This window comes from Clostridiales bacterium, assembly GCA_014799665.1.
Taxonomy (GTDB): domain Bacteria; phylum Bacillota; class Clostridia; order Christensenellales; family Pumilibacteraceae; genus Anaerocaecibacter.
Genome location: JAAVHP010000012.1, coordinates 518,091 through 575,761, shown reverse-complemented (window position 1 = coordinate 575,761; position 57,671 = coordinate 518,091). Strand labels below are relative to the sequence as shown.

Annotated in this window: 39 protein-coding genes (2 of these 39 cut by a window edge); 4 read left to right on the top strand and 35 right to left on the bottom strand. The window is 47.4% G+C overall.

What is annotated here, in order from left to right:
- The 20 genes from galE to HDT28_07175 form a co-directional block, all read right to left on the bottom strand.
- Positions 1–973, bottom strand: the 5' portion of a protein-coding gene (galE, locus tag HDT28_07270) for a UDP-glucose 4-epimerase GalE (GenBank protein MBD5132367.1). It extends 44 nt beyond the left edge of the window; 973 of the gene's 1,017 nt are visible here — the first part of the coding sequence; the start codon lies at positions 971–973; the stop codon falls past the left edge of the window.
- Between the two features lie 10 nt (positions 974–983).
- Positions 984–2,108: a galactokinase gene (locus tag HDT28_07265; GenBank protein ID MBD5132366.1), complete on the bottom strand. Its 1,125-nt coding sequence runs from the start codon at positions 2,106–2,108 to the stop codon at positions 984–986.
- Positions 2,105–3,445 carry a galactose-1-phosphate uridylyltransferase gene (locus tag HDT28_07260; protein ID MBD5132365.1) on the bottom strand — a complete coding sequence of 447 codons (1,341 nt, stop codon included), beginning with the start codon at positions 3,443–3,445 and terminating at the stop codon, positions 2,105–2,107. Before HDT28_07260 ends, HDT28_07265 begins: the two co-directional genes overlap by 4 nt.
- On the bottom strand, positions 3,442–4,287 hold the full coding sequence (locus HDT28_07255; protein MBD5132364.1) for a PIG-L family deacetylase: 846 nt from the start codon (positions 4,285–4,287) through the stop codon (positions 3,442–3,444). Before HDT28_07255 ends, HDT28_07260 begins: the two co-directional genes overlap by 4 nt.
- Complete coding sequence (gene nagB / locus HDT28_07250) at positions 4,284–5,006, bottom strand: glucosamine-6-phosphate deaminase (GenBank protein ID MBD5132363.1); 723 nt, start codon at positions 5,004–5,006, stop codon at positions 4,284–4,286. The genes HDT28_07255 and nagB overlap by 4 nt, the downstream gene beginning before the upstream one ends.
- A gap of 4 nt (positions 5,007–5,010) precedes the next feature.
- Positions 5,011–7,812: a hypothetical protein gene (locus tag HDT28_07245; protein MBD5132362.1), complete on the bottom strand. Its 2,802-nt coding sequence runs from the start codon at positions 7,810–7,812 to the stop codon at positions 5,011–5,013.
- Positions 7,806–9,701, bottom strand: coding sequence for a hypothetical protein (locus HDT28_07240; protein ID MBD5132361.1), 1,896 nt, complete (start codon positions 9,699–9,701; stop codon positions 7,806–7,808). The genes HDT28_07245 and HDT28_07240 overlap by 7 nt, the downstream gene beginning before the upstream one ends.
- Positions 9,702–9,713: 12 nt before the next feature.
- Positions 9,714–12,341, bottom strand: coding sequence for a beta-glucosidase (locus tag HDT28_07235; GenBank protein MBD5132360.1), 2,628 nt, complete (start codon positions 12,339–12,341; stop codon positions 9,714–9,716).
- Entirely contained in the window at positions 12,338–13,582 is a 1,245-nt protein-coding gene (locus HDT28_07230; protein ID MBD5132359.1) for a Gfo/Idh/MocA family oxidoreductase, read from the bottom strand. The genes HDT28_07235 and HDT28_07230 overlap by 4 nt, the downstream gene beginning before the upstream one ends.
- Before the next feature lie 7 nt (positions 13,583–13,589).
- Positions 13,590–15,338, bottom strand: coding sequence for an FAD-dependent oxidoreductase (locus tag HDT28_07225; protein MBD5132358.1), 1,749 nt, complete (start codon positions 15,336–15,338; stop codon positions 13,590–13,592).
- Between the two features lie 84 nt (positions 15,339–15,422).
- Complete coding sequence (locus HDT28_07220) at positions 15,423–20,015, bottom strand: InlB B-repeat-containing protein (GenBank protein MBD5132357.1); 4,593 nt, start codon at positions 20,013–20,015, stop codon at positions 15,423–15,425.
- 16 nt (positions 20,016–20,031) lie between these two features.
- Positions 20,032–21,351: an FAD-dependent oxidoreductase gene (locus HDT28_07215; GenBank protein ID MBD5132356.1), complete on the bottom strand. Its 1,320-nt coding sequence runs from the start codon at positions 21,349–21,351 to the stop codon at positions 20,032–20,034.
- Between the two features lie 11 nt (positions 21,352–21,362).
- Positions 21,363–23,312 carry a hypothetical protein gene (locus tag HDT28_07210; protein MBD5132355.1) on the bottom strand — a complete coding sequence of 650 codons (1,950 nt, stop codon included), beginning with the start codon at positions 23,310–23,312 and terminating at the stop codon, positions 21,363–21,365.
- On the bottom strand, positions 23,303–25,291 hold the full coding sequence (locus tag HDT28_07205) for a DUF4838 domain-containing protein (protein ID MBD5132354.1): 1,989 nt from the start codon (positions 25,289–25,291) through the stop codon (positions 23,303–23,305). The genes HDT28_07210 and HDT28_07205 overlap by 10 nt, the downstream gene beginning before the upstream one ends.
- 9 nt (positions 25,292–25,300) lie before the next feature.
- Positions 25,301–28,114: a hypothetical protein gene (locus tag HDT28_07200; protein ID MBD5132353.1), complete on the bottom strand. Its 2,814-nt coding sequence runs from the start codon at positions 28,112–28,114 to the stop codon at positions 25,301–25,303.
- The gene (locus HDT28_07195) at positions 28,114–29,031 is read right to left on the bottom strand and encodes a carbohydrate ABC transporter permease (GenBank protein ID MBD5132352.1); all 918 of its coding nucleotides are present in this window, start codon (positions 29,029–29,031) and stop codon (positions 28,114–28,116) included. The genes HDT28_07200 and HDT28_07195 overlap by 1 nt, the downstream gene beginning before the upstream one ends.
- A gap of 10 nt (positions 29,032–29,041) precedes the next feature.
- A complete protein-coding gene (locus HDT28_07190; protein ID MBD5132351.1) occupies positions 29,042–30,118 on the bottom strand; it encodes a sugar ABC transporter permease in 1,077 nt (358 codons plus the stop codon).
- A gap of 13 nt (positions 30,119–30,131) precedes the next feature.
- Positions 30,132–31,838, bottom strand: a complete 1,707-nt coding sequence (locus HDT28_07185; protein MBD5132350.1) for an extracellular solute-binding protein — start codon at positions 31,836–31,838, stop codon at positions 30,132–30,134.
- The gene (locus tag HDT28_07180; GenBank protein ID MBD5132349.1) at positions 31,835–33,124 is read right to left on the bottom strand and encodes a hypothetical protein; all 1,290 of its coding nucleotides are present in this window, start codon (positions 33,122–33,124) and stop codon (positions 31,835–31,837) included. The genes HDT28_07185 and HDT28_07180 overlap by 4 nt, the downstream gene beginning before the upstream one ends.
- 4 nt (positions 33,125–33,128) lie before the next feature.
- Positions 33,129–34,517 (bottom strand): ATP-binding cassette domain-containing protein, encoded by a 1,389-nt coding sequence (locus HDT28_07175; GenBank protein ID MBD5132348.1) that lies wholly within the window; start codon positions 34,515–34,517, stop codon positions 33,129–33,131.
- A 145-nt stretch (positions 34,518–34,662) separates the two neighbouring features.
- On the opposite strand from HDT28_07175, the gene HDT28_07170 reads away from it, so the two are divergent.
- The gene (locus tag HDT28_07170) at positions 34,663–35,412 is read left to right on the top strand and encodes a helix-turn-helix transcriptional regulator (protein MBD5132347.1); all 750 of its coding nucleotides are present in this window, start codon (positions 34,663–34,665) and stop codon (positions 35,410–35,412) included.
- A gap of 684 nt (positions 35,413–36,096) precedes the next feature.
- Here the strand turns inward: HDT28_07170 and HDT28_07165 are convergent.
- Both HDT28_07165 and HDT28_07160 read right to left on the bottom strand, forming a co-directional pair.
- Positions 36,097–36,924, bottom strand: a complete 828-nt coding sequence (locus tag HDT28_07165; protein ID MBD5132346.1) for an RES family NAD+ phosphorylase — start codon at positions 36,922–36,924, stop codon at positions 36,097–36,099.
- Between the two features lie 6 nt (positions 36,925–36,930).
- Positions 36,931–38,052: a hypothetical protein gene (locus HDT28_07160; protein MBD5132345.1), complete on the bottom strand. Its 1,122-nt coding sequence runs from the start codon at positions 38,050–38,052 to the stop codon at positions 36,931–36,933.
- A 449-nt stretch (positions 38,053–38,501) separates the two neighbouring features.
- Between HDT28_07160 and HDT28_07155 the strand changes: the two genes are divergently transcribed.
- Both HDT28_07155 and HDT28_07150 read left to right on the top strand, forming a co-directional pair.
- Positions 38,502–40,037 (top strand): recombinase family protein, encoded by a 1,536-nt coding sequence (locus HDT28_07155; protein ID MBD5132344.1) that lies wholly within the window; start codon positions 38,502–38,504, stop codon positions 40,035–40,037.
- Between the two features lie 143 nt (positions 40,038–40,180).
- Positions 40,181–40,906, top strand: a complete 726-nt coding sequence (locus HDT28_07150) for a flavodoxin family protein (GenBank protein MBD5132343.1) — start codon at positions 40,181–40,183, stop codon at positions 40,904–40,906.
- A 154-nt stretch (positions 40,907–41,060) separates the two neighbouring features.
- On the opposite strand, the gene HDT28_07145 is transcribed toward HDT28_07150, so the two are convergent.
- Positions 41,061–41,633 (bottom strand): flavin reductase family protein, encoded by a 573-nt coding sequence (locus tag HDT28_07145; GenBank protein MBD5132342.1) that lies wholly within the window; start codon positions 41,631–41,633, stop codon positions 41,061–41,063.
- Between the two features lie 80 nt (positions 41,634–41,713).
- On the opposite strand from HDT28_07145, the gene HDT28_07140 reads away from it, so the two are divergent.
- Positions 41,714–42,199: a hypothetical protein gene (locus HDT28_07140; protein ID MBD5132341.1), complete on the top strand. Its 486-nt coding sequence runs from the start codon at positions 41,714–41,716 to the stop codon at positions 42,197–42,199.
- A gap of 57 nt (positions 42,200–42,256) precedes the next feature.
- Here HDT28_07140 and HDT28_07135 read toward each other — a convergent pair whose 3' ends face one another.
- The 12 genes from HDT28_07135 to HDT28_07080 all read right to left on the bottom strand — a co-directional run.
- On the bottom strand, positions 42,257–44,302 hold the full coding sequence (locus HDT28_07135) for an MATE family efflux transporter (protein ID MBD5132340.1): 2,046 nt from the start codon (positions 44,300–44,302) through the stop codon (positions 42,257–42,259).
- 188 nt (positions 44,303–44,490) lie between these two features.
- The gene (locus tag HDT28_07130) at positions 44,491–45,987 is read right to left on the bottom strand and encodes a glycogen synthase (GenBank protein ID MBD5132339.1); all 1,497 of its coding nucleotides are present in this window, start codon (positions 45,985–45,987) and stop codon (positions 44,491–44,493) included.
- Between the two features lie 164 nt (positions 45,988–46,151).
- On the bottom strand, positions 46,152–47,579 hold the full coding sequence (locus HDT28_07125) for an adenylosuccinate lyase (protein ID MBD5132338.1): 1,428 nt from the start codon (positions 47,577–47,579) through the stop codon (positions 46,152–46,154).
- 17 nt (positions 47,580–47,596) lie between these two features.
- Positions 47,597–48,388, bottom strand: a complete 792-nt coding sequence (locus HDT28_07120) for a hypothetical protein (GenBank protein ID MBD5132337.1) — start codon at positions 48,386–48,388, stop codon at positions 47,597–47,599.
- A 43-nt stretch (positions 48,389–48,431) separates the two neighbouring features.
- On the bottom strand, positions 48,432–49,940 hold the full coding sequence (locus HDT28_07115) for a hypothetical protein (GenBank protein MBD5132336.1): 1,509 nt from the start codon (positions 49,938–49,940) through the stop codon (positions 48,432–48,434).
- 72 nt (positions 49,941–50,012) lie between these two features.
- Positions 50,013–52,085, bottom strand: coding sequence for a bifunctional 4-hydroxy-3-methylbut-2-enyl diphosphate reductase/30S ribosomal protein S1 (locus HDT28_07110; protein MBD5132335.1), 2,073 nt, complete (start codon positions 52,083–52,085; stop codon positions 50,013–50,015).
- Entirely contained in the window at positions 52,060–52,794 is a 735-nt protein-coding gene (locus HDT28_07105) for a 1-acyl-sn-glycerol-3-phosphate acyltransferase (GenBank protein ID MBD5132334.1), read from the bottom strand. Before HDT28_07105 ends, HDT28_07110 begins: the two co-directional genes overlap by 26 nt.
- Complete coding sequence (locus tag HDT28_07100) at positions 52,794–53,537, bottom strand: (d)CMP kinase (GenBank protein MBD5132333.1); 744 nt, start codon at positions 53,535–53,537, stop codon at positions 52,794–52,796. Before HDT28_07100 ends, HDT28_07105 begins: the two co-directional genes overlap by 1 nt.
- A 285-nt stretch (positions 53,538–53,822) precedes the next feature.
- Positions 53,823–55,031: an NAD(P)/FAD-dependent oxidoreductase gene (locus HDT28_07095; GenBank protein MBD5132332.1), complete on the bottom strand. Its 1,209-nt coding sequence runs from the start codon at positions 55,029–55,031 to the stop codon at positions 53,823–53,825.
- Positions 55,028–55,774 carry a 5'/3'-nucleotidase SurE gene (gene surE / locus HDT28_07090; GenBank protein ID MBD5132331.1) on the bottom strand — a complete coding sequence of 249 codons (747 nt, stop codon included), beginning with the start codon at positions 55,772–55,774 and terminating at the stop codon, positions 55,028–55,030. The genes HDT28_07095 and surE overlap by 4 nt, the downstream gene beginning before the upstream one ends.
- A complete protein-coding gene (locus HDT28_07085; GenBank protein ID MBD5132330.1) occupies positions 55,771–57,168 on the bottom strand; it encodes an oxaloacetate decarboxylase subunit alpha in 1,398 nt (465 codons plus the stop codon). The genes surE and HDT28_07085 overlap by 4 nt, the downstream gene beginning before the upstream one ends.
- A 22-nt stretch (positions 57,169–57,190) precedes the next feature.
- Positions 57,191–57,671, bottom strand: the 3' portion of a protein-coding gene (locus HDT28_07080) for a sodium ion-translocating decarboxylase subunit beta (GenBank protein MBD5132329.1). 680 nt of this gene lie beyond the right edge of the window; the window shows 481 of its 1,161 coding nt (coding positions 681–1,161); its start codon lies off the right edge, out of view — the gene reads right to left on this strand; it ends in the stop codon at positions 57,191–57,193.

Genomic DNA, 57,671 nt, shown 5'->3' with positions numbered 1-57,671 from the left:
ACGACGCGCACATTTCGTCTATACCGAGTTTTGCTTCCCAGCCGAGCTCACGCTTTGCCTTGCTTGCGTCGGCATAGCACGCCGCTATGTCGCCCGGTCGGCGCGGCTTGATCGAATAAGGCAGTTCTTTGCCGCAAGCCTTATTAAAGGCGTGGATCACGTCTAACACCGAGTAGCCTATACCCGTGCCGAGATTGTACGTGTATACGCCCGACTTAACCGTTTTATCTATTGCCGCGACGTGTCCTTTTGCAAGATCGACTACGTGAATATAATCTCGCACGCCCGTGCCGTCCGGCGTATCGTAGTCGTTGCCGAACACTCCCACTTCTTTCAATTCGCCTATTGCCACCTTCGCAATATACGGCGTAAGGTTGTTGGGTATGCCCTGCGGATCCTCGCCTATAAGTCCGCTCTCGTGCGCGCCTACGGGGTTGAAATAGCGTAATAATACTATCGTCCACTCGTTATCCGACTTGTATATATCGTTAAGCATGATCTCTTGGAAATACTTGCTCGTTCCGTAAGGATTGGTCGTTCCACCCGTCTTGCACTCCTCGTTGAGCGGTAACACTTCGGGATCGCCGTAAACAGTCGCGGACGACGAGAACACTATCTTTTTGCATCCGTGCTTGCGCATAGTATCCGTCAAGACAAGCGTTCCGTAAAGATTATTATTGTAATATTCTATGGGTTTCGCGCAGCTTTCGCCGACAGCTTTTAACCCTGCAAAATGTATTACCCAATCGATTTTATGCTCGGTAAATATCCTGGCCAAAAGCGTTGCGTCACGCACGTCGCCCTCATACATGGATATATTTTTGCCGGTTATCTTTTTTACGCGCTCTATGCTCTTAGGCGACGAGTTATCCAAGTTGTCTATTACGACCACTTCATAGCCCTTGTTTAGAAGCTCTACACATGTATGCGAGCCTATATATCCCGCGCCGCCTGTTACCAAAATTTTCATCAACAATTGCTCCTTATAATTTCTCGACCGTTATGCCGTCGGATATGTCCGTTGTATATACCTCGGCGGTATACCCCGTCGCTGCCTTATACTCTTTAAGTACGTGCGCGACAAAATCGTCTTTTTTGTCCGTCTTTACAAGCGAAACCGTACAGCCGCCGAACCCACCGCCCGTCATTCTCGAACCCAAGCACGCAGGGTGACTTTGTGCCGCCGCGGCAAGCGCGTCGAGTTCCTCGCCCGTAACCTCGTATAAATCCCTTAACGACGTATGCGAAGCATTAAGAAGTTTCCCGAGCGTAGTCATATCTCCCGCCTTCATAGCTTTTGCGGCGGCGTTTACACGCTCGCATTCTTCCACTATGTGCTTTGCGCGGTTATATATAATAGGCGTAAAAAGATTTTTAAGCGCGCACAGTTGTTCCGATTTTACTTCGGCAAGACAGCTTACGTTCAGTTTGGTTTGTAATATTTTGAGCGCTTCCTCGCTTTCTTTTCTTCGCTCGTTGTATTTACTTTCGACAAGGTTATGCGGTTTTTTGCAATTTATAATAACCAGCGAACAGTCGCCCAAATCGAGCGGAACGTACTCGCAGTCGAGAGTATTGCAATCGAGCAACATAGCGTGGTTTTTCTTTCCGCACGCCGAAGCGTACTGATCCATTATTCCGCAGTTGACGCCCATATACTCGCGCTCTGCTTTTTGCGCGGTCAGAGCTATTTTAACATTATCTATTGGCGTTCCCGTGATGGCGCACATGGCGGCTATGGTCGAAGTTTCTATTGCCGCCGAGCTAGACAGTCCGCTACCGAACGGCACATGACAGTCTTGAACCATATCTACACCGACTATTTTGCCGCCCGCTTTTTGCCACATAAACAGACTGCCCGCCAGATAATTTCCGTAGTCCAGCTCGTAATATTTATCCAACCTGTTTATATCCAAAGATACGGTGAAATCGAGCGTTGTCCACCTTATATTTATCTTGTCCGTATTATTCGGTCTAATGTACACCGTGTTATTAAGCCCGAGCGCCGCAGGAAACACCTTGCCGCCGCAATAGTCTATGTGCTCGCCTATTATGTTCACTCTGCCTGCGGCAGTCACTTTGTATTCGTATTCTTTTTCGCCTATCATATCTCAAACCCCGCACTACTTAAAAATTCCAACATATCCTTTTCGTCTTTGAACACCGCCGTATTTTGCAGTATCCTGTAACAAATACTGCCCAATTCCTCTTGCATGGCGGCATGAACGGTTTTGAACTTTCCACTCTCGTACAGCTTCTTCGTTTCGTCGTACACGAGCTTGAACTGTGCATATTCGGGCGGTAGCGGCTTTTTATGTTCAATAAACTTTTCCAGTTCGGCAAGCTCGCTTTCCAGCCTTCCCGGCAGTATGAACAAGCCCTGCGCTTCTATTAAGCCTATACTCTCTTTCTTTACGGAATGGTATTCGGGATGAGCGTGGAACACGCCGTCGGGATACTTTTCGCTCGTTATATTACTGCGCAGTATAACGTTCATTTCGTAGCCGTCCGCGCTTTTTACGACAGTCGGACTTACGGCGTTATGCACGCCGTTTTCGTCCTTTGCTATGATGCCGAGCGCGGGATCGTTGTACTCTACCCATGCTTGCCGTATTCTATCCGCTATATCTATAACCTCGTTGCGGTCTTTGCTTTTTATCCGTATGACCGTTCCCGGCCAATCGAGTATACCTGCCGTTGCGGTCGGATACTGTTTGTCCTTTACTTCGGTTTTTATCTTCGCCTTGTGTAGCGGCAACACCTCTCCGCCGCCTTGGTAGTGATCGTGTGCAAGCACGCTACCGCCTATCCTCTGTAAAGCCGCATTACAGCCTATAAAGTAGTGCGGGAAAAGGTCTACAAAGTCCATTAGGTTTTCAAGCGTTTGTCTGTCTACGTGCATGGGGGTATGCTCGCAGTTTACTGCGATTCCATGCTCGTTGAAATACCCGTACGGCGAATACTGCCAAAACCATTGTTTGCCGCCGAGCGTTATAGATACCGTGCGAAGATTGCGCTTGTGCCTTGCGCCGTACCCTTCGTTCTCGCGACAAATAACGCACTTGGCAAAACCGCCGTCCACGCTGTTACCTGCTTTCGCTTTGTTCGGGTCTTTGAATTCGGGCTTCGCTTTATTGATGGTTACGGTAAGTCCGTTGCTTGCGTCGAAGCGGGGGTTTTTATCCAGCTCGTCGCGTTTAACGTACTTGTTGCTTACACAGTATCTGTAAAACCAATCGGTCGCGGCTTTACTGCCTTTGGTTTCGAGAATATCCTTAAAACGCTTATCTATTTCGGACGGCATGAGTGACAGCGCGCCGAAAACGGCGTCCTCGTCGTCGAGTTCGAGCAGCCTGTTCTTGACGTACATTTCGTCGCGCGTGTCAAGTCCCAAACGCTCTTTCGCGTATTGTATTAAGTCTTGTATTTGCCGTAGGTCGGTCATAGTAAGTCCTTTAAGGTGTCGGTTACACTGTCCTTAAAACGTTGTATATACGCCGTAATGTACTCGGCTATATCTATTGTATCATTGTGAATGAGCGGAGTCAAATCCATAGCGTAGTTTAACGCCGTGTATGTATCGCACGAATGGCTTTGCCCGAACGTGGCGTTAGCATTCCGTCTGCCCTCCACGGCAATGTCATACCGTTTGCCGCCGGCTATCTGACTGTCGAACACGGAAGATAAAGCTCTCGCAAGGTTTTGATGGCGACTGCAATCCATAATTATTTTTTCATCGTCGTTGAGCCAATCCAAGTCACGCCACACTTCACAACCGTAAACCTTTTTCGGTTTGTCTTTGTCGTCGAGCCGGCGCATTGCTTTAATGGCTTTAACTGCCGTTGCCACGTGGGTTTCGTGCTTATCCGCGAGGTTATGGATATACACGTATTTGGGCTTTGTCGATTTTAATATTTCCACATAATCGTTTATAACGCTTTCGTTATTTTTATCCTTTACTTGCGAAGAAGAATAACCAAGTAGAATTTGCGCGGTGTATTCGCCTACAGTCGCCGCTTTCTTTTGCTCGGTTATGCGTATTGCTTTCATGTCCTCGTCAGTGTAATTTGCATACAAGCCGTTTCGAGGAGATCCCGCGCCGTCGGTAGTTACCACGCCGCAAAACCATTTGTCTTTGCTTCCAAAGCATTCCGCCATGGGACTGAACGCCATAAACTCTATATCGTCCTGATGCGCAGCGATACAGAGGTGTGTGGTACGGCTTATAGCTTTTGTTTGTTCCGTTCCGTCGGGTATGTATTTTATTGCTTTATCATTCAATTTCATAATCTGCTCGCCGCCTCTTGGTCTAATATTACAGTACAGTCCTTGTGGTTATACAATATGCTTGCGGGCAATTCCTCGCTTGGTTTACCGTACATAAGTTTCGACACTATTTCGGCTTTGTTCAGTCCGTTTGCGAGCACGATTATCTTCTTCGCTTGCATTATGCTTTTCAAGCCCATAGTGTATGCTTTTCTCGGCACTTCGGATATATCGTTAAAAAGTCGTGCGTTATCCTTTATTGTACTTTCGGCAAGTGTCACTACATGCGTCGTACTCTCGAAGCTTGTCCCCGGTTCGTTGAACGCTATATGTCCGTTACTGCCCAAGCCCAATAGTTGTATCTCTCTCGGGAGCTTTTCGAGTATTTCGTCGTATCGCTCGCATTCGGCTTGTTCATCCGTTGCTACACCGTTTTCTATGTAGGTGTTAGCTATGTCTATATCTATATGGTCGAATAGATTCTTCCGCATGAAATACGCATAGCTTTGGGGGTGTGTTGCGGGTAGCCCTTTGTATTCGTCGAGATTGACGGTGCGAATATTCTTATAGCTTGTCCCGTTCTCTTTGTGGTCGGCAATAAGATTTTTGTACAGTCCGAGCGGTGTTGTTCCCGTAGCTAAGCCCAGAACGGCGTTAGGTTTTTGCCGAACCGTTTCTATTATTATCCGAGCCGCTTTCTCGCTAAGCTCGTCGTAGTCTTTTGTTATGATTATGTGCATCGATTTATCCTTTGAAAGAAAATACTATATTACCCTTGCCCTTTTTCGGCGTTCTGTATTTTTCGTGCGGCAACGGTCCGCATGCGCCCGTGCCCAGCCCGCTCATGCAGTAGTCGGCGCATAAATACGTGCCGTCGCTCGTCGGCAGCTCGTAGTCGTGCTTTGCGCTCTCTATCTGCTCGGCGCTATACGGCAAACACGAGAACGAGTTCATGCCCTCTACTCTTACTACGTGCTGTCCGTCGCTCACTTCGGCGTAGTTGGACAAATAATGACTGCCGCACTCCTGCGGCTTTACGTAGTGTTTATATTGGTCTTTTACACATCTTTCGTATTCGCCCTTGAATGCGTATTCGTACATATCCGAATACGTTTCGTCGTCGCCGTACGCGTTGTAGCGAAGTTTATCGAAAGACTTATCGAGCTTTAACGCAAAGCCTATCCTCGGCAAAAACTCAAAGTTAACTACATCGGTCTGCTCGTAGCCGAAAGCTATACTCACGCCGTTATCCGAGAATGTGTATTTTATCTTGCCTTTGAGTATCGGTTTAAGACTGTCGGCAGACATGACAATATCGAACTCGACGGAATTGTCAGTTACTACATAATCCCTTACATACGGTCTTGCATACTTCAAGAACAGCGCGTTCCACTTGTTTTTTATATACATGTCGTTGTCTATCGGCGCGCGCCAAACGTTGAGCTTTATTCGCCCGTATTCTTTTCCGTTTGCTTCCGCCTTTTCTATCTCGCCGCATTGCACGTCTATTTCGTACTTGTTCTTGCCCGCGGTGACGCTCAATAAATGCCCGTGTTGTTCGGGCTTTATTTCTACGGGTTTGAATTCGCTTTGCTTTTGATTTTCCGTCAAAAACTGCGCGTGCGCTACTTCGTTACCGTCTACGCTGTAACGCGCTTGTATATCACCGTTCGTAATCTTTATGCTTATGCACGAGCGCGGCGATATGCAAACGCTTTGAGTTTTGCCGTTTATATCGAGCTCGCCCGTTTCGGTCTTAAAGTAGTTTTTGTTTGTTATTATGAGTGTGTCGTCCTTTCTCTCGAATTTAAGCGGTTGGTAATAATACTTCATTTGCTTTGTGCCCGCTTTTATCTTTCTGTCGGGCGAAACTATTCCGTCCACGCAGAAATTCCCGTCGTGCAGATACTCGCCGAAGTCGCCGCCGTACTTAAAGCCGTTCCCGTACTTTACGCCGTGGTCCGCCCACTCCCATATAAAGCCGCCCATGAACCTATCCGAGCTTTCCATTATATCCCAATACTCTTTCAGCCCGCCCGGACCGTTACCCATGGCGTGAGCGTACTCGCATAATACAAGCGGACGCGTTTCCTTTTTATCGTTTATGTAGTCCTTCGTCATCCACTCCGGATGCGGGTACATTCTGCTCACCACGTCCATGCCTGCGGCGTAATATTCGTCGGTGTTGCTTATGCTCCAAATGTTTTCGTAGTGGACGGGTCTATTATCTATCTTTCTTATCTCTTTCAGTGCGGTCTTGAAATTAGTTCCCCAGCCCGCCTCGTTGCCGAGCGACCACATGACGACGCACGAGAAGTTTTTATGCTCCTCGACGTTGCATACATTGCGCTCGACGGTGCTCCGCTCGAACTCTTTATTGTCGGCTATTAGCTTATGGAATTCCCCGTCGTAGCCGCCGTAGCAGTTTACGCTACCGTGACTTTCGAGATCGGACTCGCTCATCACATACAGTCCATACTCGTCGCACATTTCGTAAAGCAAAGGGCTCGACGGATAATGCGATGTGCGTATTGCGTTTACATTGAGCGACTTCATTAAGAGTATGTCGCTTAACATATCCTCTTTGTTAACGGCATAGCCCTTTTCGGGGTGCATGTCGTGACGGTTTACGCCTCTGAATTTTATGGGCTTACCGTTAAAGAGATAAATGCCGTCTTTTACTTCGCTAGTGCGTATGCCCACGCGGTTATATATAACTTCGCCGTTTGCGGATAAAGCCATATCATAGAGATAGGGCGTTTCGGCACTCCACAGCTTTGCGTTTTTTACGGTAAAAGTCGCCTTTTCTTTCGGTTTTACTTGCTTTTGCTCGCCGTTGAAATCTACCGTTATTTGTATATCGCTCTTATTCGTTACGGTAACAATGCCGTCGTTATCTTGTATGCTCGTTTCTATCTTATAGTCGGTAATGTGCTGCTCGGGGCGGCGCAATATATACACGTCACGGAATATGCCCGTGAACCGCAGTTTGTCCTGATCTTCGAGATAACTGCCTTTATTCCATTTGAGCACTAAAACGTCTATTTTGTTCTTGCCCGCTTTAACGTACTCTGTTATATCGAACTCGCTTATGCGGTGGGATATTTGACTGTACCCGACCTCTTTGCCGTTTACGTAAAGATAAAACGCACTGTCCACACCCTCAAATACTATGTACGTTTTATCCGTCGTTTTCTCGCAGTCGAAATAGCGCGTATATTGATACGCGGGATTTTTCGCGGGCACGTGCGGTGGGTCGAACGGAAACGGGAAGCGCGTATTCGTGTACTGAAAATAGTCGTACCCGTAATACTGCACACAGCTCGGCACGGGGATTTCATTTGCCCCGTCGAAATTGTAAAAGTCGTCGGGCACGTCGAGAACGCTGTCGTACGCCGTTATTTTCCACGTGCCGTTAAGCGATGTAAAACGACTGCTGTCCTCGCGGTCGTAAGACTTTTTGTCGCTATCTGAAAACGGCACGTAGTAGCTGCGTGCGAGCTCTGTGTTTACGCTTTGCGTTTGTTTGTAATAAGGTTTTAGCATGATATATCTCCCAAAATTGCAGAAGGGCTTATTACGGTAAAAACGGTAATACGCAGTTTACACGCTCCGTAAGGATACAATTTTATAAGTGTAGGATAGTCGAAGAATTCTTGCTGTCCGTTCGGCGGCGGCGTAAATACATAATGTCCCGATTCGGTGTGTTTAACGCCTTTGTATAAATCCGTCGTCACTTCGATCTCGTTTACTTCGAGCAACCGTTGACTTTTCGCCTCGTATGCGTAAACCTCCAAATGCGGCAAATCCTGATCCAAATCGAAGTCGCGCCCGTTGCCGTCTATAAACCGTGCCGGCGCGTTTTTGTCTATAGCGTAGTTCCATTTTTCGGTAGGATACATATTGTACGCGGGGAACTCCGCGGAAGAGCGCGGCTCGAGCTTGTCCACCTCGCGTCGTCCCTTTTGCCCGAGAGAGTACACGAGCGCGCCCTTTTGAAAATACACCCCGCCCCGCGTTTGCACTTTGCTTATGCTCGACGAAAATGACAGGCGCACCGAACATTCGGAGTATATCTCCAAGTCGACAAAACCGTCTTCCTCTTTTGCGTCTACTTCTTTTCCGCCGACCGTAAATTCGTACCTATCCGCCCATTCGGGGATACGCAATTTAAGCTTGAAACATTTTTCGGTAGCTATATCGAGAGTTATACTCTCTCCGAACGGAAAATCCGTTCTTTCCATTATGCGAATATCTTCGAATTCGTAATCAGCATCGCAAAACAGCGCTATATAAACCTCGTCGCCGTAACGCTTTACGCTGTTTAGAATATAGTTGGGCATGAAGCGGTTGACGTTACCCGGACAGCACTCCGTCCCGGGGTTCGGGCGGTAGCTCATCCACTTACTGCCCTTATAGAAATCGTTATGATTGGATCTGTTATCCGCTATTATCTGATTCGCGCACGAGAAATACTGCAAGCCCTTGAAGTTTTCGAGCACGCTCCCCATACCCGCATTGAACACGCACTTTTCGAGTTTATCCGCATAATGCGCGTTCTTCGTCGCGTCGAACATATACCCCAGCGACCATGTATAATCGGATATATCGCACGTTTCGTAGCTGTGCATATAATCGTCGGACACGGTGAACTCGTCGCTGCAAAGACACCCCGACGGCAACATGAAATACTTATCGATCTTATCGAACGCCGCGACTGACGCGTCGAGATATTTCTTTTTGCCCGTATACGTAAACAGTATCGCACCGAGCTTACCGTACTCGTTATACGTGACCCCGTGAGAGAACGGCTTTTTGTCGGACATTGCCACCCTGTCGCAGTTATCGTCGATACAGGTGCGGTTGTAATCGTTATAGTCCGTTTCGGCGAGTTTGAGCAATTTCTTATTGCCCGTTTTGCCGTACAGCCACAGCATTATTTCGACGTTCATAACGTCGCGAAACCTGTTATGCCGCGCCGAACAGCTCAAATAGTGATTTTCGAGCGCGCGTAATATTTTTTCGTCGTCGTTATATTCATAGAGCGCCATGCACGCACGAAAGAAAACGACGTACGCCCAGCGGTTCCAGCCGTCAGTTTCTTTCATGAACTTCGGTCCCAAAAAGCCGTAAGTATCGGGTTTGTTCAGCACCGAATAAATTATACTCGACGCTCTTTCGATAACGTCTTTATCGTCAAGTAATATGCCGCAACGGACATACCCGTCCAACCAATATGCGGTCTGCTCGTACACCCACCAAGCGGGATTGCCGTCCTTTTCGAGCATGATATCCGTGCCCCATATCTCGCGGTCGAACGGATATCCCGCCTGCTCGATATGCCCCGTAAGCCCCTTGAGCTGCCGATGCAAAAACCGCTCGAAAAAGCCACGCGGAGTTATTTTGGGCTTATTTTCCGAAATCGCAAAATTCATTAACGCACGCTCCTACCGTTTAATTGTATAAATCTCGATTTGCGTTATTTGCGCCGCACCCTTAAATGATAAAACGGCGTCGGGAGTCAGCTCCGCTACGAAAACGCGCGAATCCGTTTTGCCGTCGGTGCCCTTTATTAAAAGCGTTTGTATCGTTTTGCCGCCCGAGATCACAAATAATTCTTTTTGCGCCAAAGCGTCGCCCGAACACGAGTACGTTATTTTGACGGCATACTTCCCGATCGACGGTATGCCGCCTGCACATTGCGCCCCATCGCAACGAGTGATAAGTTTACCCGTCGCCACATCCGTTATTTCGCTTTTTCTGTTAGCCTTGAATGAAAGTGAATCGATTGCGGCACAAGCTATGTTTTTCGCGCAACGCTGAAGCTCGCCAACCGTCAATCTTCCTTCATTTAGTGCCTCCGACATATCGTCGGGATACACCGAAGCATCGTCCGTGACCATATACAAGTCGTTCTGCGCCCTTACCATAGCCGCTAGATTGCATCTTGAAAACGTTCCGTTATATAGATCGTCCGTGGTCGTCCACCAATCGGTCATCACTACTCCGTCATACCCCCATTCGTTTCGCAGGATAGTCGTTATAAGATCGTAGTTGCTCGCCGCGGATATACCGTTTATACGGTTATACGATGACATGATATATTGCACACACCCGTTTTTAACCGCTATTTCAAAGCCCTTTAAGTATATCTCGCGAAGAGCCCTTTCGCTCAAAACCTCGTTCTCCTTGCCGCGTTCGAGCTCTTGCGAATTTACAGCGAAATGCTTAAGCGTGCATCTTACGCCGTTGTCGTAAAAGCTCTTCGTCACCGCTGCGGCATTGACGCCCGTCAATAACGGATCCTCAGAGAAATACTCGAAATTGCGCCCGCCAAGCACATGCCTGTGTATATTCATACCGGGCGCAAGCGCTATATCCAAACCATAGCTGCGAAGCTCTTTTGCGAAAATATCGAAAACATCGTAAATCTTTTCGGGCGACCACATGGCGGCGAGCAATGCACCCGTCGGAATACAAGTAGAATAACCGTTCCCTTCGGCGATACGAACGCCGCTCGGACCGTCTACGGTAGTAATAACGGGCATACCGCTTTTATTCCACACGTCCATAATCCCGCCGAATGAGCTCGCCGTTCCGCTTACCGGCGCTTTGGGACTCGACATTCCCTCGCCGCGCATGAGTAAGCAAAGCGATGGTGCGTCAAATTGCGCTATATATTCGTTCACGGTGTGTTCACCGCTTGCGACGTCACTAAGCGATATACTCTTTTCGCCGGTTATTTCGATTGTAGGCGGCAACTCGCTATCGATGCGCGATTTAATATCGTATGCCGCGAGCGGCGTTTGCTCGTATATGGGTGTTACGCCATCTTTTGTTGTGATCCTCTCGAACTTCTCGACCGGAGCTGCGGCTTGCCGACATTTTTTAACGCACGACGTTTCCGGCAAGCAAAACGCAAAAACCTTCTTTGCCGTTCGAACGTCACTGCCGACGTAAAAACCGTACTCGCCTTTTTCCAAAACATAACAGTTCGCAAAGCCGCTTTTGCCGCCGTCGTCGTACGACGCAAGCGCGTCGATTTCTATCTCCATTGTTACGGTTTCGCTCTCGCAGGGCTTTAACGGTTTTGTTTTTTTAAACGCGACGAGCTCGCGGGCGGGCTTACCGAGCTCGCCCTGCGGTTTTTCGACATAGCATTGTACGACATCCTTGCCAAAATAATTCCCCGTATTCTTAACGGTGACTTGTATTACTGTTTTATCATCCGCTTTTTTCGCTTTGATGTCCGTATATGCGAATTTTGTATATGACAGTCCGTACCCGAACGGATATAAAACTGTGTCTTTTGCGAACGTCTCGAAATATCTGTAACCGACATAAATATCTTCGGTGTGAATATTCTTCTCTTTTCTGCCGAAACGGTCCGCCGCAGGATAGTCGGATAAATTCTCGGCTATGGTATCGGCAAGTCTGCCACTCGGGTAATACTTACCGACAAGCGTTTTTGCTACGCCGGAACCGCCGTCTTGACCGCCTTGCCATACGTACGCTACCGTACCGACGTTGTACTTCTTTACCCACCGCATGTCTATGATATTGCCGACGTTCAGCAACACGCAAACACGCTTAAAATACCTGCAAACGAGCTTTATCGTATTTTCTTCCTCGTCGGTAAGATAATATCCGCCCTTTTCGGGCTTTAAGTCGAAACTCTCGCCGCACATGCGTGAAATAACTATTATCGCCTTGTCATTATCCTCCGACAGCGTTTTTACGAAGCTTTCGTCGAGCGACGCTTCCTTTTGCGACTGCGGAATTTCCCAATTATCCCCGTTGTCGTACGGGTATGCACCTATATGCTCTCGGTAATAATTCTCAGTGCGAGCGTCGATGTTTACGAGCTTAATAAGTTCATCGCCAATGTTCGTTACGTACGGACAAACGACAAGTCCGCCCGAGCCCGAGCCGCTCTTAATATACTCAAATTGCGCTCTGCCGAAAACGGCAACTCTGTCGTTTTTCATAAGCGGCAAAGTCCCGTCGTTCTCCAACAGAACAAAGCCCTCGGCAACCGCGCTTTCGCAGATGCTTTTATTTTTGTTTGAGTTCATTTTTCGCTCCCGTTCATAAATAATGTTTTGCCGTTTTTTAGCCGAGACTGCTCTGCGGCAAACGCAATTTCGTGGCTTTGTACCGACCTCGAAATATCCGTTATGGAAAATGGCTTAACGCCGTCTTGCACATAGGAGATAAATTCTTTTACAATGCCCACGTCTCCACCGCCGTGATGAGCATAGCCGCCGCTTACTTTCTCTACTTCTATCGTTCCCTTTTCGCCGCCGAACTTTTCATATGCTATATTGCCGTCGGGCAACGAATAGGCTTTGCCGTCCGTAAAGTACACTACCGAATTACGACATATATTCTCGGAAAATGCCGTTGATAGAAGCTGCGCGGTAACGCCGCCGTCAAACAGCATATTTACAGTTTGATGATCGCAAACATTGTTGTCGCAACGGTAAACGCATCTTCCGTAAGGAGTATGCGTATTACCGAGCGCGGCGCAGATTTCCTCGGCAGTGCGTCCCAAATTCGCATGAGCAGCAAGACCTGCGCATTTTTCGTATTCCGCATTTGTGTACAGCTTGAAACAGCTATACTTACACTCCTCTTTCAGCGGACAGTCGACGCACCGTGCGGCAGAAGATAGCGGCGCTTTGTCGGGCTTGAACTCATACAAACCACCCACCGAAGATACCGATAAGCACGGTCTGTCCAAAAACCAACATATTATATCCAAATCGTGACAGTTTTTCGCAACGATAAGCGGCGTGGAAACGTCGGTATTGCGCCAATTTCCGCGCACATAGCTGTGTGCGAAATGGTAGTAGCCTATTTCTTCGGTAAGCGACAGCGAAACTACGTCCCCGAGCTTTTTACTCTCGATCAGTTCTTTAAGTTTAATATAGATCGGCGCGTAACGCAAGACATGACATACGACGACCTTACGACCCGTTTGGATCGCTTTACGCTCAATACTCTTACACTGCTCCAAAGTTAAAGCTATCGGCTTTTCCAAAAGAATATCGTAGCCGAAATCGAGCGCGCGCATAGCTTGCTCGTAATGTAAGCCGTCCATAGTAGATATTACGAGAGCGTCGGCTATTTTGCCGCGCTTAAAGAACTCGGATTCGTCGGTAAAAAATCCATTCTCGCTCACGCCATATTTTGCGGCAAGCGAATATTTATCGGCGTTAATGTCGCACACGGCGACTAACCTAGCCCCGTACTCGTTGATATAATGAGCGTATACGCTACCGCGCCCGCCCAGACCGATTATAGCAAAATTCATAGCGACCTCAATAAACGTTTATACCGAATATCGTAATATATTTTGCGCCGTACGTTTCATACGCGGTGATCGCGACTTTGTCGGCAACAACGCCGCCCGTTTCGTGCACGGAAAATCTTTTTACATTATTGTCCGTAATTGAACTATACACTTTCTCGCCGTTAAAGTAAAGCGATACCGAATACTTTTTAACGAGCTCTGTGGGATAGGGGCGCTGACGGTTTCTTATCGCGTCCGATATCGTTATCGTAAGCTCGTTCGAATAATCGCTGTCGAACCGCACCGCCACTTGGGTCACCTTTCGCGGCTCGCCTAACTCGAGAGTGATGGTTTCGCCGTTCGGGCCTATTCCGTCCGAACGGTAACAATGATTTTTTCCGTTCTCGTTTCTGTAAAATCCGTCTGTAACGTTCTTCGGCTCGTAATCGGACTTAAATGAGCTTGCCGACACGAACGCCGATCGCGCCGCGTCGAATTCGTCCGTGTATTCTACACCCGGTAAATAACAATCGTCACGCATGAGCAGGCGACGGAGCTCTGCCATATCGTCGTTCAACTCTCGCGGCGAACATCGCTTCTTTACGCACAATGCCGCCGCAGTGCCTATCGCTTGACCGATAACCGCACACGTGCCCATTACGCGCGACGACCCGAACGCCAAATGCGACGCGCTTATGAGCCGCCCACCCAAAAACAAATTTTCGACGTTGACCGAGTACAGTGAGCGGTACGGTATTCCGTAAACGTCGGGAACGTTGAAATACGAAGTCGGCGCGGCAGACACGTTTATAAGTCCGCCCGGCACATGCATATCCATATTCCACCCGCCGTATGCGACGGTATCGGCGAAATGCCCGCCACTCAAAATATCCTGTTCCTTGAGCACGTAATCGCCTATAAATCGTCGGCTTTCGCGCTTTGCGGGGTACGATCCAATCCAATCGAGCGCATAGTTATCCGCGCCGTGATCGCCGCCGTTCTTTATATGATCCCATACACCGAACAACATTTTGACGAGCTCGTCGCGCACGCTCTCGCAATCGGATATAATATCGTCCTCCCCGTATTCAATCCACCAATATCCCGAGGTTATATGACTGTGGTCACGACAAGCCAAATCGCTTTCCGAATACTCGTACGCCCGATCGGGTTTTACGAAAGAAACTTTGCACCCGACGTCCTTTGCCGTAAACATCAACGACGCGCCCATCACCTTACAGTCGGAGCGCTCGGGTGCGTCGGGCTCGCCAAATACCTCTTTACCTTCTCGTCCGTACATAAATTTCGCGCCCGACTTATAGGCGACCAAGCCGTCGCCCGAAGCGTCGCAAAAACAAAATGCCGAGATATCAAACACCCGTTCGGTCGTCGACTGCATTACGAGTACGCTCGTTATGCTGTCAGCGTTTGTTTCTACTTCATAGGCGCGCGCATTCAGAAACAGGTCTATATTCGGTTCGCTTTTTACGGCGTCGTAAAGAACGTAATCCCAAGCTTCAAACGAGTGCAAAGGATTTGTAAATCTGTTTTTCAGAAGCAGTTCCTCGACGATCCCCGATTCGCGCGCGTTCGGTCTGTGACCATGAATATCCGCACCGCAAACGTGCATCTTGACCTCGCTCGACGAATTGCCGCCGAGCATAGGTCTATCCTGAATAAGTCCTACCCTAACGCCGTGTCGCGCCGCGGCAATCGCGGCACAAACTCCCGACAGCCCGCCGCCGATAACGACGAAATCGTAATGTCTTTGTTCCATAAGATACCTGCCGATAGCATGAGCGAAGCCTCGCTGTCGCAAAGCTCCGCTCACCCTTTTCGTTATTGATTTTTTGCCGATACTCTATTCGGTCGGCTTCATCCAAATTGCCGTTTCGTAGAATTTGAGAACGTTTTCCGTGTAAACGAAGCTACCTTTGCCGCTTATACCGACCGCAAAGCTTTCCGTCATGTCGCCGGCGTTGCCGGTTAAGCCGTTAAGCGAGCTTCTGCTCAAAGAAGGCAAATCGTTGGTATCTTGTGCGTTCACGGTGCGCGTTGCTCCGTACACAAAACAATTTTCAATCGACTGTCCCCAAGCTATACCGAAGAACGAATGTCTGTCGTCAGCCGATCCTGCGCTTGTCTTGACATTTATAACTACATTTCTGATCACCGAATTTTTTTGCGCTACGAATGCCAACACTCCGTATCTGTTGAACGCGGGCATTTCCGCCATTTCGATGTATACGTTTTCGACCGTACCGCCCGATAGACTTCTCGTCAAAAATCCGCTGTTGGCTCCGTCGTTATTCTGGGGCTTGGCAGCCATACCCTCCTGCCAGCTGTCTTTATACTTTGTTGCGTTGTTATATAACAGCTCGCCCGCATCTGCGGAATTATCCGACTTGCAATTGATAAAGGCAATATTCTTTATGATCGACGTTTCGGGCAGCATACCGAACATTCCGCCGTACCCCGCCGTAACATTATACACCGCGTGACCTCTACCGTCGATAGTTCCGTACCAGCTCGCACGTTTTGCTTCGTCGCCTTCCAACGCCGCGCCATGCCCGTCGTTGGGATAGGCGATCGGTGCCATTGTAAAATAAAACGCGTCTCCATCCTTATTTATATCGTTCGCAAGGACGAAATAACCGTCACGGTATGCAGACGTATCGGTAGAGCCGAGAACTCCTTTTTTGGTGCCCTTAAAGTACTTGCTCTGTATAGCCTTAAAGTCGTCCGTCGTCTTTACGGACATTGTCACCATAAAGAACCGCTGAATATAAACCGTGTTCGCCGTTTCGATAGCGAGCTCGTGCTCTTGCCCGAGAGCGACGTCGCTCAAAGCGTTTTCGGCTACGGTATACTTGCCGTTTGCGAATACGAACGCGTCCGTTTTAACGCCGTCGATATATGCCGCCATGCTTTCATCGGTGACGCCGTCGTACTCGAAGCCGCGGACCTCGAAGTCGGGCGTGCCTTGCAAGCTTTCGCGCGTTTTTTCGGCTATTACTATATCGCCCGTAACAAGGCTTCCCGCAATACGGTAATGTCCGTTGCCGAGATCGGTAAGCGACACGGCTTCCCCTCTAACGGTCGCCGTTAAGCCGTATACGTATCCGCTTGCCGCCGTTACGGTAAACTCATAATCTATATTCTTATAAGACGAAGCCTCGCCCGTCACATTCAAGTTTTCCGTCGCGGACGGAAGTGTTACAGTAACCGATTCGAGCGCTATTTCGCGCACTGTTATCGTTACCTTGTCCGTTATATCCACACCCAAAACGGTATAGGTATCGCCGCTTATTTGAGGATCGTATTTTGTTTCGCCTATCTTCACTTCGACGACGACGGTTTTGCCCGTATCCGCTTGACGGTCGACCGTAAATACGAGGTCTTGATTGAGCTTGACCGCATTATTGTCGCCACCCGAAGTGATGCTCGCTCTGTTACTTTCGTCGACGAGGGTGAGCGCCCACTGCGCCGATTCGTACACCGCATAAAGGGTGACCGTGCCGTCCGCAGCGATAGAGCCGCCGAGAGGAAGCTTACCGTCCGCTATCACCTCGCCGCCGTTTGTAAGCGACCAACCCTTAAATCTGTATCCCGCGACGGGCGTGACCGACGGCAAATTCGTTATATGTGCGACCGCATTCGATATCGGTTCCGGCGTAACTCCGTTATTGCCGGCTGCGGTATTATCGAACACAAGCGTACGGCGCACGTCGAACACACCGTTTTCGGTTATGATATTTAACATCAGCTCCGGCCACGCGTCACTGGTAGAATTGCCGCCGCCGTACATCCATACAGTCGACGATGCACTCAATTTTCCGTCAAAGCTTATGGTATCGCCCGTATCCATATGTCTGACCCTAACGTATAACTCGTCGCTTATTCTATTTGCAAACTCCTGCGGGATAAACAGCTCGTAGGTCGTCACGAATTTGCCGCCGCTCGCCGCGACAAGCGCGTTTGCTCCGTTAAAGCCCGAGGCGTCTTTGGTAAATTCGCCCGCACCGCTCTTGTCGATCTTTACATACGAGCTGAAACCAATAGAAAACAGCGTGTCGCAATCCATCCAACGCAAAAATCCGTCGACGCCGAGCATTACGTGAGATATTGTGCCGTCGGTATTTTTGAAACCGAACTGAATGTAATCGACGTTTTCGGAGTCGTGCTTACCGTCTTTATCCTTAAAATAAACCACCTTAGACGACGTTACACGTACCGCGAGCTTAAGTCCGCCGTTTACCTTTTTGCCGAATATCTCGAACTTGTTATTGCGATTCGTATCGGTATCCTCGTACACTAACGAATGAGCGCCGTATTCGTTTTGCGAAACGACCCCGTCCAAATCGTTTTTGATAAGCTCACTTTTAAGCCCGTTGACCGTTATACTGTTCGTATTGCCGAACCAACTATTAGCGCCCATGGGGTTTACTAATAAGCCCTGCAAACCGTTGTAGTCGTAGCCTTGAAGCGCACACGGGGTCAAAATCATGTCGTTTGCCGAAGTATGGTTGGCATGGTTTACCAGTCTTATGCCGCAATACACTTTGGCGGTCTTATAGGCAGAGCCCGCGAAATCGGATTCGGCATAGCCGATACCGAGCGCAATTATTTTGGAATAAGATATAAAACCCTCGTACCGAATTTGATAATATGCACTCTCGCCATCGCCGACATGAGAATAATATCCGATAGATTTATCGAGGTTTTGCCGTTCTCCCACTACGTTTACACCAAAGTAACCGTTGTTGTCGTTGCCCGCCTCGTTCTGCGTATCGAATCTCTCGCCGCTCTTTTTGCCGAAAACGAACCTTATCGCGTCTTTTGCGACGATATTAGAGTCGGTAGCCGTCGCAAGAACTGAATTTTGTTTGATATCCGCCTTAAAGTAAATGCCGTCCGCGCCGAGTGTCATATATACTTTATACTCGTTATTATTGGCAAACGAGTCTTCTATCGTGTACGGTGTTACGTCTTGATAGAAGCTGTCGGCTATAATATGCTTTTCGCCCGAAACCGTTATCGCGCCCGTGACGAACTGTTTATCCAAAACGAGCTCGGCGCCGCTCGGCGTCGTGACTACTTGCATATCGTGTGGCGTGCCGTCTACAGTCGCTTTTGCAGAGTACAGATATTCCGTGCCGTCCGCAAGCGGTATTTTATAATCCTCGCCGTATTCGGCTTTATCGAGCGTTACGATGTCGAAACCTTTGAGCGCCCCCACTGAAACATTGTACTCTTCGCCTTTTAACTTAGCGTACAGCGTGACGACACCGTCCGCAGTCGCAAGCTTCGATACACTTTCTTCGTCATCATATACGACTTCGCCGTCGGGCGACGTCGCCCAGCCCAAGAAATTATAATGCTCGGGCACTATTCCGTCGAGCGTCGAGGCTTTGGGAATACTAAAGCTTTGAGTATAAGAGTACTTAGACGGTTGCTCGACGGTCGCCGTCGTTTTATTATTAGCAAATTTGAGCGTGTATTCTATCTCCGACACGACGCCCGAAATCGATATCGGCTTGTCGGTTACTTCGACGGAATACCCGTCGTTCTCCTTCGTCACCGTAACGGACTCGCCGCCCGCCGTCGCGGTGACAGCCGTTATTTTGTAGCCGATCTCGGCAACCGCCGCAAATGTGAACCTCTTGTTCTTTTCTGCGACAGCATCGCCGACGAAGGTCAAATTGCTTACCGTGTCGAACTGCACTTTTACATGCTTTATGGACAGCGCGATCGCTATATCGCCCGTAATCGCGTCTCCCGCAACGGTATAATCGTTGCCAATTTTTGTCGGCGTATAATTCTTACCGTCTACAGTGACCTCGACAGTTACCGGAACGTCCGCGTCGCTACACGTTACGGTAAAGGTATAATCGGTTCCGTACGTAGCCGTGCCTGCCGCAGTGAGCGTAGCCGTATCGGCGGCGTTATTGCTTTTAGACACCGTAAACGTTTTGGGCGTCCACTTGGCATGAAGAATCACGGGAGCGGTCACGTTTGCACCTATGCTCGTGACGGGACTGCCCGTAAACTCGGCGTTATCGAACCAGCCGCCGAAGTCGTTGCCCGCTTTTGTAGGCACGGGAAGCTCGGCAAGCCCCACGCCTTCCGTGAACGCACCGACGGGATCACCTGATCCGCCGTACAAATTATAAGTAATCGTTAGTATGCTCGGCGCATTCTGATTTTCCCAGCCGCAAATGCAAAAATCCTCCGTCCCGTCCTCGCCGTAATCGTGAACGGCAACGTCGTTTTGACTCTCGCCGCATTTTGTACACACATGCCAATGCTCGTTCTCGTCATTGTCCCATTTTGTGAACTCATGCGAACATTCGTCGTCGGGCGTCGGCGTTATGGTTTTCTTGCACGCAACCGCGGCAAATGCTGTTGCGGCGATCGCCGATACCAATAGCAATTTTTTGAATTTCGATCTCATTTTCGCCTCCTTAAGACTATTTATTAAATTTTGCTCCCGTCACCGCTTTTTGGATGCCCGACACATTGACGTCCTTTAGCGATGCGAGTTTATTTTTTACGCACAATGCCGACGCCGCGCCCGCCGCTTCGCCGAGCGCAATGCACACCGACATTATCCTGAAATTGGAATGGGCAATATGACTGCCCGATATGTTCCTGCCCGACAACAACAGCCCTTCGACGGTTTTTGGGAGCAAACAGCCGTAAGGTATAGTATAACCACGCGTTTGACCGAATTTGTCCTGAACACCTGTTTCGTCCAAGCCGTTGCCGCTCATATTATGCACGTCGAAATTGAAGTACGCATGTCGAACGATCCAATTATCGAAGTAGCGCGCATTCAGGATATCTTCCTTTTCGAGCCGCTCCACGCCCTCGAAATGCCGCGTTTCGCGAACACCTATGAGCGGGCCAGTGCTCATGAGCCAACAGTTTTCGTAGCCGGGCGCGTTCTTATGTAAAAAGTCTATTATCGGCTCGAGTTGAGAACGGCACTGCATAAGCGCATTCGACAGCGACCGCGCGTCCGTGCCGTCCACGTCTATAGCGTTTGTCATATTACAACAAACGGTGCCCGGCGTAGGCTGTCGGTATAACAGAACATGTCCTGCAGGAAATGGCAATAACTTTTTACCAAGGGATTGCAATTCCTCGCCGTTATCGAGGGGTATGCTTGCTTCAAAGCAGTGCGGAAAAACAGCTCGAGAATAGTCGACCCCGCCTAATTTGAACATGACGGATACGGGCTGCATTTTGCCATCGCTCTCACGTCCCTTATAAAAAGGCACGCCCGCATAGTATGCGACGTCGCCGTCGCCCGTCGCGTCTACGATAATCTTTGCCTTTATAAACCCGCGCCCGCTCTTGTTCTCGACGAACACGCCTTCTATGCGGTTGCCGTTCATTTTAACGCCGCAGACCTTTGTATAAAACAGTACGTCTGCGCCGACTTCCGCGACGAATTCATCAAGCGCTATTTTTTGTGCCTCGTGATGTATTTGAGCTATTTCGGCGCTATTTTCGTCCGCCCACCCGAGAACATTGCATTTTTCGCGCGTTCGCCTGAATATTTCTAGCATGACTATGCTCGATGACGCGCCGCCCCAATGCGACATCATCCCGGACGTTGCAATGCCGCCCAAGCAATCGAACATCTCCACGACGAGAGTTTTTACGCCCATACTTGCCGCACAAACCGCCGCACCTATTCCGGCAGGTCCGCCGCCGCAAACCAATACGTCGACATCTGCAATTACGGGAATGTTTTTTGTTTTTTCAATTTCGTATTCGGTCATAAAAGTCAACCTCAAAAACGTAATACGTAGCTTCCGAACGACAGGCTGTCGTCGGCAAAGCCCCAAAACGAGCGGAAGCCCTTTATATCGACGGTGTTTTTAAGCGTGCCGAAGCCCGACACGACTCTAAATGCGGACGGTATATGATTGGGATAAGTAGCTACTGCTGTCAGGTTACCCCTCGCCAGTCCGAACGTGTTTTTCATACTGCCGTACGCCTGTTCGTCTATCGGGTTGCCCTCCACTCTGCATGCAATCACCGACGGATTAAAGCCCGTAGCCGTGCTGTTCTGCACCGAAGTTATCGCGCATACGGTGTTGTTTATTTCGCCGTACAGCAACGTGCATACCCCTGCCTTTCCGTAAAGATCGGCATTTGCGTTTGCCGTCTCCTTTACCGGTATCTTATCTACCGCGACGAGCACATTGTCGAGCTTACCCACTATGACCTCCGCGACAAAACCGCTGTTCGAGTCCGAAGTGCCGTCGGTATGCCCGAAAGTACCTATAAACGCGATATTCTTTATTTCGCTATCCTTTTCGACATTACCGAACAGACCGCGCTTACCCGATACGATATTTTTGACGACGTGACCTCTGCCGTCCAAAACGCCATACCAACCGACTTGAGCGCGGTGCGCGGCTTCCACCGTCGATGACTCGACAATAGACGAATTCGTTCCGCGCGGGTCGATAGCGAAAGTTTCTCCGCCGAAATCGATATCTTTATCGAGTATGAAATAGCCGTCGCGGTACTTGTACGGCTTAACGTTTGTCGGGGAATTCGCCCCGCCGCCGAAATACCTGCTTTTTATCAGCTTGAAGTCGTCCTTGCTCGAAATTATCATCGACGCAGTTACGACTGGACAGTCGATAACGACTTCGTCGGTCTCTACGCGCAGAATCTGCTCGCCGAGCTCTATATCGGAGCTTAACGTCAAATATCTGCCGTCGAAGCGCAAGGTATCTACACCTACGCCACTATTCTGCGTGACGGTGAAATCATCCATCGTTTTATCGCTAAAAAGCGCCGCATGATCGTTTAGATCCAAAACGAAGGTAGAGCTTGTTTTTGCGATCTCTTTTACATCGGACAGGCTTGTTTGCGGTTTTTTTACGGTAACGGTAGCCGATGCCGTCATGCCATCCGCCGACGCCGTTACCGTGCAAACACCCGCGCCTACGGGCGTTACTACCCCACCCGTTACTGTCGCTACGTTCGGATTGGAAGTACTCCACGTGACCACGCTCGTACTGTCGGTATACACTCGTAATGTCTGTTCTGTCGTATTGCCGTCACCGAACGCGTCCGACAGATATATCTCCGCGCTGCGCCTGTCGAGGTGAAAATAGCTGCCGCTTATGACCTTTACGTCGATATTTTGAGTGAGCGTAATGTCGACATATTCAGCCGTGACCGTCACCACATAGCTACCTATCGCGGTACCCGTTATCTCGCCGCTGTTATCGACGGTGAGTCCTCCGTTTGCCGAGAACGTATAAACGGCATCGACGGGAACATCCTTATAGGTCACGGTTGGCTCGATAAAGAATTTGCCCCCCTCCGCCACCGTCACCGACTTACTCGAAACAGCGATAACGGGCTGCGACTTGTTGCGCGACACGTTAACGGTCACGGTAGCGTTTGCTCCGTCGCCCGATGCGGTTATTACGGCGCTGCCTTCGCCGCGAGCGGTGACCGTTCCGTCGCCCGACACCGACGCAACCGTTTCATCGGAGCTTGCAAAGCTTAATTGCAAGCCGTCGGCGCCGTCGAGCAACAAAAGCTTTGTCGAGTATTTTTCCAAATACACGTTTGATTCCCTAAACTCGAACTCGGTATGAGCGGGAGGAGTGGGCTCAGTCGACTTTTTGTCGTTACAGGCTATAAGGCACGCTCCGCATGCCGTCGCCGCGACGACCGTCGCAATAACAGCCATCCGCTTTTTGTTTAGTACCATCTTCCGCCTCCTTCGCCGCGAGATATAATACCCAAGCTCAACATATCCTCGTCGAGCGTTCGCAGCATTTCGTCGAATACCTCGCCGTCAAAGCTGCCCTTATGAATTTCCGTTATCAGGTAGCGCGGCGTTATGGTTTCTTGCAATATGCGCGTCGATATCCCCGAATACAACATGGGATCGTCATCCTTATATCTTTCGATCGCCGCATAAGCCTCGTCCGTATAGCCGAGCCAGGCTTGAAGCTCGCGCAACGGATAGAACTCGGCGTTCAGCGTTTCGCGCGTGGCGTTGGTCCACGATCCGTCGTAGTTGTTTATTTCCTTCGTATAGTTAAAGAAATTACAGAATCGGTCGAAGTATTGACGCATCGGCTGCGCGGCGGCGCGGTAGCACACGTTGAAATAGTTATCAAGCAGCTGCGACACGTCCTGCGTGTGATCCCACATCAGTTCGGCGTTGATATAATATTTAAGCATCCCGAAACACGGGAGATTTCTGTTTTCGTAGTCGCCCGACGCCAAAAACACGTCCATGTCGAACTCTTCCGTCATGATCTCAACGTTTTGCTGGAACGCGTCGAAGCCGTAGTGCGGCGCGATGTAATCGCCGAAGTAAGAAAGATTGTACGCCCACAACATAAGTCCGCCGCCGTTGAGCGCGTTCGTCCAATTCTTTAGATTTTCGTAATAGGTTTCGTTTATTATGTCGTGATAATCCTCTACAAAATTGGAGCGTATCGGCGCATAGAACAGCGCGATATTGTCCGCCATCTTTATATCGTCGTCGAAATAGGTAGGAGCATTGGTCGTATTCATGTACGCGTATATAACAAGGTTGACCCGTCTGCCTATGCCCTCCTCTTCTATCCATTCCTTGAGCATTGCGGATAAAAGATTGGCGTGCTTTATGATCGAGCCTGCGGGCGAACCGTACTTTTCGGTGTCCGCCTTGCAAGCGTCGCAGCCGCACCAATCGTAATTGTCCATTTGCGTGTACCAAGCGTACATGAGCTGATGCGGATCGGACTGCTCACGCAAAATCGAGTCTTTAAGCTCCTTCATCTCTATCTCGAGCATTTCTTCGAGCGCTTGCTCATCGCCGTGCGCATTGTAGCACAGCTGAGAAACATGCCCGTTGGTATCGCACAGGACCTTGTTGGGAAGTGCCTCGTTGCCTTCCGTCGCAAAATATTCGGGGTGCGTATTTACGTATTCCGCAGGTCTTACGTAACTCGTCGATACGTGATAACCCGCGCCGTAGATATTGATAAATATATCATCGGTGCCCATCACCCTGTAACGCCGACCCGTTGCCGTTGGATTGACAAAATGGTCTGTTCTGATGTACGGCATATCGACAGCCGGCACGACACTCATATCGAAGTCGGGCATGTACAAAGTATCCTCGGTGTTGTCGTTTATCTGCCACAGCTCGGGCGCGTAAAATTTGTAATTGACCGTGCACTTTAAAAATTCGTAAACGCCGTTTAGCGTGCCGCGCTCGGTCGCACCGCATATATACACATCGTCGCCGACCGTCCTTATCGCATAGCCGTTAGAACCGAGAGTATTTTCCGTAACGTCGAGATCGGACGGAAGAAACGGCGTTCGATCCAAGAATATATACTTGCCGCCGTTAACGCCCGAAACCGCGTTGTCGCGCACTATATTCATGCTTCCGCCCGTAGCTTCTGCAAACCTATCACGAAGCTCGACCGACGCAAAGCTACACAGATCGAGGGCGTTCTGCGGCAAAACTATCGAATATTCCGTTGCGCCCTTATCGGACAGCACGAACGTCGTATACGTTTGATCCTCGGGTATAAGATTCGGCGTTTCGCCCGTCAAGACCGTTTCGGCGGGCTGTTCAGCAGGAGGTAACACATTATCGTTCTTGTCGGAACAGCCGGCAAGCATACCGCATATCATGACCGTCGCAAGCGCTATACCGATCGTTTTATTGATTTTTTCGTTCATAGTCCTCTCCTATTTGACCGTTACCGCATACTCGACGGTGGCAGTATTACCTGCCGAATCCCTTGTAATAAAGCTTACCGTATACTGTCCGGCGCGTTCGAAAACGACGGTATCGCCTATCGAATACACCTGTATCTTGTGCGTTTTGATCTCGTGAACAAGACACTTTACGATCATATCCTCTTGCCTGTCAACGTTATCTTGCACCGTGACATTGGGGACCCTCCAACTGCCGCCGACCTTAAACGACGACGGAACACCGCCATCGACATTTAAAGTCGGATCGTCCGTATCGACGACCATAAAGGAATAGGTTTCAAACTGCATATAATCGGTTGTTTCGGCGGTATATTCTATATAGTAATATCCGTATTCCGTAGCGTAAAACTCATACTCTCTATCCGCCGAAACGTTTTCGAGCTTTGTTCCGTCTACAGCGGTGATCACTTCGCCTGACGGAGCCGTGACCGTGACCGTAGCGGTCGTAACGGGATCGAGTGCGTCGGCATAATGCGCCGAATACACTTTTACAATACTATCCTTTACTATCTCGAACTCGTATTCGCCTGCCGCCGCAATGTTCGGACGTATATTATCGTAATCGAGGTTGTTTATACCCTGACCGTATAGCTCCGATATCCGCACCGAAACGCCGTCATCGACTTTGACCGCAAAGTACAAATATCCCGAATCAAAGCCGTCAAAGCCGTCAAGCGAGAAATATCTGTCGGTCGTGTAATATAGCGCGTTTTTTGCGGTTCTGTAAGAAATGCGTGCATACTCGTTTAACGCATACGATGCACGACGCGTGCCGTTATACATCAAAGCTACCGCCCCACCTTCGCGAACAAATTCTATTTCGAGCTTATTTTCGGAGTAAATATCCGACAGAACGACTGTGATCTTCGACCCGTCCTTCATGCTGTCGGGGAACATCAGAGTCGAACTGAAATCGTCGGCGACGAACTTATTAATAAACTCGGCATTTCCGTTGCCGCTCGCCGCAAACTCTATATATTCGTCGGTTTTGGTCATATCTATGTTTTCGGTCGCAAAGTACTTGGCTATATCTATCGAGCCCGCCGACGCGCCCGACACGTCAATAACAGGCACGGTACGCGTTACGTAGGAGCTTTTACCGCCGCGCACTGCGACGTAGCTTATCTCGCAAACGCTCGCCGTAGGCGTAAGCTTGTTGCCCGTGAGCGTGCCGCCCGTCACCGCAATTGCGGTGTTCTTTTTGCGTTTGCCGTTTACATAATCGTAGGCGAAGACCTTAGGCAGTTCGTACGTCCTGCCCTTAATTAAATATTTTGGCAATAGAATCGTCGATTCGTCGATTATAGGCGCGTCGGCAACCGTCGCCGTGACGTTGTATTCGCTTTGAGCCATTCGACCGAACTCATCCGTCGCCTTAACGGTCACCTTATATTCTCCGGCCGCTTCGGGAACGAACGTGCCATTATTTACTGCTACCTCGTTGCCGCCGAATTTGACCTTAGCGCTTAAGCTTACGTCGCCCACGCCACCCGTCACTTCGGGCGTTTTTACTACGATCGTTTTACCTACGTATCCGCTTTCGTCCGAAAGATCGCCCACCGCTATCTGCATGTAGTCGGACGGCTTGACCGTTATATCGATATGCTCCTCGCTGTGCGCGCCGTACTCGTTGTCTGCACTGTAAATCACGGTATAAATACCCTCCTTGTCGGGAGTGAATTTACCGTCTTTAACGGACACGTTATACGCGCTGTCGCTGCCGTAGCCGTATATCACTTTAGTCCGAAGCTTAGCGCTGCCGTAAGGATCGAGCACGCTTGCGTCGAACAACGAATACTCGCAGTCAACAATACCCGTCGTTATTTCGCTCGGCGTGTCAACATAGATGTGTGGCGGAGTTACGTCCGTTATATTTTCCGAAAACTCGGTTTCGCCGGCTATCTCGTAAAAGAACACATTGAGAAAATCCGTATAATACGTCGAGCCGTACATGCTCATCACGACTTCGCCTGTAGTAAAACCGCCGAACAACGACGAGAAATGCGCAAGATCGTCAAAATCGCATATAAGCATTCTGCCGTATATAGACTGTTGATAGAGCTGTTTTTCGTTATAATCGTAATAGATCGAAAGATAATCGGAGCATGCACGGTAACCCGACCTTTGTCCGTAAAGCCCGAATTTGGCTATACTGCCGTAAATGTTTCCGTTTGTGCCTTGCGTTATCTCGTCGTTGGAAAGCGCGGTATATATCTGCGGACCTGTCTTTGCCATGATGTACGAATATATGGTCCACGAATTTGCCCAAACAAGCGTTTCGGGGCTCGTTATTCCCGTGGATATCTGTATGGACATTTTTATCGACGGATCGTATACGTCGGTAAGCTCAAAGTATATTGACCGCGCGTCGCGTTTGCCGTCATCGGGCATAACGCCCATTTTGAACACGGGCGTAAGCGGATCGAGCTTGCTTAGATCTATCACCTTGTTATAAGTAAATACGTCATTTGCCGCAAGCTTCACGTGCAATGCGTCTACCGTAACGTCCATATATCCGTCGGGACCTTCGTTGAACGGCTGTTTTTCGTGCTTGCGACTGTACTGTTTTGTTCGTTCGCCGTAATACGCCATACTTTCATCGCTGTTAAGCGACCAGCTCGGAAGCGTCGTTACAGCATTATCCACGCCGAGCGGCGAACTCGACCGATCGTCGCCCATAGCATTCGTAGCCGACGGTAAGCTTACACCGAGTGTGACCGTGAGCAACAGCGCAACTACAAACAGGATAATAACTATTAAGCTTTTTTTCGCTGTTTTCTGCATTATTCTTTTACACCTCCCATAGTGAGATTGCCGGATATAAGTTTATCGGAGAACACGCAGAAAAAGATCATGATCGGGATAAACAACATCATTGCGCCTGCCATTTTATGCGGCGTGCTCGTTATTTCCGGCACGTTGGAGAAGTTGTAATTGTACAACCCGTATGCAAGCGTGGGTATGCTCGGCGCATACACGAGCGAAACATTGTAATCGTTCCAATTTCCTATAAAGTACAGAATTATTACCGTAAAAATCAGGTTTTTCGCCATAGGCAAAATTATTTTAAACAGGATCTGAAAGTTGCCTGCACCGTCCAAGCTCGCCGCCTCGTAATAGTCCTTAGGTATTCCGGCAAAGAACGAGTGAAACACCAAAAAGTACGTGCCGAGAAACGAAGCCTTCATAAACAGTATCCCGAATAGGGTGTTGTAAAGCCCCAAGCTTTTAAGTACTCGTATCTCGCTGGGCAACGCGCCGACAATGGGCAGTATCATAGTCACAATCACTATGCCGTACAGCAGCTTGGATATTTTGTAATTTTTGAACCGCGCGACGGCATAAGCAACGAATACGCATGCCGCACACTGTATTACCGCACCACCGAGCGAATATATGAGCGAAAATATAAGCATGCCCCAAATATTGTAGGTGCGTTTTCCCGTTCCGTAAGCTACCGATACAGTAAAGTTTTTATATGCGTCCACATAGTTCTGCCAATATAGCTGCGGTGGAAACCCAAGCGCATCCGCGTTAAAATCGAGTCTTGACTTTAACGACGTTATGATCGCCCACACGAACGGGATAACAAGCGACAGCGCGAGCAACAATAATCCGATAAACAAAATTATATTGAATGGCGTGAGCGAATCTTTGAACTTTATTCCGTAATCGCGCAGCCTTTCCTTTCGGTTTGACATGATATTCCTCCTACTTAGTGCTCGGTCCAAGCTTAAGCATGAGCTTTCTTATGCCCAACACGATAGGCACGAGCACCACCGTAAAGCATACGCCTATCGTGCTTAAGTACGGATAGCCTTCGAGCGAGCCTTTGTATATTTCGGCGTTTCTGAATAAATAGTATCCGAATGTATACAGCCTGTCGTCCGCCCAGCTGCCGTAGAACGCGTATATGCTCAAGCTATTGCCGAAATACGACGCGAGCGTTGCAACGGTAAACACCACATATGTGGGCCAGATGTTGGGCAGTATTATATGAAAAAACTCCATAAACGGCTTACAGCCGTCTATCTTAGCGGCTTCCGTGACCGACGGAGAAATATCGTTCATCGTGCTCGAATATATCAAAAGCGACGGACCGAACGCTATCCAAACGTTGTAAAACAATATCCAAAAGAAAGTCGTTTCTTGGTTTGCGAGCCCGCCTTGCGCCGTCATTCCGAACCAATCGTTCAATATGCTCGGGAACGCGCCGTCGATGAATTGAGAGAACACCGCCACGGTCACGACGCTCGAAATAATAGACGGAATAAACAATATCACACGGAACACCTTGTAGCCGAAATGCTTTTTGTAAATGTAATACGAAAAGAACACGGCAAGCGATTTCGTTATAAACTGTGCGACCAAAAACGCTATGGTCGAGTTTATGAACATCGTTTTCCAAAGTGAATTTGTTCCGAGTTCGGTAAAAAACGCTTTGTAATTGTCAAGCCCGGTCCAACTGAACACACCCGTGTCCTTATCGTACGACTGAAAGGACATAAGTATCGAGTTGAAGTTGACCGCAACGTACATTATCGCGAACTGCACGACGGGGATTATCACCAAAACGAAATAAAAAAGATAGTCGCGCCAGTTGAACAAAAAGTTGGTTTTGATCTTTTTGAGCAATGTTTTCGTGCGCGCGCCGAAATCGTTTCTCGGTGCGACCGTCGATCGTTCGACTGTGTCGGCGTCAGCGATCTTATCGGTAACGTCGGCAACTGTCGTCGCTGTATCGAGCGTCGCGTTCTCGGCGGCGCTGTTTGCGTTTTTCTTCTTCATAAATACTCCGCCGTCATTCTATGATACCGTTCCACCACGTTGCATTGTGATACGCTTTAAGTCCGTCGAAATAGGTTTTCTCACTCGTAGGCGTACTGCCTACCATTACGCGATTAGGATATTTGAGCGTGCTCGCGCCGACCGCACTCGACAGAAATTCCTCGTGACTGAAGAATAGTTTATTCGTATTGTTGGCAAAAACGGCGTTGTCGGATATCGGATATATAACGTCCGATCCTATAAATTTTTTCAGCTCTATAAGCTGTTTGGCATAGGGCGTGAACCCGTCGCCCGACGTATCCATACCGTCTATATACTTGAAAGCGCGAAGAGTACTCGTGCTTTTTGTAAAAGCCTCGAGTTCTGCGTCGGTATGCAAGAACTTGATAAAGTCGCTTATCAGTTTCATTTTAGACTCGTCCGCGTTTTTGGTCACGCAGCACAAAGTTTGATTGGTGTCTACGTACGTGAATTTTTGCGGGCCCCAATCGTCGGGATGAGGCAACGGCATAAGCCCGAATTGGCGTATGCTTGCGCTCGCATTGGGCTCGGTCTTGGACAAATCGGTAAATGTTCCGGCGGCTTCGTTCAAGAACCAAGTGCCGTCGATAAGCATAGCGATGTCCTTCCCGAGTGAGTTTTTATGGCGTTTGGTATTATTTGTGACAAAGTCGTCCTGCGCGTTCGTGTGATTATACGCCGTGTTTCCGCGTTTTGCGGAATAATCGTAGTTACGGCTTAAAATATTGTTCAAAAATTCGAGCGTATAATACTTGCCCGCCGATTCGTACATTTTGTACGCGTCGCTTTGACTTATCTCCGTCGGTTCTTTAAGTATGGCGACGCCGTTTTCTATGCGATCTACGAGCTTGGTCGCGGTGCCTTGAAGATCGAAATGTATCCTGCTGTTCTCATATCCGTCGAGATACATCGACATAGATTGAATGAAGCGCGAAATATAGTTGTCGTTTCTGCCCGTCCAAGTAAACGGCTGCAAGCCCTTGCGTTTCATCTCGTCGCACAGCGCGTAAAACTCACTGAAGGTTGCGGGAAGTCCGTTGTCTATTGTCGTCGCAGCGTCGCCGTCGGGCCCCGAAGAAGCGTTTGAATCCGTTTGAGAAGACAAAGTAAATCTGCCGTTTTTATCCATATAAAGATTATTATTCTCAAACACGTCGCGGTCGTAAATAATGCCGAACGTAGACTCATAAAACGGTATACCGTAAAATTTATCGTCCGTATAGCGATAGAACGACTGCGCGGACGGATACATTTTGTCGTATATTGTGTTGTCCGCTTCGCCAAAATCGCCGAGATCACCCGTCACTATTTCGGTAATATCCCGAACGTTTCCGCGCTTTATCCAACTGTAATAATCCATGCTTTCGTTGAATATTATTTCCGAACGCTCGTTCCCGACCGACCCTATCAAGCTGTCGCCGATAGATACGTCATCGATAATGATCTGCACGCCGGTCTTGCCTTCGGCATAGCCCGTTTCGTCCTTTTTAAGCTCGCAAAAGCGCGCCGCCGCGTCCTCGAGCCACTTTTTGCCGAACCCCTGATTGAAATTGCCCACGTACAGCTGCACCTTGGTCGTATCGGCCTGTTCCTCTTCCTCTACGAATGGATTGCCGCACCCGACGGCGGCACCGCACACCGAACAGCACACCGCGATCGCGCATAAAGTGCTTACGAGTTTTTTACCTGTTTTTTTCATATCGAACCTCCGACATTGTAAATTATATTTTCCCGATCGACGTCAAGCGCTTTAAGTCTTGCCCTTTCGCCGATTATCAGCGCCACAACCCGTATCGTAAGTACGCCGAAAAATATTAACGACGTCCACATAAACAGATCAGACGTTCCGACTGCAAAACCTATTATCACCGCGCATATCGCCGAAACAAACGCCGTAAACGTCAATAACGACGACACGGTTTTATAACAATCGCCCGAACGGACGAATATATCCGATTTGATCAAGCGCGACGCTATTATCAACAATAACGTAAGCGCAACAACACCGAACACGAATATGGGCATAAGCTGGAACAAATTCATTATCATCATCGTTCTGCCGAAGCCATTGCCGGCGTTGAAACATTCCAGTATAAACGTGTCAGCATCTTCTCCCGAATTTACGTTCACGCTCCGATCCCCGCCGCCGTAAAACCCGTAAAGCGAATACTCGATCCCGCCGTCGGTAGCGAACGACGTGATTATACAGTCGTCGAACAAAAACAAATATCTGTCACACCTGAGCTTTTCGACGTACTCGCGCAAATAATAATTGCGAAGCTTGGGCGCGCCGTCTCGCTCGTAATCCTTTAACGACGGATAATATGCCTCCACGTACAGCTCGTAAACGGCGGAATATCGCGCACTCGACTCCTCGATACTCAACGCCCCGTCAAGTCGCGCCGCGTATTTCCCGTCGTCGACGGTTTTCAAATATTCGGCATATACGTTAATACGATTTTCGTCGAGCACGAGCTCGTTTCCGCTGTACCGAACGGCGAACCTAAACTCGGCTTGCGCCGCCGCCGATAAATTCTTGTACTCCTCATAAGATATTTCGGTATTGTTGCCGTCACGCGAAACACAGTACGCCGTAAAATCGTCGTAAGCGTCGGAATCGCGGGTGTCTATAACAACAGTGTAACCGCTCGCCCCGTAAGCCTTTCTGTCGTCATCTCTTAAAATAGTATCGACCACCCGCTTTTCATCAGAGCCTACGCGGCTTGCCGTAAGCTCGCCGTTCCGAACGGCATACATTATGTTCTCGTCTGTCAATACGGAATGAACGGCAGTACGAAACGTCGTCGATTTTTTGTAATGCACGCCGAGCGTAAAAGCATCCGCAATCAAAAATCCGGCAATCATCAATCCTACGGCGAGCACAAACGACAAAAGGCAGTTCCACCAACCGCGCGTCGGTGCCTGTCTTGTAAGATTATTGGAGAAAAAACCCAAAAAATAGAATTTAAGCCAATCTGAAAACATGATACTACTCTCGTTTGAGTATGGACGCGCCGCTATCCGCATCGAAGAAATGCAAGCTCGATTCGCCGAATGACACGTTTATCTTATCGCCGGAAGAATACACTACACGCTCCGAGCCGCATATAACAATGTCTTTATCCATGCCGTCAAGGCGCGCATAGATCTGCGTAGTGTCGCCCAAAACCTCGGTTATATTGACAGTAGCGGTTATGACGTTCTCGCCCTTCCCGACAAGAAGCGCCGCACCGCGAATGCCCATGACGGCTTTATGCTCATCACCGTCCAAATACCGTTCGTCAAACGGACGAAGCTTTTCAAGCGATAATTCCGCTTTCTCGCCGGATATAAAAGTCACACACATTTTTTTACCGATCTTTTTGACCGTAACGTCGAAAAAATTCATTTGGGGCGTGCCGATAAATCCGGCAACAAAACGGTTATCGGGATAATCGAACAGGTTTGTCGGCGTATCTATTTGCTGAACTATGCCGTCTTTCATTACGACGATACGCGTTCCCATTGTCATAGCTTCCACTTGATCGTGCGTTACATAGATAAAAGTCGTTTTCAGCTCGTTATGAAGTCGCACGAGCTCCGAACGCATTTGAGTGCGCAGCTTTGCATCGAGGTTACTGAGCGGTTCGTCCAGAAGCATGACCTTCGGTTCGCGCACTATGGCACGCCCGAGCGCGATGCGTTGACGTTGTCCGCCCGACATAGCCGAAGGCTTGTTTTGCAGGATATCCTCTATACCGAGTACCTTTGCCGCCCACTTCACCTTTTCGTCGATAACGGACTTGGCAATATGCTTGAGCTTATAGGAGGGCACGGGCGTGCTTTCGTAATATTTATATTCTTCCTCGAGCTTTGCTTTTTTATCTACCAAAGCGCTCCTATCATCTTCGCTCGGCGGATCGATAGTATCACTGAGCTTTTTTTCAATGCTTTTGATCTCTTTTGCAAGCTCTTTAAGCTTTTTCCTGTTGATCTTAAGCACCGGTTGACCGTTTTGGTCTACAACGGCAACATGAATCTTGCGCATCCTCAGCCCGAACGCAATGTTGTTGTACGCGGTCATGTGCGGATAAAGCGCATAGCTTTGAAAAACCATTGCAATATCCCTATTCATAGGTTGCACATTGTTTACGAGTTTATCCCCTATGTACAATTCGCCGGATGTAATATGCTCCAACCCCGCGATCATTCGAAGCGTCGTGGATTTCCCGCACCCCGATGGTCCAACAAAAACGACGAACTCCCCGTCCGCGATCTCCATATTAAAGTCTTTGACCGCCGTGAAGCTGCCGGTACGAAGCGAATTATCGCCACCCTTTTTCTTACGCACCGCTTGCGGATATGTTTTTGTGACGTTCCTCAAAGAAAGACTTGCCATAATTCACTTTCCCGTTTTATATTAGAAGTTCAAACGACGGAATAATACGATATTCAATCGCTTGACTGATAAGCATTTATAGTATATACTAAAAAAGTACTGTATTCAAGCAGTAAAATACTGTAAAATTACAATAAATTACGATATGGACCTTTACGAATCTTATTCCGATATAAAAAACCGATTGTTTATCTTTGAACAAGATAACTATACTCATATGCCGCATTTTCATAAGAGTATAGAAATGCAGATCGTTACCGCGGGAGAACTTACGGTAACGATAGGCATAAAGAAAATCACATTGAAAAAAGGCGAAATACTGTTTATTCCGCCATATTATCCGCACAGTTTGTCGGGCAGCTCCGAACAAACGAAAAATACGGTAATAATTATTCCCGAACGATATTATAAGGATATAGCCGAGCGGCACGACCTAAACTTTTTTATTCTCGACAATAAAGAAATAAACGGTAAAATCTTAGACGTAGTACAGGCAATGCAGGTTTATCTGACGGATACCGACGGCGATTCTTTGATAATAGACGGGCTTGTACGGGTTTTATTCGGCTTGATAATTGCAAACTATACTTCGTCGAACACACAAAAACGCGAGCTGGATCTAATTCAGAAAATAATAGACTACCTGAATATGCACTTTACCGAGCATATAACCATATCGCAAGCCGCCGCCGAATTCGGATTCAGCAAAAACTACTTTTCCAAGATATTCAACGAATACTTCGGCTGTAATTTCACTACGTATATAAATCGACTGCGAATTCGGTATATAAACCAAAATATGAACTCATCCGATAAAAACCTTATCGACGTCGTCATGGATTCCGGTTTCGGCAGCGTGTCCGCTTATTACGCGTTTTTGAAAAGAACCACTTAATCCTAAAAGGACACTATGTATAATCCAAAGAAATTTATTAAGGATAATCAGTATATTCGCTATTTCATTCGGAAAACATGATAAATGTTCAACCACATATTCGTATCGAAAACTATTATGCAATCTTAACGTTTTTTCTCGCATTTTTCTCGCATAAATGCAGAACTCTGCACACAATTGTTCTCAACAAGGGACAAATATGCCCTATATCCCCATATTTTTGGACTAAAATATCCCCAAAACAGCCCAAATTACCGCTATTTTACGTAGTACACTATATGATGAAAAACTTAAAATCCCTCGGGTGAAAGCCCGTACCGGTTCAAGTCCGATCACCGGCACCAAGACAGACAGAGTTTGAACCTCAAATACGTATTCGTAAATGGGGTTGCGGGCTTTGTCGCAAAAAGGTAAAAGTAAAACGGCAATGAGTTTAAGCTCGTTGCCGTTTTACTATGTCCCACCCAAGAGAACCCACCCTAATGGGCATAAATCAAAATAAATACATTTCGTCATAGATTTACAAGTTTCTACGATTTTTACGCCAAAAGTGTTACACGTTACGGGGTGGCGTGGTAATACTATACGCCACAGCGTGGGCGGCTTCGCCGCCCACGCATATTGACGTTTTTATAAAAAGTGTGACAGTGTGACATAGTGGCGTATAAAGTAATACTAATAAATCTAATTAAACTCAAAGGCACTTATAGAAACTTTTTGTATGTAATACTTTTTTGAGGAAACAGCCTTACATTTGTCATAATTGAAAATTGCGTAATTAAAATTTGCGGTTTCACTAATGTTACTTTCATTTTTGCTTGAAAAATATCTTATACCGTCAAACCCCAAAGTTTTTATATATGAGCCAACATATTGACTTAAATAATAATCCTCCTTATTTATGTATACCGAATAAAAGCACTCTGCTAAATCTAATATAAATTTCTGTATCCAGTCAGTTTTTTGTGGTGTGCCTGCTTCTATACCCATATTAGTGTGTGCCATATTAAATAAATGAAGATTTCTGTTTATATCTATTGTTGCCACACTTACAACATTACCAACATTAGGATTGATTTCGGCTATTGCACCTTGTGGTGATGATGCAGCATATAGAACAACTTGATGACGCTTGTTTACGCGCCCTTCAAATTTAATGCTATTCGCAGGAGGAACAAAACTATTTTTCTCGTCGTAACCTTGAAAAGGGCTGTTTTCTAATTCTTTTACAATCGGTTTAGTGTAAATTCTCGCACGATATAACTTATAAAAGTTTGGCTCTAAACAACTTTGTGAATACCATTGACTGAAATCTTCAAATGCAAAGGTGTATAATATCTTGTTTAACAAAGGCAGTATACAATTTCTATTAGTTGAAAGACGTTTGCGCAATAAATTTAGATATTCCCAAGTGTCATATTTTAATAGCGTTTTCCAATCGCTCTCTGTCAATCTCATTTGCTCATCAAAGCCCATTGATTTCGCTCCTAAAATAGCAGTAAATTTTTCCAATAAGGCTTATATCGTATAAGTCTTTTCTATCGTTTCGTAACCGTCGCAAGAGATTTCAATTTTGAAAGACTTGCAGTTTGTACGACTGTTTGACGAAAATATATTTCCTTCGTCAACAAAAACAATAAAAGCGTTTGCATAACTATTGCCAAGCCTTCCGCCGACATCAACATATTGAATTGTCATTTTGCCAAAATTATTGCCCTCGTGTGGTATAGTTGCGGAATTAAAGGAGTGTTTCTCTAATTCGTTTCCGTCTTTATCGTACATTGTAATTGTCAGCGTAACGGTATGGTCTTTCCAATAACTGTCCGCTATTGATTTATTCGCTTCATTGAATTTAGCTGTTAAGTTGCCTGAAATAACTACGCCTTTATATGTTGCGCTAATAGCGTTCTCGTCAAACAATGTCTTATAAATTCCGCACTTCGTGCAGTAACCGTCCTCACCGAAATTGTGTGTGAGTAGAGGCGTTTCGGTTATAGGCTTTTCATCTTGACATACCGAGCATTTTTCAACCGTTCCGCCGTGAGTAAAACAAGTAGCTTCTTTCATTGTGGTTTGATAGGTATGCTCGACAAAAGGTAATTCTTCCGAACGGCTTGCTGTACAGTCTTTGCATTGATAGTATTTATAGCCGTGAACTAAACAAGTAGAATTCACGGTATTTTTAAGCTCATAATCGTGGTCTTTAAGTGGTAATTGCTCGTTCTTTGCTTCGTGGCACATTGAACATTCAAGCGTTTGACTTCCTTTAACCGTGCAAGTTGATGGGTTAGTAGATTTAACTTGATAATCGTGGTCAACTACTAAAAGCGTTTGCTTACTTTCAAAACCGCAACGAGAACACTTTTCTACTTTCTCGCCGTTTGTTTTACAAGTCGGCGCAGTATAAGACGATTGAACTAAATCGTGTCCGTAAGCCGAAACATTTTCAGTTTTTGTTTCCTTGCAAACTTCACACTCATAACTTTCAACACCACCGTCAAAGCAAGTTGCAGTAGTTGAAGTAAGTTTCCAAGTATGACCGCTTGCACATTTATCGTCATTTGTATTGCAAGCGCACATTCCAATGCATAGCGTAAAGACTGTTAACACGCTGATAATTTTTGTAAGTAAAGATTTCATTTCAGTTCTCCAAGAGTGGAATATTTATGCTTTTTATTAGTTATGCCATAAAATCAACTACTAATTACTTTTTATCTATTATAGCAAAACGGCAAAAATATCGCAAGTGAATAGTTATTACAATATGCGTCGTAATTCCTATTATTGTGATAAAATCTATTATTCTATTTTTAGTAAAATCATTGTGGGCTTTATTCAAATTCAGTAAGAATTTTATAGTTTTTGTATTCGCTTGTGCTTACCGCCTTTAGCGTGGGTATCACCGCCTTGAAAAATTGTCAAGGGCGGCGATTTATCTCCCGTGAGGCATAAAGCCGCCGTCCCCTTCGGGGCAAACCCTTGACAATTTTCCTTCGTCGGCATTTTTTGCTAATTAAGGCGGGTAAGCACCAAAGCGAACACAAAATTTTAAGCCGCAGTCCGACCAAGGCCGCGCAAAGGAGCAGACAATGAACAACGCAGTTATCTATGCAAGGTACAGTTCACAAGGACAAAACGAGCAATCTATCGAGGGGCAAGTACGCATTTGCACCGCATACGCCGAAAGCAAGGGCTTTACTGTCGTAAAGACCTATATGGACAAAGCAAGGACGGGAACGAACGACAACCGCCCAGACTTTCAGAAAATGATAAGCGACGCGGACAAAGGCGCATTTCAGTATATTATCGTTTACAAGTTTGACAGATTTGCCCGCAACCGCATTGACAGCATAATGTACAAAGCGCAGTTGAAAAAGCAGTACGGCATACGGGTAGTTTCGGCAACCGAGCCAGTCAGCGACGACGAGGGCGGCGAAATATACGAAATGTTCCTTGAATGGAACGACGAGAAATACAGCGAAAGACTTTCCAAGCGTGTACGCGACGGACTGGACATGAGCGTTAAAAACGGCACGTATTGCGGCGGTTATCTCATTTATGGGTATAAGCTCATAGATACCGACAAGAAAGGCAACAAAGGCACGATACACAAAGTTGCCATTGACGAGGAACAAGCCGAAGTTGTGCGCTTTATCTTTACCGAGTACGCCAACGGCACGGACAAGAAAGAAATTGCCGACACACTCAACAAGCGGCACATACTTAACAAGGGCAAGCCCTTTACTTTCCGCACGTTTGAAAACTGGTTGTCTAACGCCAAGTACACGGGCGAATTTATGCACGGGCAACGGCTATGCACAAATACATACCCCGCCATAATAGACAAGGCGACTTTTGAAAAGGTGCAAAAGCGGTTAAAGAAAAACAAGATACTTGCGGGAGCAAACTCCGCTATTGAGCCGTATTTGCTTACGGGCAAAGCGTTTTGCGGGCTTTGCGGTACGCCTATGATAGCAGGCGGTGGCACAAGCAGATTAGGCAAGAAACATTACTATTACGTTTGCAAGCAGAAAAATAAAGCCCTCTGCGACAAGAAACGCGAGGACAAAGACAAACTGGAATTGTACGTTACGCAAGTAGTACACGACTTTTTGAGCGATAGGAAAATCGTTGAGAAAGCCGCGCAAGACACGATAAACTACTACGAGCAACGCACGGGCGACAACGGTATGAAAAGCATAGAGGCGCAAATACGGCACGCACAAGACGAGGCGGAACAACTTACAAACGCCTTTATACTTGCGCGTAACGACCTACTGCGGACGAACATAGAGCGCAAAATGCAAGAGGTTGAAATACTGATTAAAGACCTAACCGCACACAAGGCGCAAATTGAGTTAGAGCGCGGGCAAAAGATAACCAAAGAAAAGATTATTGACTTTGTGGCTATGCTAATCACGGGCGACCCGAACGACAAGGAATACCAAAAGAAACTTATAGACCACCTCGTTTACAAGGTGTATGTTTACGACGATACAGTAGTTACATATCTGACATTCGGCAACGACAAGGAAATTAAAGAAATAGACCTTGCCGATAACGACAAGGTCTTATCTGCGATAAAGGTTCAATCTTTATCGCCTTTGGTGCACCAAATTAAGTAAATCCGAACCAAATACTTATTGCAAGTGCGTGGTTCGGATTTATTTTTTCCTAAATCTTGGGCACTTGACTTTACAAACATTCTCAGTTATAATAAATTTGAATAATATTAAAATAATTCTAAAAGGGATTTTAAGATCGAACGATGAAAATAACAGTAATAAACGGTACGGAAAAGCACGGCGTAACCTATAAACTAAAAGAGCTTTTTTTACAAAATTTCGGCTCGGTTGCAGAGATAACGGAATTTTATTTGCCAAAAGACTGTCCCGCCTTTTGTGCTGGCTGTACAAATTGCTTTATGCGAGGAGAAGATACTTGCAAAGATTACTCCTACATAAACACCATAGAAAAATCACTTTTACAGGCCGATTTAATTGTAATGACATCCCCTGCCTATGTTATGCACGCCACAGGCGCAATGAAAACGTTGTTAGATCATTTCGGCTATCGTTGGATGCCGCACAGACCCGCCGCGGAAATGTTTGGAAAACGTGCCGTTATAATAACGCAATGTCTCGGCGCAGGATCTAAGTCAACGGCAACCGATATAAAACACAGCCTATCATGGTGGGGTGTTTCAAAAATCGGAATATTCAAATGCGCACTGATGAGCGATATTATATGGGATAATCTGCCCGAAAAGAAGCGCAAAGGTTTGACAAATAAGATAAATAGGTTTGCTTGTAAATTCGCAAAAATCAATTATTCGAAACCGGCGCATACGAAAACTATAACAAAAATTAAGTTTAAATTTTGTCGTATTATACAAAAGCAGATACGCAAAAAAGGTATTGCCAGTCTCGATAATGAATATTGGTACGATAACGGTTGGCTTAATAAAGATTGTCCTTGGAAGCGTAAGCATTAAGAGAAGCTCATTACACTCGGATATGAAATTACTTGAACGCTCTCAAAATTAACTTTCGGCTCCCCGCACGTATTTTTATTAATAACAATAAAAGGTGTCTTACTCGAAACGTAATAAGACACCTTTTTGTATATTGTGGTATATACTCAATAAATTACTTTTTCATGAGTTTCGCGCCGGACCTCCAAGCCTGACCGACTTTTTCGCCTATTGCATAATACCCGCTTTGGAATTGGTCGAAAACAAAAGCTTTGAGTTTGGTTGGATCGACTTTGCCCTTTTCGTCAAGCACCTTTTCATCAGCAAGTACGTTGAGTATTTCGCCAAGGACACGGAAACCGTAAACTGTATTCTGGCATTCTACTACTTTACATTCGAGCGTCAACGGGAACTCCTCAACGATCGGCGCATTAACACGCGAACTCTTTTTGGCGTGCAAGCCCGATCGCTCGAACTTATCGCCCATCTTGTTGCCTGTCGCAATGCCGAAAAAGTCCGCTTCTTCTATGTGATCGACGTCGGCAATGCTCAAAGTAAACGCACCCGTGCGCTTTATATTTTCAGAAGTCTTATGATCTTCGTCAATATTGAGCGCGACCATATTCTCGGCGCAAACACCGCCCCAAGCCATGTTCATAACGTCGACGCTGCCGTCCTCGTTATAAGAGGAAATCATAAGCACCGGCATAGGAAAAGTATAAGGTTTTACCCCCAAATCTTTAAGCATAATATATCTCATTTATTTAATTTAAAATATTATAACAGTTTAGACTTGTGTAGTCAATATTTTTTTGCTATAATGTTGTTATGTTCAAATGGATAAAGATAGTAAAAAATCAATATTTGGGGTTATGGCTGATTGGGCTGCTTTTGTTTGCTATTCAAGAAGTACCGTATATGATCATGCCGCTAATTCATCTCGAAGCAAACCCGATAATGGATATGCCGACGAATTCCCTATTTTTGGATATTTGCGAAAAGATATTCGGCGTATTATCCGTTGCCGTAATGGTACTTATTGTAAATAAAGATAATAAATTATTTTCATTGCGTGACAAAAATGAAATTGCCTTTTTCACTACCGCCTCGGCATTGATTTTAATGAATTATATCGGTTGGGTTTTGTATTTTTGCGGGCTTCAAAGCGTTTCTTTAATGATAATTTTTATATTTGCCTTACCGCCGCTCTATTATTTATTTATCGGGCTATGGCGAAAGAACTATTTTCTCGTTGGCGTTGCTACCGTTTTCTTTATAATTCATCTATCGAACGGTTTAGTAAATTTACTTTAATATAAAAAGCAGGTAGAAGTTTATCGCTCTACCTGCCTTTTTAAACTAAGTATTCAATTACCCGTTTACTTTTTTAATGATATAATCCGCTATTATTTCCGCGGTTTGTTCAACGCCGATCGAGCTGTCTACGGCAAAATCGTAGTTGCGCGTATCTCCCCATACCTTACCGGAGATATTTTTATAATACGCGGCGCGAGCTTTATCTGAACGACGTATATTCTTTAACGCTTCCTCTTGGCTATCGCCGTATACTTCTTTTATGCGTTCCGTACGATATTCCTCGGGCGCATGAACAAATATGCTGACTAACTCGCTGCGCTCGCGAAGAACGTAATCGGCAGCTCTACCGACGATAACGCAGCTTCCCTTGTCGGCTATCATGTTTATAGCTTTTTCCTGTGCGCTAACGGCTTGACTTACCGCATCGGTGCTCAAATACAGTGATTTAAGCACGCTCGGCGCGTCCGCATTAATATCCGATATAAATTCTTTGTCAAGCCCGCTCTCCTGCGCGGCGATAGCTATCATTTCTTTATAATAGAACGGAAGCCCGAGCTTTTCCGCTACAAGCTTGGCTATTTGCTTGCCCGACGAGCCGTGTTCGCGCGCAATAGTAACTATTACGCTCGATTGCAAAGAACCCGTTGTAGGCGCTTCGCCCGACTTTTCTTCCTGTTCGTCTAATGCCGCCGGCTGTTCGACAGAAGGCGCCGATTTCTTTAAGCGCGCCAAAGATTTGAAATACACGATCGTCAGCGCGGCGGTAACGATCATTGCAATGGCATCCGCGATCGGGGCGGCGGCTAAAATACCGTCGATACCGTAGAAAAGCGGAAGTATGCAAATAAGCGGAACGAAGCAAACAATATCGCGGATAAGCGAGGTAAGCACGGCAAAAATCGGCTTGCCGACCGCTTGAAAGAATATGGACGACATTTTTATGGTACACGTAAACGTTACGAGCGATAAGAATATACGGAAAAGCTTACGAGCAAAATCCCAATAGTCGTCGGGATTGGGGATATTCGTCGGCTTGCCGAAGATGCTTGCGACCGCACCCGGCGCGAGCTCGAACAACAACGTCGACACCACGCCGATCACGACGGTACACAGCAAAACCGACTTATAGAGCTTAGCTACCCTATCGAGCTTTCTCGCGCCGATATTATAGCCGATAATGGGCTGACAGCCGAGAACGATACCGACAACGATATTAATAACAACGGTAAAGACCTTGCTCTCGATACCTATAAGCGCTATCGGTATATCTATACCGTACTTTGACATAGCGCCGTACTTTGCGAGCATGATATTGCAAACGAGCGAAATAATAACTATCGTCAATTGCGTTATAAACGACGACATACCGAGTTTGATCGCTTCCGCAAATATTCTAAGACGCGGGATAAAGCTTTTAAGTTTAAGCTTAAAGTTTTTCGTGCGGAAAAGGTATATAATGCTTACAACGAACGAAGCGACCTGACCGATAACGGTCGCCCACGCCGCACCAGCCATACCCCAATGGCAAGCGAAAATAAAAATCGGGTCGAGAATAATATTGATGACCGCGCCCAAAAGCATGGAAAACATAGACCACGACGGACTTCCGTCCGCACGAACTACGGCGTTTATCATGTTGGACGCCATATATATCGGGAAGAAACCGAGAATGATATTAAAATACTCTATGGCGTAATCGATACTGTTTTCGGAAGCGCCGAAAAGCGTCAGTATTTGCGTCTTTAACGGATAGAAAACCACGAGCAAAACCAAGCTTGCTATAACCGTGATCGTAATACCGGTTCCCACGCATTTGTGCGTGTTTTCGGTATCGCTCCTGCCTTTGTGAATACTCAAATACGCGGCGCAGCCGTCGCCGAACCACCATGCAAACGCCTGAGCGATAATAAATATGGGGAATACCACTCCCGTAGCGGCATTACCGAGCGTGCTTAACTCGCTGTTCCCGACAAAGATCTGATCGACAATATTATATAGCGCGCTTACGAGCAACGACAAAACGCACGGCACGCAAAATTTAAGCATAAGCTTAGGTATTTTGGCCGTTCCCAAAAAATCGGTATTTTGTTGATTTTCCATAATAGCCTCCGTCAAAGATAATATATCGTCTTTATCGGAGTAAAGAACGCGTGAAACCTACGAAGAACATAATAAAAGAGCGTAGAAACGTTGAAATTTCTACGCCCTTTTAGCTGTTCAACTATAATATTTTACCAAATATCGTTTGAAATGTCAAACGGATATCGGGCTACGTTTTCGAAAAAATTTTACAAATGTTCGTTATAGAACGCAACATATTTATTTGCGCTTATACTCCAAGAAAAATCGGTACGCATAGCACGGTCGACAAGCCCCGCCCATTTATCCTTATAATCGTTATAAAGCCCGACCGCCCTATCGATCGCACCAATAAGGTCGTCTGCGGCGTGCCGTGCGAACTTATAGCCGTTACCGAAATCGCCGTTGTATGCGTCCACAACGCTGTCGTTAAGCCCGCCCGTTTCACGCACGACGGGAACGGTTCCGTAACGGCAAGCGATCATTTGCGCCGAGCCGCACGGCTCGATCTTGCTCGGCATAAGTAAAATATCCGCACCCGAATATATTTGCTGCGCCATATCCGTATTAGCAGCGATAATCGCGCGCATTTTATTGTCGTATACCTCTTGCATATGCGAGAAGAACGCCTCATGGTCATGCTCGCCCGTGCCGAGGACAATAAACTGGACGTTACGCGCGAGAAGCTCCGGCATTGCCGCACGAACGATATCCATACCGCTATTCGCGTCAAACCGTGTGATCATGGCGATGATCGGCACGTCTTTATTTACGGGTAGCCACAGCATCTTTTGCAGTCCCGCTTTGTTGACCGCTTTACCCTTTTTAACGTCTGCCGAATAATGTGCAAACAGCGACGGATTGGTTTCGGGATCGTAAATATCGGTATTTATACCGTTAAGAATACCGCGTAGCTTGTGACTATTGCGACGGATATCGCCGTCAAGCCCGTGCGCATAGTCGATTTGCATAAGCTCGTCGGCATACGTCGGACTGAGAGAAGTAATGGCGTCCGCATAGTCGATCGCGCCTTTCATTAAGTTTATCTCTCCGAAATGTTCGATACTGCCGAACTCGCTCTCGGATATACCGAAAACGTCAGAAAGCGTGTCTTTATTGTACCAGCCCTGATACTCTATATTATGAATTGTGAATACGGTTTTGATATTTCGATAGCCATCACTATTGGCATAGAACAGCTTGTAGTAAATGGGAACGAGCGCCGTTTGCCAATCGTGACAGTGCAAAATATCGGGCGAAAAATCAAGCTTAGGCAAGAGTTCAAGCACTGCGCGACAAAAGAACGCGAACCGTTCGCCGTCGTCGTAGTAGCCGTAAAGATTATTGCGCTTAAAGTAATACTCGTTGTCTACGAAGTAATATACGGTATTACCCTCGGTAATGCGGAACAGTCCGCAATATTGATTACGCCATGCGAGCGGAACGAATGTCCAGCACATGAATTCAAGATCCTTGCGCCGCTCTTGCGGAAAGCTCTCGTAGAGCGGAAGTATTACACACGCTTGGTATTCCCCGCCGTCATTGATAGCGCGAGAAAGTCCGCCCAGCGACTCGCCCAATTCGCCCGTGCCGACGAACGGATAAGCCTCTGAACCGACTAACAAAACCTTGCGTTTATTCTTTGATAGCTTGATTTTTGCGGGTATCTTTTCCGTCGCTTTCTTAGTTTTTTCAGGTTTTTTCATCTCGACCGATTTCTTGGGCATAGCCTAACTCCTCCCAATAAAAATACAAGTGAATTTGCTTTTCAAATTCACTTGTATTATATCATAAGTAAAATTACAATTCAATACTTATTACAAAATTTTCGATGAAGATTTTATAGGTTTAATAGAACAAACTATTACGATTAAACTCTTATATCGGGCTCGTACGGCGTGTAGTTTTCGCTCTTGAACAACGGATCGATATACTCGGCTAAGAAATCGTCCACCTGCGCAGGCGCACGCCCGACGAAGTTTTCGGGTTTAAGTATGCCGTCGATACTGTCCTTGATCGCGGAAAACTTTTTATCCGCTTTGATCCTGTCTATAAGATCGTTACTCTTGCCGAATTCTTTGACCTGCTTGGCGCTGTCCATGGAGTGACGACGAATAGCCTCGTGGAGCTCTTGCCTGTCCCCGCCCGCCTTAACGCATTCCATAAGAATTTCCTCGGTAGCCATAAAGGGAAGCTCGTCGTTAATTCTTCGCGCGATAACGTTGGGATAAACGACCATATTCTCGGTGATATTGATATAGATATTAAGCACGCCGTCGAGCGCAAGGAAGGCTTGCGGAATAGTCAAACGCTTATTCGCGCTGTCATCGAGCGTGCGCTCGAACCATTGCGTCGAAGCCGTAACGCTCTCGTTAAACGGCATACTTTCTACGAAACGCGCAAGTGCGCAGATGCGCTCGCTGCGCATGGGATTGCGCTTGTACGCCATTGCCGACGAGCCGATTTGCGTTTTCTCGAACGGCTCCTCGACCTCCTTGAACGATTGCATTATGCGCATATCGTTGGCGAACTTATACGCGCTCTGAGCGATTTGCGAAAGCACGGACACGACCGAGTAATCGAACTTACGGGTATACGTTTGACCGCTGACGGCAAACACCTGCTTAAAGCCCATTTTTTCGACTACCTTTTGGTTTAACTCTTTTACTTTATTCCCGTCGCCGTCGAACAGCGAAAGAAAGCTCGCCTGTGTTCCCGTAGTGCCTTTAACGCCGCGAAGCTTATAATTACTCATTAGGTATTTTAGGTCGTTATAGTCGAGATACAGATCGTAAAGCCAGAGCGTAGCGCGCTTGCCGAGCGTTGTCAGCTGCGCGGGCTGAAGATGCGTATAACCAAGCACGGGCAAGTTCTTATACTTGATTGCAAACGCGCGGAGCTTGTCCATAACGGTAAGCATTTTAGTACGCACTACTTCGAGTGCGTCATAAATCTGAATAAGCTCTGCGTTATCGGTAACATAGCAGCTCGTAGCGCCAAGGTGGATTATCGGCTTAGCCTTTTTGGCTTGTTCGCCGAACGCGTGGACATGCGCCATAACGTCGTGCCGGACGATCTTTTCTTCCTTTTCGGCGTAATCGTAGTTTATATCGTCGGCAAACTTCTTCATTTGCGCGATTTGCTCGTCGGTGATATTAAGCCCAAGCTCTTTCTCGCTCTCGGCAAGCGCGATCCACAGCTTACGCCACAGCTTAAATTTATAATCATCCGAAAAAATTTCGGCGGTTTTCCTATCGGCATAACGCGTAATAAGCGGGTTTTCGTAAATGTCTTTCATGTGAATATCTCCCAAAATTATAATATCCTTGTTGCGTTGTCAAAGAAAATCTTTTTTATATCGTCTTCACCATAACCACGCTTGCGCAAATTATAGTTCAATACGCTTATAGCGCCGTAATCGGCAAGGTCAGACGGAATATCGGTCGATCCTTTAAAATCGGTACCGATAGCAAGATTATCTACACCGTGTTTCTGTACGAACCTATCGATTATCGCTTCAAATTCTAAGCACGAGCTCGCACCCGTAAACGCGGTAACCGTGCATAAGCCAATCACTCCGCCGCGCTCGATTATAGCATGGATTTGACCATCATCGAGCGAGCGCTGATGCGAGTTAAATCCGGTATGCGAGCAAACTATTTTCCGAGCCTGTTCGAGCACCGAATAAAAACTGCGCTTATTGAGATGAGCGAGATCGACTGCGCAAGAGCTTGCGTTTATAAAATCAATCACGCTTTTACCCTTTTCGGTAAGGACGCCGTTATCAAGCGCGCCACCCGCAAACGCGTTGTTATAGTTCCATGTGAGCGAACAATATATATACGGACCGAAATCGAACTTTTTGTACGCATCGCCTTCCGCCAAAAACCCGATATCCTCTATCGCGATATAGCATTTTTGCGGAGCTGTTTTGTATCGAAGCGAGTCCGTTATAAATTTAACACGCGCGAGCGCGTCCGACTTAAATTCGCTCGTCCATATCGCGCCTGTGATAACAGCGTTTTTCACTCTGCATTGTTCGAGATAGCTTTTATACCGTTCCGGCGCGTAAACGGTTGGAAAATCATTATGCAAATCGAATATCATAGCAAAGTTTTATGCGGGAAGAAAATTTTTTGTTACACCGAAATCATTCTTCTTCGTCAAGTAACGCAGACGAAATCTGCAAAATCGGTCTGTAAAAATTGGACTGTTCGAGCTCGTCGATCTTGAACCCGCTTAACAGCAAAAAGTCCTCGGTGGCAAGCTTACATATTTTGACTATTCTTTCGCGCATTTTGTCGCGCCCGTCCGAAAAGTCAACGTACTTAGCAAGCGCAGGCACACAGCAGCATGCACCATCGTACAAAAGCTTTTGAGTAATATAGAACTCGTCGTTTTTGGTTTCCTTAATCTTATTGAGCGATTTGGAAAGCTTGTCGAACACAGGAGCAAGGTGCATATCGATAATCTCGTACAGTCGCTCGTAGAAAGTGTGTAACGACTGACCGACTTCCTCGCTAAGCTCGTAGGAGTCGACGACGAACTTGGTAAGCGTTTCGCACAGCTCAACAACGTCAACGAAATTGCCTGTATAAATCTCTATCTTTTTTTCGTCGTTCATAACGACGCGCGGCAGTAACAGCCTGTAAACGAGTTCAAGCCCGTTATAGAAAAGATTTGCATGACGGTCTACCTGACGCGAACACATGGACCGATAGCAGCTGAGCGTAGTAAATTTAAGCGCAAGCTTGCACTCGGACAAAATACTGTTGTATTCTTCTATATCGCCTATCAAGTGTCGCTTCGCGAACTGTTTGTTATTCTCGTCGAACTTGGCAAAACGACTAAGCACCTTGTCGTTTAGCATATTGCACTGCGTAAAGTCGGGCGAATAATTTTTTGCGTCGAACTTCTCGTCAAGCGAATGCGCAATAAAGCAATACTCGTTGCAAAGCGACGACAAGTGTTTGTACGTTTCGTCGCTGGGGGTGATTATTTCCTCGCCGACAATGACCGTTTGCACGGCTCTATAACATGCCTTAACCGCGTTTTCGGCTATTTCATAGAGCGCCGCTGCGACATCCGGCGAATAAAGCATTATTATTTCCCTGTCGATCTTGAACAGATCCGTAAGCTTGGACAAATCATTTGCTGTAAGCGTTCTGAACGTATCGATATCGGCTTCGAATAAATCGTCGCGGGAAATGCGTTTATTGATCAATATTTTGATCTCGTTAAGCATCGCCTTAATGAAAGCGAGCTTGTCCGCTGCCGGCGCATCGTTCTTTGCCATGACGGTGAGCGACGAACGAATCATCTCGACTATGGCGGTCATTTCGTCAAAGTCGTCGTTGCCTTCTTTTAGGTATATTTCGCAAAGAGACGCCAAGTACTGCGCCGAGTACGAGTTTTTGTTATGTTCGAGCGCAGCGCGAAAATGTTTGAGCGCACCCGAAAACTCGGCGTTCATAAAGTAATCGCGAGCGACCGCCATTTCTTTCATTTCGGCGCGCGTATCGATTATAAGTCGCTTTTTTTGAAGCTCGGCGAACCCGAAAGTATTGCCGCACTCACTGCAAGTGAGTTTAGCCGTACGCTCCGCTTTTACAGTCCTTCCGCAAGACGGACAAATTATCGAAATCAAAATGGGCATCATATCCCTCCGTTGGTCAATACGAAAAAATCGCGCGTTCGAAATTGTCGGACACGCGATTCGATTACGTAATTTTTAGTTCTCGCCGCCGGCTGCGTCGTCGCCAACGCTTTTAAGCAAGCTGGCAAAAACATTGTTGTCGGACTTTTCGCTGTAAACGTCGCTTTCCTCGACCTGCTTTTTGGCGGGCTTGCTGGTTTTTACGGCTGTGGGCTGAGCGTCCTCAATGCACTGTTTAATGCTGAGCGTCGTCTTGCGATGCTGATCGTCATAAGCAACGACTTTAACATTGACCTCGTCACCCTTGTGAAGAACCTCGTTAATGTCCTTAACGTAAGTAGCGGCTGCCTCGGATACGTGAACAAGACCCTCTACGCCGGGCTCGATTTCTACGAACGCACCGTAAGGAAGAACACTTATAACCTTACCCAAAACAATCGATCCTACGGGATGCTTTTCCATGCACTTATCAAACGGGTGCGGTTGAAGCTCTCTGTAACCGAGCGAAACGCGCTGTTTCTCGCGGTCGGCTTTAAGAACCAAGAAGTCATAGGTCTTACCGATTTCGAGCACTTCGTCCGGCGAAGTGATATGCGAGTACGAAAGGTGGTCGATATGCGCCAAGCAGTCGATACCGTCTACGCTTACGAACGCGCCGTACGAGCTGATACGCTTGACTTCGCCCGCAACTACAACGTCGGGCTTAACGTTTTCCCAGAATATTTCGGCTTTTTTATCCTTTTCTTCCTTCTCTTCTTGAAGGATTACTCGCTGAGAAGCAACAATCTTACGATTGATATCGTCTATATCGAGCGCACGAAGCCTAAGCGTTTTTCCGACGAACTTTTTAAGATCGGGTACGAATTTAAGCCGTATTTGAGAAGCGGGAACGAATACGCGATACGTGCCGAGCTGACCGGTAAGTCCGCCTTTAATATCCTTTTTTATAACAATTTCGAACGTTTCGCCGTTGCGGATCTGATCGACTTCCTCGTCCGACTTTTTAAGCCTGTCGGCGCGCTTTTTGGAAAGCAAAACGCAACCGCTTGCAGCGTCGCGTTCGACGGTGATGATAGCGGTGATTTCCGAACCGACAGGATATTCCTCGGGCTTGTACTCGCCCTCGTCGCAAACCTCGTCCTTTTCGATCAAACCGTCGATCTTGCCGCCGAGGTTGATACGAATTCCGACTTCGCTAGCCGAAATGACTGTGCCGGTGATCGCTTTACCCTTACGGATAGTTACGGTTTCTTCGTTGTTGATGGCTTTGATGAACTCTTCGTTGCTCGCTTCGCCAAATTCTTGACCCATGTAAGTCTTTACCTCCATAATCGACTCGGTCGGAGTCGATGCCCCGGCGACGATACCTACCACGCCACTGCGGGGAAAAATAATATTTTTGAGTTCGCCGATTGAATGAATAAAATACGTATTACCGTTTCGAGCCGAGCAGAGGTCGTAAAGCTTGTTGGTGTTTGAGCTTGTTTTATCTCCAATTACCAGCATTACGTCGCACTTTTCGGCAAGATCGGCCGCTTCACTTTGGCGCTCATAAGTAGTATAGCAAATCGTGTCGAAAATTTCAACCGTTTTAACTTGCATTTCGCGTATTTTTTTAGAAATTTCTTTAAATTTTTTCGCGTCGTATGTGGTTTGACAAACAAAACACAATTTGTCATAACGGCTAAGCTCGTTTATGTTGCTATCAACATCGATAACGGTCGCGGTATTGTCGCACCAGCCCGCCGTAGCCTCGACCTCGGCGTGCTTACTTTCGCCTATAATCACTATATGATAGCCCGCGTCGTAATGTTTACGCACAATATCGTGTATTTTGGCGACAAACGGACAAGTAGCGTCCATTACCTCATAACCCTTGTCTTTTATTGCCGAATACGTGTTTTGCGCCGCGCCATGCGAGCGGATGATTACACAGCCGTTTTCGCCGTCCTTTAATTCGGGAAGCTCATCAACGCCGTTTATTTTTTTAATGCCGCGCCGTTTAAGATCATCGACGACAGTTTGATTATGAATGATATCGCCGAGGATATAGCAGTTTTTTTCGCCGGCGTGCACTATCGCGGTATCCACCGCGCGTTTAACGCCGAAGCAAAACCCTGCGTTATTTGCTACAATTACCCTTAGCATACGCAGCCTTCTTTGCTTTTTTGTACTGTGCCGAAAGTATTTTGTTTTGCTTTTTCTCGGCTTTGAGTTTTTTCTTTTCTTTCTTCCAGCCCTTTTCGAGCACCCAATTATCGAGCTTGTCGAGCGTTTTCTGCATACCTGTTCTAAACCGTTCGGTCGCTTCGTTGAGCGCGGGTTCATCAACGCGCTTATCGAAAAGATCAGACAAATCGACGGGATCGCCTACCGCCACGTAGTTGCGATGAAAAAGCTTGCCTTTATGGTGGATAACGTAAGGAACGACGCGCGCATTGCCTTTCAGCGCGAACATAGCGGCACCCGAATGAAGCGGTTGAAGCTCGCGGTTTACCCTGTTACGCGTACCTTCGGGCGCGATAACCAGCGTATCGCCGCCTTTTAGCGCGTTAATACACTCGCGCATTGACGACAGTTCTGGTTTTTCGCGGTCGACGAAAATTACGCCGATCGTTTTCATAAGCCACGTTTGGAACTTGCCGCCCTTATTTTCTTTCTTGGACAGCGCGCGTTTCAACCCGTTCGGCAAACCGAAGAAAACGTAAAGAATATCCATCCACGACAAGTGATTGGTTAAAATAATCTGTCCGCGGTCGTATTTCTTGTATTTGTACCTATCCATTACCTTGCACGGAAACAAAAGCTTAGCAAGCGGATACAAGAATACGTATAAGAACTTATACCAACCGTTCATTATAGATCCCCCGTTACCTCGTCGATAATGAGTGACGCGACTTCTTCCGCCGTCAAACCGTCGGAATTGATTTCTTTTGCGTCGTACGCTTGTTTAAGCGGCGCAACTGCGCGCGTGCTGTCGTTACGGTCGCGCTCGATCACGTCCTTTAATACATCTTCGTACACAACGGCTTGTCCCTTTTCAGTCAGCTCGTCGAACCTGCGCTTGGCGCGAATCTCGGCGGATGCGGTAAGGAAATATTTAAACTCCGCATCGGGCAAAACGACTGTACCTATATCCCTGCCGTCGAGAATGACCGAACCGCTCGCCGCGATATCGCGCTGAATACCTAACAGCTTTTGCCTAACGAACGGAATAGCCGAAGCCTCGCTCGCCGCCATGGACACTGCGGGCGTACGGATTTCGCCCGAAACGTCCACGCCTTCCAGCAAAACGCGCTGAACGCCGTTTTCGTATTTAATATCGACCGAAACGTTTTTGAGACAGTTCTCTACCGCTTTGCCGTCCTTCGTCGAAACGTTTGATTTAAGACACTTAAGCCCCAACGCGCGGTAGAGCGCGCCCGTATCGAGATATACGATTTTAAGCCTGGCGGCAACGAGCTTAGCAACCGTGCTCTTACCCGCGCCTGACGGACCGTCCAGCGCTATCGCGTATACCTTGGCTATATCGGGACGAAGAGAGCGTGCACCGCCGAGATAAATATTACGAACGGGATTATTCGACTCCGCAGTTATCATGACGCGAATACATTTTTTAAGCCCGCCGTCGACAGTCGGCTCGACAGCCGAAAAAAGCGCAACGTTATGCCCCGCTTCGCGAATAGCCGTCGCTGCCGCAAACGCCGTAAGATCGGGCGTCATAGACACCGTAATATTAATTACGTCGCCGTCGGCAATCCCGTTTTTGAAATACAGCTTATCGACAAGCTTTTTCGCCGCCGTAGCTATACTATTTTTATCGTTTTCGGCGGTTATCGCACCGCGTATAGATACCGTTTTACTCATTGTAAATTCTCCTCGCAATTATTCCGCTACGCTTTTGGCTGCACTCGTGCCCGCAGCATATCCCGTCGCCATAGCTATATGGAAATTATATCCGCCGGTAAGCGCGTCAACGTCCAACACCTCGCCGCCGAAATATAAGCCTTTGACAATGCGCGACTCCATAGTTTTGGGATTGACCTGTTTTACGTCAACGCCGCCGCTCGTAACCACCGCATGATCGAAGCCCACGTCGCTTATTACAGTCAAGCCGAAGCCCTTGATAAGCGTAACAAGCGACCGACGCTCCTCTTTGGTGATCGAATTGACCGCGCGCGTAGGATTGATGTTCGATTTTTTGATAATAAACGGAATTATCGATTTCGGAAACAGCTCGTCCAGCGCATTCTTGAACTGTTTATTCTGTATCAGTCCCCATTCTCGAACAAGCCGAGAATCAAGCTCGTCCGCTGTCATAGCGGGCTTAAAATCTATTTTTATATCGAACGGATGTGCACGATGCGACAAGTACGCAGATAAAGTTAAAATGATCGGCCCGGACACGCCGCGATCTGTTATCATCATATCGCCGAATATCGGTTTAACACCGTCGGCGCTCACCGTAACGTTTTTGAGCGTAAGCCCTTCCGCGGCGGATAAGTCCTCTTTGGTATTCAGCGCAACAAGCGACGGATAAAGTGGCGTTATATTATGCCCCATGCTTTTTATAAAATCGTACGCGCTTCCGTCAGACCCCGTCGCCGAGTAGCTCATACCGCCCGTACACATTATGACCTTGTCGAAAGCTTCCGCGCCGCCGATATACTTGACCGTAAAACCGTTGTTATCGGGTTTTATCTCTTTTATTTCGTGATACAGCCGAATATCTACGTTATTCTTTTGCGCGTACTTGGTAAGAGCTTTTGTAACGTCGCTTGCCTTGTCCGATTGCGGGAACGCGCGCCTGCCGCGCTCGATTTTGGTTTTACATCCGTTTTCGTTCAAAAGCCGAATAGCGTCCTCAGGCGAAAACCGAGCGAGCGCAGACCGCAAGAACTGCGGGTTCGTAACTACGTTTTGCAAAAACTCGTTCTCGTCGCAAACGTTGGTAAAATTGCACCTACCCTTGCCCGTTATATATATTTTTTTACCAATTTTGTCGGTGTGCTCGAACAGAACGACTTCCGCGCCTTTTGCGCTTCCCGCCGCGACAAGTCCGGCCGCACCACCGCCTATAACAGCTATTCTCATAATTTGAATTTGATATCTTTTATTTTATTCAGCGTACCGTAATCGGTGCGATCGATCACCAGCGGAGTTATAGTTATATACCCGTTATGACACAGCCATTCGTCGCTTGCTTTATCGAGATTGTCAAGACAGCGGTATCCGCCGAGCCGATATATCTCGTCGGGCGATAAATCGTACAAGTCCATAAAGGTAACTTGCGTATTCATCTTCTCTACGCGCACGCCCTTAGGCGAACTTTTCGGGAAGTTAATATTAAGTACCGTTTTCTTGGGGATGTCGAGCGAAATGATCTTTTCGAAATTAGCCTTGAATATAGCGGCGCAGGCGTCGAATTCACTGTCGACGGCGGCTTTATTGTTATCAAGCGACAACGCGATCGCGCGACTGCCCAAAAACACGCCTTCGCTCGCAGCCGACACCGTACCCGAATACATAACGTCGCTTCCCAGATTTTCTCCGTTGTTTATGCCGGATATAACAAGATCGGGCGCTTTGAAAATAGTAGTACACGCAAGCTTAACGCAATCGACGGGAGTCCCGCCGACAGCGTAAACCTTATACCCGTAGCCTTTTATTTCCCTGCAAGTAAGGGTATGCGGCTTCATGGTAAACGAATGCGAAAAGCCCGACTTTTGCGTATCGGGCGCAACAACGGCTATTTCGTGTTCGTCCTTAAACAAATCGGCGACGGCGTGCAATCCGTGCGAATTGTAGCCGTCGTCGTTAGTAAACAGTATTCTCATATCGGTTGTACGGGATTATTTTTGTCGTAAATCGCCTTGTCTACGCCGTGAAGCTTAGCTTCGCGCTTTTTGAAGAACGGAATAGCAAGCTGCGGGAACAGCGCGTAAGTGAGCACGTCCTCCTCTTGGATAGCGTATTCTTCGATTTCCTTCTTATAAACGTCAAGTTCAGGCGCAATATTATCGGCAGGGCGGCAAGTAATGCGCGGCTGATCGCCTATTATCTTTTTGATGATTTTCGCGTCGGGTTCTACGGGAAGCTTACCGTACTCGCCCGCAACTACGCCCTTCGTCTCCTTAGTGACCGATTTATAACGCTCGCCCGAAAGCACGTTGAGAACGGCTTGCGTACCGACGATTTGAGAGCTGGGCGTAACGAGCGGCGGATAACCGAGATCGGCGCGCACTCTCGGCACTTCTTCGAGCACTTCGGTGAGCCTATCCGACGCGTTTTGCTGTTTAAGCTGGTTTATGAGGTTACTGAGCATGCCGCCCGGCACCTGATAAATAAGCGCATTAACGTCGACTTTGAGAACTTTGGGATTGAGTATCCCGTCGGCGACCAAGCGGTCGGCAACCTTGCGGAAGTAAACGGTGCACTTATTGAGTTTATCGAGATCGAGCCCCGTATCGTACTCAGTGCCTTGGAGCGAAGCGACGAGCGCTTCGGTAGCGGGCTGACTCGTGCCGTTACCGAGCGGCGACAATGCGGTGTCCACGATATCACAGCCCGCTTCTATCGCTTTAAGATTTACCATATCGCCCGTGCCCGCAGTGTTATGCGTATGCAGGTGTACGGGGATCTTGACCTTATCTTTAATACGCGAAACGAGCTCATAAACGGTATACGGCAAAAGCAGGTTTGCCATATCCTTAATGCAAATTATATCCGCGCCCATGCTTTCGAGCTTAACTGCAAGATCGACGAAATAATCGATCGTATGCACTTTGCTCGTGGTGTAGCACAGCGCCGCCTCGACAGTCCCGCCGTACTTTTTGGTGCTGTCTATCGCCTGTTTCATATTACGGATATCGTTAAGCGCGTCGAAAATACGAATAACGTCGATACCGTTCTTGATCGACAAACGGCAAAACTCATCCACGACGTCATCGGCGTAATGCTTGTAGCCCAAAATGTTTTGTCCGCGGAAAAGCATTTGAAGCTTGGTATTGGGTATCGCCTTTCTGAGCGCGCGAAGTCTATCCCACGGGTCTTCGTCGAGATATCTCAAACACGAATCGAACGTCGCACCGCCCCACGCTTCGAGCGCGTAGAAACCTACGTCGTCGAGCAGTTTTGCCGCGGGGAGCATTTCGTCGGTGCGCATACGCGTAGCCGCTTGCGACTGGTGCGCGTCACGCAATATAGTTTCCATTATTTTGACTTTTGCCATAATAATTCTCCGTTACCTAAAATTAAACACCGAATATGGACAGCAACACGCCCGCCGCAACGGCAGAGCCGATAACTCCCGCCACGTTGGGCCCCATTGCGTGCATCAGCAAATAGTTGTTCGGGTCTTCCTTTTGCGCTACGGTCTGCGACACTCGCGCCGCCATAGGAACAGCCGAAACGCCCGCACTTCCTATAAGCGGATTGACCTTGCCGTGCGAAAGAACATTCAAGAGCTTCGCCATGAGTATTCCGCCTATCGTACCCACTAAGAACGCAATTAAACCGAGAGCAACAATTTTCAGCGTATCGAGCGTAAGGAACGTCGTGCCGAGCGCTTTTGCGCCTACGCACATCCCAAGGAATATGGTAATAACGTTCATTAGACCGTTGCTTGCGGTCTGCGCCAAGCGGTCTGCCACCAAACACTCTTTAAGTAGATTGCCGAACATAAGCATACCGAGTAGCGGCAACGAATCGGGCAAAATAAGACCGCAAACGAGA

Excerpts from the sequence above, each read along its gene's own strand:
- HDT28_07265 (MBD5132366.1), bottom strand. The coding sequence starts at position 2,108 with ATGATAGGCGAAAAAGAATACGAATACAAAGTGACTGCCGCAGGCAGA.
- HDT28_07260 (MBD5132365.1), bottom strand. The coding sequence starts at position 3,445 with ATGACCGACCTACGGCAAATACAAGACTTAATACAATACGCGAAAGAG.
- HDT28_07255 (MBD5132364.1), bottom strand. The coding sequence starts at position 4,287 with ATGAAATTGAATGATAAAGCAATAAAATACATACCCGACGGAACGGAA.
- nagB (MBD5132363.1), bottom strand. The coding sequence starts at position 5,006 with ATGCACATAATCATAACAAAAGACTACGACGAGCTTAGCGAGAAAGCG.
- HDT28_07245 (MBD5132362.1), bottom strand. The coding sequence starts at position 7,812 with ATGCTAAAACCTTATTACAAACAAACGCAAAGCGTAAACACAGAGCTC.
- HDT28_07240 (MBD5132361.1), bottom strand. The coding sequence starts at position 9,701 with ATGAATTTTGCGATTTCGGAAAATAAGCCCAAAATAACTCCGCGTGGC.
- HDT28_07235 (MBD5132360.1), bottom strand. The coding sequence starts at position 12,341 with ATGAACTCAAACAAAAATAAAAGCATCTGCGAAAGCGCGGTTGCCGAG.
- HDT28_07230 (MBD5132359.1), bottom strand. The coding sequence starts at position 13,582 with ATGAATTTTGCTATAATCGGTCTGGGCGGGCGCGGTAGCGTATACGCT.
- HDT28_07225 (MBD5132358.1), bottom strand. The coding sequence starts at position 15,338 with ATGGAACAAAGACATTACGATTTCGTCGTTATCGGCGGCGGGCTGTCG.
- HDT28_07220 (MBD5132357.1), bottom strand. The coding sequence starts at position 20,015 with ATGAGATCGAAATTCAAAAAATTGCTATTGGTATCGGCGATCGCCGCA.
- HDT28_07215 (MBD5132356.1), bottom strand. The coding sequence starts at position 21,351 with ATGACCGAATACGAAATTGAAAAAACAAAAAACATTCCCGTAATTGCA.
- HDT28_07210 (MBD5132355.1), bottom strand. The coding sequence starts at position 23,312 with ATGGTACTAAACAAAAAGCGGATGGCTGTTATTGCGACGGTCGTCGCG.
- HDT28_07205 (MBD5132354.1), bottom strand. The coding sequence starts at position 25,291 with ATGAACGAAAAAATCAATAAAACGATCGGTATAGCGCTTGCGACGGTC.
- HDT28_07200 (MBD5132353.1), bottom strand. The coding sequence starts at position 28,114 with ATGCAGAAAACAGCGAAAAAAAGCTTAATAGTTATTATCCTGTTTGTA.
- HDT28_07195 (MBD5132352.1), bottom strand. The coding sequence starts at position 29,031 with ATGTCAAACCGAAAGGAAAGGCTGCGCGATTACGGAATAAAGTTCAAA.
- HDT28_07190 (MBD5132351.1), bottom strand. The coding sequence starts at position 30,118 with ATGAAGAAGAAAAACGCAAACAGCGCCGCCGAGAACGCGACGCTCGAT.
- HDT28_07185 (MBD5132350.1), bottom strand. The coding sequence starts at position 31,838 with ATGAAAAAAACAGGTAAAAAACTCGTAAGCACTTTATGCGCGATCGCG.
- HDT28_07180 (MBD5132349.1), bottom strand. The coding sequence starts at position 33,124 with ATGTTTTCAGATTGGCTTAAATTCTATTTTTTGGGTTTTTTCTCCAAT.
- HDT28_07175 (MBD5132348.1), bottom strand. The coding sequence starts at position 34,517 with ATGGCAAGTCTTTCTTTGAGGAACGTCACAAAAACATATCCGCAAGCG.
- HDT28_07170 (MBD5132347.1), top strand. The coding sequence starts at position 34,663 with ATGGACCTTTACGAATCTTATTCCGATATAAAAAACCGATTGTTTATC.
- HDT28_07160 (MBD5132345.1), bottom strand. The coding sequence starts at position 38,052 with ATGAAATCTTTACTTACAAAAATTATCAGCGTGTTAACAGTCTTTACG.
- HDT28_07155 (MBD5132344.1), top strand. The coding sequence starts at position 38,502 with ATGAACAACGCAGTTATCTATGCAAGGTACAGTTCACAAGGACAAAAC.
- HDT28_07150 (MBD5132343.1), top strand. The coding sequence starts at position 40,181 with ATGAAAATAACAGTAATAAACGGTACGGAAAAGCACGGCGTAACCTAT.
- HDT28_07145 (MBD5132342.1), bottom strand. The coding sequence starts at position 41,633 with ATGCTTAAAGATTTGGGGGTAAAACCTTATACTTTTCCTATGCCGGTG.
- HDT28_07140 (MBD5132341.1), top strand. The coding sequence starts at position 41,714 with ATGTTCAAATGGATAAAGATAGTAAAAAATCAATATTTGGGGTTATGG.
- HDT28_07135 (MBD5132340.1), bottom strand. The coding sequence starts at position 44,302 with ATGGAAAATCAACAAAATACCGATTTTTTGGGAACGGCCAAAATACCT.
- HDT28_07130 (MBD5132339.1), bottom strand. The coding sequence starts at position 45,987 with ATGAAAAAACCTGAAAAAACTAAGAAAGCGACGGAAAAGATACCCGCA.
- HDT28_07125 (MBD5132338.1), bottom strand. The coding sequence starts at position 47,579 with ATGAAAGACATTTACGAAAACCCGCTTATTACGCGTTATGCCGATAGG.
- HDT28_07120 (MBD5132337.1), bottom strand. The coding sequence starts at position 48,388 with ATGATATTCGATTTGCATAATGATTTTCCAACCGTTTACGCGCCGGAA.
- HDT28_07115 (MBD5132336.1), bottom strand. The coding sequence starts at position 49,940 with ATGATGCCCATTTTGATTTCGATAATTTGTCCGTCTTGCGGAAGGACT.
- HDT28_07110 (MBD5132335.1), bottom strand. The coding sequence starts at position 52,085 with ATGCTAAGGGTAATTGTAGCAAATAACGCAGGGTTTTGCTTCGGCGTT.
- HDT28_07105 (MBD5132334.1), bottom strand. The coding sequence starts at position 52,794 with ATGAACGGTTGGTATAAGTTCTTATACGTATTCTTGTATCCGCTTGCT.
- HDT28_07100 (MBD5132333.1), bottom strand. The coding sequence starts at position 53,537 with ATGATAACTGCGGAGTCGAATAATCCCGTTCGTAATATTTATCTCGGC.
- HDT28_07095 (MBD5132332.1), bottom strand. The coding sequence starts at position 55,031 with ATGAGAATAGCTGTTATAGGCGGTGGTGCGGCCGGACTTGTCGCGGCG.
- surE (MBD5132331.1), bottom strand. The coding sequence starts at position 55,774 with ATGAGAATACTGTTTACTAACGACGACGGCTACAATTCGCACGGATTG.
- HDT28_07085 (MBD5132330.1), bottom strand. The coding sequence starts at position 57,168 with ATGGCAAAAGTCAAAATAATGGAAACTATATTGCGTGACGCGCACCAG.